The sequence below is a fragment of the Chryseobacterium phocaeense genome, from assembly GCF_900169075.1.
Classification (GTDB): Bacteria; Bacteroidota; Bacteroidia; order Flavobacteriales; family Weeksellaceae; genus Chryseobacterium; species Chryseobacterium phocaeense.
On the sequence record NZ_LT827014.1, the window covers coordinates 519,044 to 576,714 of the forward strand.

General features: G+C 39.0%; 56 protein-coding genes (1 of these 56 cut by a window edge). 33 read left to right on the forward strand and 23 right to left on the reverse strand.

Going from position 1 to position 57,671, the window contains the following annotated elements; all coding sequences use genetic code 11:
* Positions 1–571 precede the first annotated feature (571 nt).
* From B7E04_RS03885 to B7E04_RS03895, 3 genes are all read left to right on the forward strand, one after another.
* Entirely contained in the window at positions 572–1,420 is an 849-nt protein-coding gene (locus B7E04_RS03885) for a hydroxymethylglutaryl-CoA lyase (protein ID WP_080777458.1), read from the forward strand.
* Between the two features lie 3 nt (positions 1,421–1,423).
* The gene (locus tag B7E04_RS03890) at positions 1,424–2,416 is read left to right on the forward strand and encodes a tetratricopeptide repeat protein (protein WP_080777459.1); all 993 of its coding nucleotides are present in this window, start codon (positions 1,424–1,426) and stop codon (positions 2,414–2,416) included.
* Positions 2,417–2,625: 209 nt separating this feature from the next.
* A complete protein-coding gene (locus tag B7E04_RS03895; RefSeq protein WP_080777460.1) occupies positions 2,626–3,465 on the forward strand; it encodes a sulfurtransferase in 840 nt (279 codons plus the stop codon).
* 635 nt (positions 3,466–4,100) lie between these two features.
* On the opposite strand, the gene B7E04_RS03900 is transcribed toward B7E04_RS03895, so the two are convergent.
* From B7E04_RS03900 to B7E04_RS03945, 10 genes are all read right to left on the reverse strand, one after another.
* Positions 4,101–4,427: an SUF system Fe-S cluster assembly protein gene (locus B7E04_RS03900; protein WP_062651647.1), complete on the reverse strand. Its 327-nt coding sequence runs from the start codon at positions 4,425–4,427 to the stop codon at positions 4,101–4,103.
* A gap of 3 nt (positions 4,428–4,430) precedes the next feature.
* Complete coding sequence (locus tag B7E04_RS03905; RefSeq protein ID WP_080777461.1) at positions 4,431–5,132, reverse strand: 3'-5' exonuclease; 702 nt, start codon at positions 5,130–5,132, stop codon at positions 4,431–4,433.
* Between the two features lie 15 nt (positions 5,133–5,147).
* The gene (locus B7E04_RS03910) at positions 5,148–5,495 is read right to left on the reverse strand and encodes a tRNA-binding protein (RefSeq protein WP_080777462.1); all 348 of its coding nucleotides are present in this window, start codon (positions 5,493–5,495) and stop codon (positions 5,148–5,150) included.
* Entirely contained in the window at positions 5,492–6,001 is a 510-nt protein-coding gene (locus B7E04_RS03915; RefSeq protein ID WP_080777463.1) for a hypothetical protein, read from the reverse strand. Before B7E04_RS03915 ends, B7E04_RS03910 begins: the two co-directional genes overlap by 4 nt.
* A gap of 190 nt (positions 6,002–6,191) precedes the next feature.
* On the reverse strand, positions 6,192–7,202 hold the full coding sequence (locus B7E04_RS03920) for a trypsin-like serine peptidase (RefSeq protein ID WP_080777464.1): 1,011 nt from the start codon (positions 7,200–7,202) through the stop codon (positions 6,192–6,194).
* A gap of 67 nt (positions 7,203–7,269) precedes the next feature.
* Positions 7,270–8,115 (reverse strand): caspase family protein, encoded by an 846-nt coding sequence (locus B7E04_RS03925; RefSeq protein WP_080777465.1) that lies wholly within the window; start codon positions 8,113–8,115, stop codon positions 7,270–7,272.
* An 821-nt stretch (positions 8,116–8,936) separates the two neighbouring features.
* Positions 8,937–9,581, reverse strand: coding sequence for a response regulator transcription factor (locus B7E04_RS03930; RefSeq protein ID WP_080777466.1), 645 nt, complete (start codon positions 9,579–9,581; stop codon positions 8,937–8,939).
* Positions 9,578–10,348, reverse strand: a complete 771-nt coding sequence (locus B7E04_RS03935; protein ID WP_080777467.1) for a sensor histidine kinase — start codon at positions 10,346–10,348, stop codon at positions 9,578–9,580. Before B7E04_RS03935 ends, B7E04_RS03930 begins: the two co-directional genes overlap by 4 nt.
* A gap of 15 nt (positions 10,349–10,363) precedes the next feature.
* A complete protein-coding gene (locus B7E04_RS03940) occupies positions 10,364–11,008 on the reverse strand; it encodes a hypothetical protein (protein WP_080777468.1) in 645 nt (214 codons plus the stop codon).
* Positions 11,009–11,020: 12 nt separating this feature from the next.
* On the reverse strand, positions 11,021–11,575 hold the full coding sequence (locus tag B7E04_RS03945; protein ID WP_139785332.1) for a hypothetical protein: 555 nt from the start codon (positions 11,573–11,575) through the stop codon (positions 11,021–11,023).
* A 480-nt stretch (positions 11,576–12,055) separates the two neighbouring features.
* Between B7E04_RS03945 and B7E04_RS03955 the strand changes: the two genes are divergently transcribed.
* Positions 12,056–13,537, forward strand: coding sequence for a hypothetical protein (locus tag B7E04_RS03955; RefSeq protein WP_080777471.1), 1,482 nt, complete (start codon positions 12,056–12,058; stop codon positions 13,535–13,537).
* An 84-nt stretch (positions 13,538–13,621) separates the two neighbouring features.
* Here the strand turns inward: B7E04_RS03955 and B7E04_RS03960 are convergent, their stop codons facing one another.
* Together B7E04_RS03960 and B7E04_RS03965 are read right to left on the reverse strand one after the other, a co-directional pair.
* Positions 13,622–14,257: a DUF417 family protein gene (locus B7E04_RS03960; protein WP_080777472.1), complete on the reverse strand. Its 636-nt coding sequence runs from the start codon at positions 14,255–14,257 to the stop codon at positions 13,622–13,624.
* Positions 14,258–14,319: 62 nt separating this feature from the next.
* A complete protein-coding gene (locus B7E04_RS03965) occupies positions 14,320–15,150 on the reverse strand; it encodes an AraC family transcriptional regulator (protein ID WP_080777957.1) in 831 nt (276 codons plus the stop codon).
* A gap of 291 nt (positions 15,151–15,441) precedes the next feature.
* Between B7E04_RS03965 and B7E04_RS21900 the strand changes: the two genes are divergently transcribed.
* The 5 genes from B7E04_RS21900 to B7E04_RS03990 are packed head-to-tail and all read left to right on the forward strand — an operon-like array spanning position 15,442 to position 24,022.
* Positions 15,442–19,119: a hypothetical protein gene (locus tag B7E04_RS21900; protein WP_139785333.1), complete on the forward strand. Its 3,678-nt coding sequence runs from the start codon at positions 15,442–15,444 to the stop codon at positions 19,117–19,119.
* A 28-nt stretch (positions 19,120–19,147) separates the two neighbouring features.
* A complete protein-coding gene (locus B7E04_RS03975) occupies positions 19,148–20,710 on the forward strand; it encodes a hypothetical protein (RefSeq protein WP_080777473.1) in 1,563 nt (520 codons plus the stop codon).
* Positions 20,711–20,729: 19 nt separating this feature from the next.
* The gene (locus B7E04_RS03980; RefSeq protein ID WP_080777474.1) at positions 20,730–21,209 is read left to right on the forward strand and encodes a hypothetical protein; all 480 of its coding nucleotides are present in this window, start codon (positions 20,730–20,732) and stop codon (positions 21,207–21,209) included.
* A 13-nt stretch (positions 21,210–21,222) separates the two neighbouring features.
* Positions 21,223–23,679, forward strand: a complete 2,457-nt coding sequence (locus tag B7E04_RS03985; protein WP_080777475.1) for a hypothetical protein — start codon at positions 21,223–21,225, stop codon at positions 23,677–23,679.
* Between the two features lie 10 nt (positions 23,680–23,689).
* Positions 23,690–24,022: a hypothetical protein gene (locus tag B7E04_RS03990; protein WP_080777476.1), complete on the forward strand. Its 333-nt coding sequence runs from the start codon at positions 23,690–23,692 to the stop codon at positions 24,020–24,022.
* Between the two features lie 385 nt (positions 24,023–24,407).
* Here the strand turns inward: B7E04_RS03990 and B7E04_RS03995 are convergent, their stop codons facing one another.
* A complete protein-coding gene (locus B7E04_RS03995) occupies positions 24,408–24,890 on the reverse strand; it encodes a hypothetical protein (RefSeq protein ID WP_080777477.1) in 483 nt (160 codons plus the stop codon).
* A 271-nt stretch (positions 24,891–25,161) separates the two neighbouring features.
* On the opposite strand from B7E04_RS03995, the gene B7E04_RS04000 reads away from it, so the two are divergent.
* The 5 genes from B7E04_RS04000 (at position 25,162) to B7E04_RS04020 (ending at position 30,520) form a co-directional block, all read left to right on the forward strand.
* The gene (locus B7E04_RS04000; RefSeq protein ID WP_080777478.1) at positions 25,162–25,746 is read left to right on the forward strand and encodes a DUF4840 domain-containing protein; all 585 of its coding nucleotides are present in this window, start codon (positions 25,162–25,164) and stop codon (positions 25,744–25,746) included.
* Positions 25,747–25,838: 92 nt separating this feature from the next.
* Positions 25,839–26,405 (forward strand): RNA polymerase sigma factor, encoded by a 567-nt coding sequence (locus B7E04_RS04005; protein WP_080777479.1) that lies wholly within the window; start codon positions 25,839–25,841, stop codon positions 26,403–26,405.
* Positions 26,398–27,798, forward strand: coding sequence for an outer membrane beta-barrel protein (locus B7E04_RS04010; RefSeq protein WP_165439405.1), 1,401 nt, complete (start codon positions 26,398–26,400; stop codon positions 27,796–27,798). The genes B7E04_RS04005 and B7E04_RS04010 overlap by 8 nt, the downstream gene beginning before the upstream one ends.
* A 43-nt stretch (positions 27,799–27,841) precedes the next feature.
* The gene (locus B7E04_RS04015; RefSeq protein ID WP_080777481.1) at positions 27,842–28,804 is read left to right on the forward strand and encodes a T9SS type A sorting domain-containing protein; all 963 of its coding nucleotides are present in this window, start codon (positions 27,842–27,844) and stop codon (positions 28,802–28,804) included.
* A gap of 180 nt (positions 28,805–28,984) precedes the next feature.
* Positions 28,985–30,520 carry a YifB family Mg chelatase-like AAA ATPase gene (locus B7E04_RS04020; RefSeq protein ID WP_080777959.1) on the forward strand — a complete coding sequence of 512 codons (1,536 nt, stop codon included), beginning with the start codon at positions 28,985–28,987 and terminating at the stop codon, positions 30,518–30,520.
* A 179-nt stretch (positions 30,521–30,699) separates the two neighbouring features.
* Here B7E04_RS04020 and B7E04_RS04025 read toward each other — a convergent pair whose 3' ends face one another.
* Both B7E04_RS04025 and B7E04_RS04030 read right to left on the reverse strand, forming a co-directional pair.
* Complete coding sequence (locus B7E04_RS04025; protein ID WP_080777482.1) at positions 30,700–31,665, reverse strand: S41 family peptidase; 966 nt, start codon at positions 31,663–31,665, stop codon at positions 30,700–30,702.
* Between the two features lie 255 nt (positions 31,666–31,920).
* Entirely contained in the window at positions 31,921–33,144 is a 1,224-nt protein-coding gene (locus tag B7E04_RS04030) for a spondin domain-containing protein (protein ID WP_080777960.1), read from the reverse strand.
* 368 nt (positions 33,145–33,512) lie between these two features.
* Here B7E04_RS04030 and B7E04_RS04035 point away from each other — a divergent pair, with 368 nt between their 5' ends.
* From B7E04_RS04035 to B7E04_RS04065, 6 genes are all read left to right on the forward strand, one after another.
* The gene (locus B7E04_RS04035; RefSeq protein WP_228439809.1) at positions 33,513–34,103 is read left to right on the forward strand and encodes a sigma-70 family RNA polymerase sigma factor; all 591 of its coding nucleotides are present in this window, start codon (positions 33,513–33,515) and stop codon (positions 34,101–34,103) included.
* 325 nt (positions 34,104–34,428) lie between these two features.
* Positions 34,429–34,878 (forward strand): YHS domain-containing (seleno)protein, encoded by a 450-nt coding sequence (locus B7E04_RS04045; protein ID WP_080777485.1) that lies wholly within the window; start codon positions 34,429–34,431, stop codon positions 34,876–34,878.
* A gap of 27 nt (positions 34,879–34,905) precedes the next feature.
* A complete protein-coding gene (locus B7E04_RS04050) occupies positions 34,906–35,286 on the forward strand; it encodes a DoxX family protein (RefSeq protein WP_080777486.1) in 381 nt (126 codons plus the stop codon).
* Between the two features lie 13 nt (positions 35,287–35,299).
* On the forward strand, positions 35,300–35,788 hold the full coding sequence (locus tag B7E04_RS04055; RefSeq protein ID WP_139785334.1) for a DinB family protein: 489 nt from the start codon (positions 35,300–35,302) through the stop codon (positions 35,786–35,788).
* Entirely contained in the window at positions 35,776–36,483 is a 708-nt protein-coding gene (locus tag B7E04_RS04060) for an NRDE family protein (RefSeq protein ID WP_080777488.1), read from the forward strand. The genes B7E04_RS04055 and B7E04_RS04060 overlap by 13 nt, the downstream gene beginning before the upstream one ends.
* Positions 36,467–37,513, forward strand: coding sequence for an ATP-grasp domain-containing protein (locus B7E04_RS04065; RefSeq protein WP_165439406.1), 1,047 nt, complete (start codon positions 36,467–36,469; stop codon positions 37,511–37,513). The genes B7E04_RS04060 and B7E04_RS04065 overlap by 17 nt, the downstream gene beginning before the upstream one ends.
* Positions 37,514–37,587: 74 nt before the next feature.
* On the opposite strand, the gene B7E04_RS04070 is transcribed toward B7E04_RS04065, so the two are convergent.
* Together B7E04_RS04070 and B7E04_RS04075 are read right to left on the reverse strand one after the other, a co-directional pair.
* Positions 37,588–38,061, reverse strand: coding sequence for a YdeI/OmpD-associated family protein (locus B7E04_RS04070; RefSeq protein WP_080777490.1), 474 nt, complete (start codon positions 38,059–38,061; stop codon positions 37,588–37,590).
* A 76-nt stretch (positions 38,062–38,137) separates the two neighbouring features.
* Positions 38,138–40,348 carry a S46 family peptidase gene (locus tag B7E04_RS04075; protein WP_080777961.1) on the reverse strand — a complete coding sequence of 737 codons (2,211 nt, stop codon included), beginning with the start codon at positions 40,346–40,348 and terminating at the stop codon, positions 38,138–38,140.
* A gap of 87 nt (positions 40,349–40,435) precedes the next feature.
* On the opposite strand from B7E04_RS04075, the gene B7E04_RS04080 reads away from it, so the two are divergent.
* Entirely contained in the window at positions 40,436–40,870 is a 435-nt protein-coding gene (locus B7E04_RS04080) for an META domain-containing protein (protein ID WP_080777491.1), read from the forward strand.
* 94 nt (positions 40,871–40,964) lie between these two features.
* Here B7E04_RS04080 and B7E04_RS04085 read toward each other — a convergent pair whose 3' ends face one another.
* The 4 genes from B7E04_RS04085 to B7E04_RS04100 form a co-directional block, all read right to left on the reverse strand.
* Positions 40,965–41,390 carry a hypothetical protein gene (locus tag B7E04_RS04085; RefSeq protein ID WP_080777492.1) on the reverse strand — a complete coding sequence of 142 codons (426 nt, stop codon included), beginning with the start codon at positions 41,388–41,390 and terminating at the stop codon, positions 40,965–40,967.
* A gap of 6 nt (positions 41,391–41,396) precedes the next feature.
* Positions 41,397–43,943 carry a beta strand repeat-containing protein gene (locus B7E04_RS04090; RefSeq protein WP_080777493.1) on the reverse strand — a complete coding sequence of 849 codons (2,547 nt, stop codon included), beginning with the start codon at positions 43,941–43,943 and terminating at the stop codon, positions 41,397–41,399.
* A 4-nt stretch (positions 43,944–43,947) separates the two neighbouring features.
* Positions 43,948–44,433: a T9SS type A sorting domain-containing protein gene (locus tag B7E04_RS04095; protein WP_080777494.1), complete on the reverse strand. Its 486-nt coding sequence runs from the start codon at positions 44,431–44,433 to the stop codon at positions 43,948–43,950.
* 161 nt (positions 44,434–44,594) lie between these two features.
* Entirely contained in the window at positions 44,595–45,302 is a 708-nt protein-coding gene (locus B7E04_RS04100; protein WP_080777495.1) for a LytR/AlgR family response regulator transcription factor, read from the reverse strand.
* Positions 45,303–45,507: 205 nt separating this feature from the next.
* Here B7E04_RS04100 and hflX point away from each other — a divergent pair, with 205 nt between their 5' ends.
* The 9 genes from hflX to B7E04_RS04145 all read left to right on the forward strand — a co-directional run bounded on the left by hflX (position 45,508) and on the right by B7E04_RS04145 (position 55,106).
* A complete protein-coding gene (gene hflX, locus B7E04_RS04105; RefSeq protein WP_080777496.1) occupies positions 45,508–46,734 on the forward strand; it encodes a GTPase HflX in 1,227 nt (408 codons plus the stop codon).
* Positions 46,734–47,372 carry a DUF4919 domain-containing protein gene (locus tag B7E04_RS04110; protein WP_080777497.1) on the forward strand — a complete coding sequence of 213 codons (639 nt, stop codon included), beginning with the start codon at positions 46,734–46,736 and terminating at the stop codon, positions 47,370–47,372. The genes hflX and B7E04_RS04110 overlap by 1 nt, the downstream gene beginning before the upstream one ends.
* Before the next feature lie 11 nt (positions 47,373–47,383).
* On the forward strand, positions 47,384–48,670 hold the full coding sequence (locus B7E04_RS04115; RefSeq protein WP_080777498.1) for a cation:proton antiporter: 1,287 nt from the start codon (positions 47,384–47,386) through the stop codon (positions 48,668–48,670).
* A gap of 17 nt (positions 48,671–48,687) precedes the next feature.
* Positions 48,688–49,410: a DNA alkylation repair protein gene (locus tag B7E04_RS04120; RefSeq protein ID WP_080777499.1), complete on the forward strand. Its 723-nt coding sequence runs from the start codon at positions 48,688–48,690 to the stop codon at positions 49,408–49,410.
* Between the two features lie 83 nt (positions 49,411–49,493).
* Positions 49,494–50,162: a hypothetical protein gene (locus tag B7E04_RS04125; protein ID WP_080777500.1), complete on the forward strand. Its 669-nt coding sequence runs from the start codon at positions 49,494–49,496 to the stop codon at positions 50,160–50,162.
* Between the two features lie 14 nt (positions 50,163–50,176).
* The gene (locus B7E04_RS04130; RefSeq protein WP_080777501.1) at positions 50,177–52,201 is read left to right on the forward strand and encodes a hypothetical protein; all 2,025 of its coding nucleotides are present in this window, start codon (positions 50,177–50,179) and stop codon (positions 52,199–52,201) included.
* The gene (locus B7E04_RS04135; protein WP_080777502.1) at positions 52,202–53,443 is read left to right on the forward strand and encodes a hypothetical protein; all 1,242 of its coding nucleotides are present in this window, start codon (positions 52,202–52,204) and stop codon (positions 53,441–53,443) included.
* Between the two features lie 30 nt (positions 53,444–53,473).
* Positions 53,474–53,812: a DUF6122 family protein gene (locus B7E04_RS04140; RefSeq protein WP_080777503.1), complete on the forward strand. Its 339-nt coding sequence runs from the start codon at positions 53,474–53,476 to the stop codon at positions 53,810–53,812.
* Positions 53,813–54,035: 223 nt separating this feature from the next.
* A complete protein-coding gene (locus tag B7E04_RS04145) occupies positions 54,036–55,106 on the forward strand; it encodes a calcium:cation antiporter (protein ID WP_080777504.1) in 1,071 nt (356 codons plus the stop codon).
* Positions 55,107–55,204: 98 nt separating this feature from the next.
* Here the strand turns inward: B7E04_RS04145 and B7E04_RS04150 are convergent, their stop codons facing one another.
* On the reverse strand, positions 55,205–55,585 hold the full coding sequence (locus B7E04_RS04150) for a group III truncated hemoglobin (RefSeq protein ID WP_080777505.1): 381 nt from the start codon (positions 55,583–55,585) through the stop codon (positions 55,205–55,207).
* A gap of 147 nt (positions 55,586–55,732) precedes the next feature.
* On the opposite strand from B7E04_RS04150, the gene B7E04_RS04155 reads away from it, so the two are divergent.
* The 3 genes from B7E04_RS04155 (at position 55,733) to B7E04_RS04165 (ending at position 57,628) form a co-directional block, all read left to right on the forward strand.
* Entirely contained in the window at positions 55,733–56,704 is a 972-nt protein-coding gene (locus tag B7E04_RS04155) for an ion channel (RefSeq protein ID WP_080777506.1), read from the forward strand.
* The gene (locus tag B7E04_RS04160) at positions 56,705–57,193 is read left to right on the forward strand and encodes a YkgJ family cysteine cluster protein (RefSeq protein ID WP_080777507.1); all 489 of its coding nucleotides are present in this window, start codon (positions 56,705–56,707) and stop codon (positions 57,191–57,193) included. It begins immediately after the preceding gene.
* A 114-nt stretch (positions 57,194–57,307) separates the two neighbouring features.
* Positions 57,308–57,628, forward strand: a complete 321-nt coding sequence (locus B7E04_RS04165) for a hypothetical protein (protein ID WP_080777508.1) — start codon at positions 57,308–57,310, stop codon at positions 57,626–57,628.
* Between the two features lie 39 nt (positions 57,629–57,667).
* Here B7E04_RS04165 and B7E04_RS04170 read toward each other — a convergent pair whose 3' ends face one another.
* Positions 57,668–57,671, reverse strand: the 3' end of a protein-coding gene (locus tag B7E04_RS04170; RefSeq protein ID WP_080777509.1) for an iron chaperone. 365 nt of this gene lie beyond the right edge of the window; 4 of the gene's 369 nt are visible here — the last part of the coding sequence; the start codon falls outside the window, past its right edge; its stop codon occupies positions 57,668–57,670.

Consider the following 57,671-nt stretch of genomic DNA (forward strand, 5'->3'; position numbering starts at 1 on the left):
CATTTTTTTATCAGGCAATTATCAAATCGGCAAATTTGAGTTATTTTATTTTTTATCTTTACAGGATTGGTTTTTCGACAGGTTTTAAAATGAATGATTTGTTTATTTTTTTTATATTTCATCAGAAACATGAAGCATTCCGTAACGGATATTTTTTTACTGAAAAGAACACTTGCTAACCAGATGCTGGTTGATTGTAGACGGGGAGATAATCAGGAAACAACTAAATAATATTTCACTATTATGTGCGATAATTAAAACGGTGATCGGCCAGTATATTTATAGAGGATATTTAATGCCAACCTGCTCTATTTTTAATTGTTATAAATAAAAATATTATTTTGGCCTGTAAATCTATGTTTTTACACTTAAGCAAAAAGGCCAGTAACGTGTCGTTGTTTTAAAAAGTTTAGAAAATAGGAGGGCTGCAATATATTATCAGCAATTGAATATCAGTAATCGAAATTTTGTATCAGATATAAATTATTGAAAATCAAAATAATGTTAGATTTGTGTGGTTCAGATATAAATTGTTTAGTTTTATTATATTTGAGAAAATCAAAAAGTAAAAATGTTTCTAACAGAATGTCCTAGAGATGCCATGCAGGGTTGGGGAGAATTCATCCCTACCAGCAAAAAAATAGATTATATCAACTCTCTGATGGAGGTGGGCTTCGATGTATTGGACTGTCTGAGTTTTGTTTCCCCAAAAGCAATTCCACAGATGGCCGATTCTGATGAGGTGGCTGAACATATAGATAAATCCTTATCCGGGACCAAAGTATCAGCAATCATCGGGAATTACAGAGGCGCTGAAAAAGCACTTAAACATCAGACGGTAGATATCCTGGGTTTTCCATTTTCTATTTCAGAGACATTCCAGCACAGGAATACCAACAAAAATCAGGAAGAGGCTTTTGAAGAGATTATCAGAATGCTGGAGCTGGTTAAAAGCGAAGGCAAACAGCTTAATATCTATTTTTCTATGGCTTTCGGAAACCCGTACGGCGAAATGTGGAAATGGGAAGATGTAGATTTCTGGGCCAAAAGGTTTTCGGAAATAGGAGTAAAAGATATTCTGCTTTCCGATACTACCGGGGTTGCCACTCCGGAAACCATCGCTCTTTTATTCGAAAAGATACCGTCAAAATATCCTGAGATCAATTTCGGGGGACATTTCCACAACCGGTATGAAGATTCTTATTCAAAGCTGAAAGCCGCTTACGATAAAGGCTGCAGAAGATTTGATAGTGCGATTAAGGGAATCGGCGGATGCCCGATGGCCAAAGATGATCTGGTAGGAAATATGCCTACAGAACAGGTGATTAATTTTATGAGCGTAGAAAAAGCAGAACATAAGCTGAATCTGCTGAATTTTGAGAGCTCTTTTAATAAAGCAAAAGATATTTTTCATTTTTAATACATGGCAAGGCTGTATATTTTTATCCTGTTTTTTGTATCTGCTTTATTTTTAGGGCAGAAAGCAGAGCAACTTTTTAACGAGAAAAAGTTTGCCGAACTCACTGCTTTGGAAAAAGAAAGCAGCAGTTTTACCGGTCAGGAGCTTTATTATTTGGGCTATGCCTTTTTCAGACAGGAAAATGATCTTAAAGCCATTGAATTCTACAATAAAGCAATAGGAAAAGGATTCAATGACGCCGGAGTATTTTTCCAGAAAGGAGTATCCGAAATGTTCCTTGAGAAATATAATGAGGCATTGGCAGACTTTACTACAGCCATTTCTAAAACCCCGGCAGCTGAATTTTACATTGAAAAAGCCAGGGTCTATAAAATAACAAAGGACTTTGCGAATGAAGAAAAGACCTACACCGAAGGCTTGAAGAATTCACAGGATAAAAACAATGAAGCGTATCTGCAGCTTTTGAAGAATGCCGGTAATTTTTATTATGCCCAAACCAAAGAGTTTTCAAAAGCAGAAAAAATTTATGCAGATGGGATTGTAAAATTTCCTAAAAACTATGAGCTGTACGAAAAACGCATAAAAGCATTGAATGCAGACGACAATTTTACGGAAGCAGACAAGGTTTTTGAGCAGGTAAGAAATTTCTATACCGGAAAACTTCTTTCCGAAGATTATATGAAGTTCAAAAATATGGCTGTGGATGAGTTTCCCTGGAAAAACCAATGGATCAACATCTACAAATCCTTCGAAAAGCCTAAAGAAACGCTTGAAAGTCTTTATAAAGTATACTTAATTGATGAAACCGGAAAAAAAGTAGAACGTCAGTTTAATATTGAAAAAACACTTCAGATTGAAAAAACTGACCCCGAATTTGTCATCTGCGAAGAATCTCAGAAAGGGCATACCACGTATCCGGCAGGCTTCAAAAACGGAAACTTTACCATTAAAGAACTCAGAGAGAAAATAGTAAAGATCCTGGACAATAAGAAATAAAGATAACCAATAGCAAAACGGCCTTAGCCAATTCTCTCCCAGATCAGGCAGATCAGTTGAAATTGAGCTTAAAGCAAAAAAAATCTGCATCATCCGCTCAATCTGCGCGAGAAAAACAATCAATAGGGGCGGGATTTAGCCCGCTTTCCTGTATTAAAATCTCATCCGGCTTTAGCCAAAACCTATTAATATATTTCAAAAAAAACCATATGTCACCAATCATATCAGCAGCAGAACTAAAAGATAAAATTCAAAATTCCGACCTCATCATTCTTGATGCCAGAGCAGGCAAGGATATGCATCAGAATTATCTTGATCACCACATCAAAGGCGCCCGCTATATAGATCTGGATAAAGACCTGGCCGATATTGGGGATAATGCTGCTTTTGGAGGAAGACATCCGCTTCCTGAAGTTGATAAGTTTGCAGAAACGCTTGCTGATTTTGGTATTTCCGAAAACGCTCATATTGTTGTTTATGATGATAAAAACGGAACCAATGCAGCGGCGAGGGCTTGGTGGATGCTGAAATCATTTGGTCTGCAGAATGTACAGGTTCTGGAGGGAGGAATGCAGGCTGCTGAGAAAGAAGGAATAGAATTTTCCGCCGGCGAAGAGCTGTTTGAAAAGGCAGATTTAATTAAAAAAGAAGCCTGGCTTCTGCCGGTTAAAAGTCTGGAAGAGGTTGAAAATGAATTAACAAGCCGTTCATCAACAGTTGTGGACGTAAGAGACGCTTATCGGTACAATGGAGAATCGGAGCCTATTGATCTGGTGGCAGGACATATTCCCGGAGCCATCAATATTCCTTTTTCAGAAAACCTGGATGAAAACGGAAATTTCCTTAAACCTGAAGTTTTAAAAGAAAAATACACTGAAATTCTAAAGGATCAACCTCAGGACCTGATCATTCACTGCGGATCCGGGGTTACCGCCTGCCATACCATTTTAGCATTACATTATGCCGGTTTCCCGATACCTGATTTGTACGTAGGTTCATGGAGTGAATGGAGCAGGAGAGAGGGGAAAGAGATAGCGAAAGAGAGCTAAAGCTGGAAGTCGGAAGAGGGAGGCTGGAAGTTACTGTTAGCCTTATAATTTTTGATGTACCTTATTTCATTTAAATTTTATAATAACTTTTTGCTCACGCAGATTAAACAGATCAAGCAGATTTAGGATAATGCATAAAAATCTTTGATTTTTTTTAAATCTTATGTGAACTTCTACGCATTCTAATATTAACCTTCAAATTACTAAAGTTTTTAAACACTTTTCTCACTTTTGTGGTTAATAATTTTATCTCCCACAGAATACTCCGATTTTTACGGATGATTGCGTATAATTTTGAAACATTAAGATCAGTGAAGGAGACAAGAATCATTAAGGAAAATTTGAATATTTTTTAGCCATGCTGCTTAAAGCGAAGCTCAAACTTAATATTTTTACAACTTAAATTAATCTTAACAGTTCATTTTTATATCTCTCAATAAAGCGGATTAATGTAAATCTGCTCTATCTGTTTGATCTGCGTGAAAATTAAAATATATTTTGTGTAATATACAAAAACCCGGAAATATTCCGGGTTTTATATTATTCCTGATGGCGAAAGAGGTTTTACTTTGAAAGATTGAACGTTCAATCTTCAAAAAACTTCAGGCTTCCTGCTTCCATCTTCCTTTCAAAATCTAAAGCATTCCCAGTTCAAACTTCGCTTCCTCACTCATCATATCCTTGTTCCAGCTAGGTTCGAAAGTAAGTTCCAAATCAACGCTTTTCACTCCTTCTACGTCCATTACCTTGTCTTTTACTTCCTGTGGCAGGGTTTCGGCAACCGGGCAGTTCGGGGTAGTAAGGGTCATTATAATTTTTACATCGCCGTCTTCGGAGATCTGAACATCATAGATAAGGCCCAGCTCGTAAATATCCACCGGGATTTCCGGGTCATACACGGATTTTAAAACCTTAATGATTTCCTCACCAATGTCAGCAATTTGATCGTCTGTAAATTTCATTTTTTAATCTAGATTGATATTCCTTTTCAACAAATCTTCCTGACGCATCCGCCGGAAAACATTTGCCAAAGTTAAGACATCTTTTTCACAATAGTCTACTATTCGCTGCAAGTCTTTTTCTATGTAGTAGATTGATGAAACCATTGAGCCGTCTATATCATCCTTCGGAGTAGGGATTCCGAAGACATGAGCCAGTAATTCAAGCGAAACAAAGCTTTTATAGTCACCAAATTTCCAGAGTTCCATAGTATCGATATGCGGAATTTCCCACGGCTTTTTTCCAAACATCTGGAACGGAACCGGCGGCTGCATTCCGTTGATCAGATAGCGTCTGGCAATCCATGGAAAATCAAATTCCTTTCCGTTGTGGGCACAGAGAATCACATTATTCAGCCTCGGACTGTTGAAGATTTCGCCGAATTCCTGAAGCAGCTTTTTCTCATCATGACCTGAAAAACTTTTAATTTTCAGGGTTTCATTTTTCTCCACCATTCCGATGGTAATGCAGATGATCTTTCCGAATTCAGCCATAATGCCTGCCCGGTCATAAAACTCCTCCGCACTTACGTCTTCTTTTCTCTGAAACCTTGTTTTCTTATCCCAGAGTTTCTGTTCTGTTTCAGGAAGTTCGTCCCATGAACCCGATCCCGGAACGGTCTCAATATCAAGGAATAAAACCTTTTCTAATGGAATGTGCTGTATCATATGTGTTTTTGTTTTTTATCCTATTGGCATTCCGTTTTTTACAGGGAGTGAGGGAGTTAAAAGGGTCACATCTTTTTTATCCTCTCCGTATACGCCCATGACAAGACATTCGCTGAAGAAATTAGCGATCTGTTTTTTCGGAAAATTCACAACAGCCATCACTTGTTTCCCTATCAGTTCCTCTTTATCATAAAGGGAAGTAATTTGCGCGGAGGATTTTTTAATGCCCAGATCCCCGAAATCAATTTCCAGCTGATAAGAAGGGTTTCTTGCTTTTTCAAAATCGTTAACTGAAATAATGGTTCCGCATCTAAGGTCTATTTTTTCAAAATCTGCCCAGGATATTTCCGGTTTTATGATCATGGTAATGAGTTGATTAAGTGTTCTACTTCTGCTTTTTGTGCTGCATATTTCTCCTGCAGCTCAGATCCTTCGCCCATTCTTTTATAATATTCCAAAGCTTTGTTTCCGAAGAATTTTTTGTGGAAATCCGAAACTTCCGGAACCTGTGGAAATACCTTGTGGAAAAGCATTTCAGAATACGCCTGGAACTCCCTTTCGTTTTTGTCTTCCACCACCTGGCCTGGAGCTTTCTGCCGTACATGAAGCATCTCATGGGCCACCATATTCAGGACGAGATTGAGATCAAAATCAAATAAATTTCTTGGGATCATCACCTTTTGCGGGCCACCCAGTTCTCCTTCAGCTGTCAGAAGCATGGAAGTGGGCGAGAGCTCTTCCCGGAATCCGAATCCGGCAAAGTTTTCATGCTCCAGCTCAAAAGAATGGATTAAAAATTTTGCGGCATCCAGGATCTGGTCATGTTCTTTGTAGGCCTCAAGGTGAAGGGTGATCTGTTCAAAATTCATTCAGAATAGGTTTTAAACAAATGTATTAAAATATTTATTTAAATTAAAGAAAGCCTGAGAACAACACAGTATCGCTTTATTAAACTTCAGATTAGTCACTAAAGAATTGATTAGAGCTGGCAAAAGAGTAAGCATAAAAAAAGAAGAGCCTGACTTGGGAAAGGCTCTTCAGTAAAGAAAAATAAATTGGTTAAGGATGTTCATTTCGGGCTCTGATAACGAGATTCACCAGATCTGAGCCGCCGCTCGCAAAATTTTCGCTTGGGTTATGGGCACTTTGGGTGGCTACAGCATAAGGAGCTCCATCCCAGTACGCCCAGAATGGTCCGCCGCTTTGTCCCGGCCAGATATCCGCTTTATGGCTCATGCTTTCATTGTCATCAGCGCTCCAGAAATCACCGTCTAAAGCAATATCTGTCTGATAGGTTGGTCTTTGGCCTCCCGTTAAATCTCCCGGATATCCGGCATGAGTCCAGTAAGCTTTACCGTCCCAGGAATCGGTGTAGGATTTTGCACCCATCCAGCCGATATTGTCTCCGATACGGCGGTCCAGAACAATCACTACATAATCATACTGAATTTCTGTAGAGTCAATAGTTGGCCCTGCTACTTTATATTTGTAATAGGTTAGAGTTCCCCATGCACTTCCGTAAGGAGCACTTCCGTTATAATACATTGGGGTAAATTTCAGCCAGCCAGTGGAGTTATTGGGCTTCCAGTCTACAATATGGGCGCAGGTAAGGAGATGTCTCGGACCGATCATCACTCCGCTTCCTGAGCCTAATGCGCTTTCCACTTTTCCCACGCATCGCCACGGATAAGCGGTGGAGTTGTATACTTTCCGCTGGTCAGGACCGAAGATGGTTTTCATCCCTTCCATACTCAGGAAAGATTCTCTTTCAATAAATTTAGGCTTGCGGTCTTTTTTAGCTTCCAGTTTCGGCTGGTATTCAAAATCTGCATGAGTTGGGTAGAAATGGTCGGTTTGAATAGCTTTTGCCTCCGCTGCCTTTTCATTGGCCGGCATTCCGATGGATTTCATTCCTTTAGGATAAGACCTTCCATCGATAACTTCCATTTCAGGTCCCTGATTGGCTAGTTTTTCGGCGTTGGCCAGTTTTTCAGTTGATTTTGCTTTAACGGGCTTAAGTCTTGATACTTCTTCTGCCGTCATTGGTTGGTTAGTGTCAGTTTTAGACATGGTTATTTTGTTTTTGGTTTGTTTTTCCTACTCTTTGGATGGCTTTTCGGATTCCGCCAGTGGTTTTTTATGAGAATATTTTCTGAGAAAATTCAGCGGTGATGCTTTCCGTTTGGTTAATCTGTGCGGCACCCATGGCTGCGAGTGCTATAGCGATCTGTTTATCAAGGGTTTTTCTAACGATATTCCCGTTGGTAGCACGCAGTATTTTACAGAAATGGTAGGTGAAATACCCTCTAATCTGTCCGCCCATATTTCCTTCCATGGATACCTGATTGTCTTTTGAGGCAGCCCATAACGTATGGTTCATTCCCGCAACCGGTACCAGTGCTTTGGTCATTCCCGCTGCTTTTTTAGTACTTTTAGACGATTGTACTTCGCTGGCGTACGTGATATAAAATTCATCTTCCAGCATAGGAGGAATAAAGCGTGGAGCTTCATAGGAAATCTCTAAATCCAGTCCCAGATCCATTTTCCGCGTTCCTGTTCCTGAATGGCAGCAATCGAATATCACTTCCAGATTCACACCGGCTTTCAGCTTACTCAGTACAGCTTTAAAATCATCATCACGGATCACACCGGCGCTGGCATAATCGTGCGGGCAGATGGCCTCATCCAATCCGTCTATTTCCAGGTCAGCTCCGATATTGGCCACCCGTGTTCCGTGTCCTGAATAATAGAAGACCAGCGAGTCTCCTTTTACACTGTTGTTGACTAATGATTTCAAATAATTTAAAATATTCGCTCTGGTGGCATTCTGGTTCGTCAGGATTTTAATTTTTGCCGGACTGAATCCGCAGATGACCAGGGTATTGGCCATGTCACGGGCGTCATTAACGCAACCGTTCAAATCCGGTCCGCCTGATCCTATGGGTGCATAGTCGTTGATTCCTACTATTAGTGCTTTTTTCATTTCTATTAGTTTTTAAAATGGTCCCTACTCTGTTTTGGCTTTTCGGGTTCTGCCTTTCATGGGTTATTTTTACAGAACAAAATTCTATTATTCAGGACAACAAAAACAGAGGAAAAAAACTAATTGTGACTTAGGAAAAACACCTTTTCAGCTTTGATTGTTGGAATGGAAATATTCTTTAACCAAATGATAAACAGATAATTTCGTATATATTTGAAACATTAAGATGTATGAAGGGGATAAAAATTATTAAGGAAAAATCTAAAGATTTTTAAGTTATACTCTTTAAAGTGTAGCTCAAACTTAAAATTCTTAAAAACTCAATGTCATCTTAATGGTTTTATCTTTATCTCTCGCGGATCAAGCTGATTGAGCAGATTTTTAGCAGAATGAATGAAAATCTTAGATTTTTAAAAAAGCTTAAGTGCACTTCTCTGCAATAATAATTTAAACTTTAAATTAAACTCAAGTGTCAAAAAACTTTTGTGGTTAATGTTTTCCCCCAAATTGAACGGATTTAGATGATTATACTGATGTTTTTAAATATTACTGGATTCATTCTTAAGTAAGGGAAAAACGTTGAATAAGCATCCTGAAAAACACCTGCTTAATTGAATCAATGAAATTGATTCCTTCTTTGCTTTCCTTATTCTAAGACACCATTACAATTGAACTTTGCGTAAAAGAAAAGCGGATGTATTCATAACCGAACCTTTATATTTACAATGAAAAAAGAAAAATCCGGTATATTGTAAAAATCTACCGGATGAATGAGTGAGTTATTATGGTTTTGGATGATATTGGCTAAAAAGAAGATCAGATCAGCATAGATCATGTTTCAGAGCAAAAAGAACCAGCCCGACCCTGTTTTTCACTTCAAGTTTCAGGAAAACGGAATCCCTGTATCCATCGATTGTTTTAGGGCTGAGAAACATTTTATCCGCTATTTCTTTGTAGGTAAGCTCGCTGCATGCCCATTTGATAAACTCTTTTTCCCGGTCTTTTAATTCGGAAAGGAGGGAAGCGTTTTTTACGTCTTCTGTTTTTACTTTCAGGAGCTTTTGCGCTACAAAGTCTGTATAAAAGCTGCCTTTGTCAAATACCGTATCAATGGCCTGAAACAGGATAGAAGGCTGCATGTCTTTCAGGAGATAGCCTTTTGCACCGGCTTTCAGCATCTTGATCAGTACTTTTTCATCATCTTCCATAGTCAGAGCAATAACTTTGATGTCGGGGTGATGTTCGGTAAGCCATTCTGTGGTTTCTATCCCGTTTTTATAAGGCATGTTGATATCCATCAGGACTACAGCCGGTAATTCCCGGGCTTTTTCCAAGGCGGCAATAAAATCTTCCCCGTTGGGATGATTCATAATGACACTGTACTCTGGATTTTCCATGATCATATTTTCCAGCGCTTTGGACATTAAGGTATGATCATCTACAATCGCTATGGGAATGGTTTTCATAGAGTGTGTTTATAATAGGTTATGGAAGTCTGTGTTCCTTTGTCAAGTTCAGATTGTATGGAGAATGCGGCATGAATAAGTTTCGCCCTCAGCTCCATATTCTTCAATCCCGAACCGTCCTGCATCTTGCGGGTATTAAAACCTTTTCCGTTATCGGAAATTTTGATGTGCAGCTCATTCTGATCATCTTCCAGCTGTATGGTTACATTTTTTGCTCTGGAATGCTTTAAAATGTTGTTAATGCTTTCCTGAATAATCCGGAAGAGAATCAAGCCATGTTTGGGCGAAATGTCAATATCCTGTTTCTGGGTGATGAATTCTATTTTTAATAATTTCAGTTTCTGGATCCGCCGGACTTCCCGTTCTATGGATTCTGCCAGCCCGAAATGAATGATCTGCTCAGTTATCAGTGTTTTAGACAGGTTCCTGATATCCTGAATGCATTCCCCCAACAGCTCGCTGAGCTCATTAAGCTCTTCCTTTTCAGAATTTTCCAGTTTGGAAATCAGCTGGTTTTGCCGTAAACGGACCACAGACAGCTTCTGGCCCACATCATCATGGAGTTCCTGGCCAATATAATTCAGGGTTTGTTCCTTGATTTCTACCTGAGATGTGGCCAGCTCTTTTTCAAATCTCATGTCTTTCTCTTTCTGCTCCAGAAGCAGCGTTGTTTTCTTTTTGATGAAAACCACGTAGATAAAGATCATTGTAAGAACAATAATGAGCAGTGTGATGGTAAAAGTAATAACCAGATTATTTTCTTCCATAGTTTAAAGTGGTATTTATCCGCGATTATCCTGTTTATTCCAGACTAAGCCCAATATGAGAATTCCATTACTGATCAGGTTCAACATAAATAAAATAAAAAAATAAATATTCTGGGAAACAGTTGTCCTGAAATAAAGGATCGGAATACTTCCGATAAAAAGAATCAGCAAAGCAACTGAAATCCAGAAAGGCAGATAATTGTTAAGATCCAGGATCTTATCGGAATTAAAGGTTTGATATAAAAATAAAATAATGGAAAACAACAGCAACAGAATATCCACATACAGCATATTGAATGAAAAATGATGCAAAAGATCATCTTCCAGATAAAACATGATTCCAATATTGACTACAAAAAGAATCAGAATAACAGACTGCATTTTTTTGAGAAGCGGAAGATACATGAGCCGGAAAAAATAAAGCAGATACAGGAAAAAGCCAATCATTAGCAAGCCGATCACAAAAAAGAGGTCAGTAGATCTGCTGGTAGATTGAAAATAGAAATAGCAAAAAATATCAATCAGAGAAACGAAACTATATCCAATAATGAAAAATAGATTTTCTTTTCCTATTTTCCTGATTTTGACGGCCATTAAAATCATGATCACAACAGATATGACCATGGTGATCTGCTTCCCGATTTCTATATTCCAGTTCATGTCTTTGTCTTTTTATGGAGTCCCTGCTGTGGAAGCATTGGGTGGAGGGGCCAGATTGGTCATATTGAGACGTTCCACATCTCCTAAATTGGCATTTTCATCCAGAGTTCTCATGGATCTTGACATTACATTTTCGTTGTCTTTCCTCGGATTTTGAGCCGTAGGTACCAGGAAGATGGTCTGATAGCCGGCGTATTCCGGTTTTGCCATTTTTCCTTTCGGATGATTTAACGGATATTTACCCATATAAATTCTGATTCCCGGGTTTTTCAGGTTGCGTTTTTTTGCTGTTTCTTTTACATATTTAAGATAGCCTTCCATATCTTCTACAGAAAACCAGTACCAGCGTGAATCCGGCTGCCCGTTTCTGTATTTGGTCAGCACAATATCATTGGTCCTGGAATATTCATCATAAAGTATCCTGCCCTCAGCGGGGCTGATCAGTTTTCTTTTATAGCTGTCACTCACGGGTGGCTCAGAGCAGCGTGTGCAGCTTAACATGCAGAAGCTTAAAATAAGTACAGCGGCGAGCCAACTTAGATTTTTGAATAGGAAAGAAGTTTTCATTGGTATGATTTTTAATTTTTATAAAACAAAATTAGATAACTGCTCAACTTTACAAAAGGGGGAAAACACTGTTTTTATGTTTAATATTGACAGGCTGCAAGCTGGAAGGAGACTGAAAAGTTAATTGCAGGTCCGGGACCAATTCCTTTAGAGCCTCGATAACTTCCTTCTTCAGACTTCGGATTTCCTTACTTTAGCGGAAGGAAGTGTTTTATCCCGAACTCACGTTAAATTTACAATTTTTTATGATGAATTTCATGGATAAATGGATTTTGTTTGAAAATAAGACAATGAAAAAGGATTAAAAATATTATTTTATCATTTCATTGCTGCTTTTCTGCGGCTATCACAGCTTTCATATTTGCATCTGTACATATATCGCAATTTCCTCTACACTTACTTACAGCTTTCATACACTTAATAAGTCTGGATTGTGACTGTTCAATGCAAAAAGTAATTTTCGGGAAAAGAATAATTTATATGAAACTAATTTTCCAAAAACAGTATTTAATTGTACTGTGTTCACTGTTTTTTCTCTGGAGCTGTGAAGATGAGCTTCAGCACAACAAAGAAACAGATGGTGAGCAACTCTTGAAAAACACCTCATCGAAAGTATCACTGCCTTGTTCCAGTCCGGGAATCTATAATGGAATGCTTGAATTTAAAGATGAAGACCAGTTCTATTGTTACTATGATTATCTGACAGAAGTGGCGGCTACACCTAATGACGAAATGGGTGAAGATGATCTCCTGCTGGAAGTGGAGCAGTTTTTAGGATTAAATTCTCTCAGAGCTCAGGCTTTGGCAAAATTTGAACAGCAAAATGCTATTGGCTGGGGCTCCTATCAGGAAATTCCCGAGGAACACTGGATTACGTCATCCATATTACGCTCTATCCTGAATGTAAACAGGGAGATGAAAGTAGGAAACTATGTGGTTAAATACCTTAATCCCGAATTTATAGTTACCGTAAAAGCAGACCGGGCGGAAATACTGAAAAAAGTGGAAGCTCTTGGTGGAAATCCTTCATTGGAACAGATTATAGAGCTGGATCCTGCCAGAGAAATCATTTCTGTTTCTTCTGCAAAGAATCTGCGCAGAGAGTTTGGAACTGTTGATTTTGCTGATGGTAAAGGAATAAGAGGAACACCTGTGCCTCTTCAGATATTCAGATTGGGTGGGACCGTTTATGAAAATTTTATCTGTGGGAACCCGGGAAAAGTAAGATTTGAGGGCTTTACATTAAGCTGTCTCTCTGTTCCCCAGCAGGCAAGATACAGGATTGAGTTTAACGATGGTACCAATGCTGCTGCTGAATTTATGTTGCTTCCGGGGCAGTATGTCTTACCGATGGTGGAACATACCTATCCGGCAACGAATACTACTTATTATCCTACAGTAAAAGTGAAGTCCATCAGTCCTTACAATTCAGGTGGAAGTATCTGGAATGTTGTTAAAACCTATTCTGTGTATGTAAAATCAATGGATCAGTCCTGTTCTTCAAATGCAAGAGGAGCATTGCGGGACGTGGTTATTAATTCTTCCAACGTATTGCGGGGTAAAGTAGACTATTATAACTGGAGTGCTTTTCCTTTTGTTAATCCAAGATCCTCTCTGGCAGGATGGACAGAGCTGCATTATATTGATGGTAACGGAAACTGGAACAGAAGAAAAGATAAGAAGACAACACTCTGTGTAAAATTCTTGGAAGGCAAACTGTACCAGGCCAATTTTTCAAGTCCCATCAATTCCTTTTGCAGTAATGATCTCGCCGTCTATGTCCCTGTTGAATATGAGTGTAAATCAAATACCAACCAGAAAAGAATGGAAAAGCATATGGGCATGTATAATACCAATACCTATGCAACCGCAGTATTATCTTACCTCACCGTTCAGCATGAAGTGGGAACTTCAGATGGAGTTAATGGAAGCTTTAAACAAACGATTTACGGATGCCCTTAATCATAAGTATAGTATTTTGATACTTTGTTGATCCGGCCGGGAAATTTCCCGGCCGGATCATTATATTAGGTAGTAACTAAATATTTAGTTACTAGTGCTTGTTTCCTTATGTGTTGATTTCAGAACCTTCTTTAAACTGTCTGAAAACAGTACCAGGCCGGCAGCCATCATAATAATATCCTTTAAGACCAACCTTCCTGCTCCTGAAAGATAGGGGAATCCAAATTGTGGAGTAGGGAAGTCTCCGCCTAAGTTGGGAACATACACTTCGGGAGTTGTAATAAGAAAAGAAAGGGTCACAAAAGACATGATAAACGTTAAAGCTCCGCCCAAGACTCCTGCCTTTGGAAACCATATACCAAGAACGATCAGAAGACCAATAATGACAATCATGGTTCCTAATCCATAGGAAAATGTATACGTTCCGTTTTCTGTATGCCAGTCTATATTTTTTTGTACGGTTTTCCCTTCCGGGTTTTTATAAAGCGTATATTCCGGAACCATTTTCTGATCTTCATTCATTACTTTTTTGCCGGCATCTTTATGAAAGAAGCTCATTAAAGGGCTGTTGGCCACAAACGGAACAATTCCATCGGCTTCATACCGGTAAGCTTTTAATCCACCGATCCAGACCATCACAATAAATATGGAAATTCTTAGAAAATTGAGGAAATAGGAATCCAGCTTCACAAGACCACTGAGTATTTTATTTTTCTGCATAAGATTTATTTTTTACAAAGATATCTTGGAGCAGAAATGATAAAAATAGAGATATCAGGATATTACATGGACATTTTGGCTACAATGGAAATGCCTACTTTCTCCCGGTACTTTTTCGGGGAACATCCTACGGATTTTTTAAAATACCTGCTGAAATAAAACTCATCATCAAATCCCAGTTCAGAAGCAATTTCCTTTACAGAGCGGTAGGTGAGATGAAGAAGTTTTTTTGCTTCCAGGGTAATTCTTTCATTAATAAGCTGGCTTGGCGTTTTATTGAAATCCTTTTTAATGGCTTTGCTCAGTGTATTATTGGTAATATTCAATTTTGTGCTGTAGAAGGACAGCTCTTTTTCTTCTTTAAAATGAAGCTCCAGAAGTTTTTGAAATTCAGCAGCATTTTTATTGGGAATCTTTGCCCCTGACAATTGGCCATCCATACTTCCGCTTTTTTCCTTACTGCAAATAGCCAGTATCAGCTGGATATAGGTTTTAATAATGGATTCTGAGAAAAGATGTTTTTCAGAAAGCTCATGCTGAATATGGTTCAGAATACTGAGAATATAAATGTAATTATCCTCGCTGAGCGGTATGCCGGGATTTAAATAAATGTTGTTGAATAAAAGCCCGTTGCAGGCTACTTCTTCTTTATGATACTCAATGCAGTAATAATCACCATGAAAAAAAAGAAGAAAGATTTCATCATCCGTATCCGGGGCCAGCTTTAATTTCTGGTAAGGCGTAAGAAAAAGAACTGTAAACCCGTCATAAAAATAATTGATCTGATCCACTGAAAATACGCCCGAACCCTGCAATAAAACCACACAATAATTCTCCGTACTAAAATCAGGAGGAAATCCGGAAGCGTGATACGATTGTATTTGTACTGACATGGAATAAATATACGGAATATTCAGCATTTAAAAGGTTAATCATGATAAAATCACTTGCTATACAAGGTTTGAGAAAATCCAAAAAAACTTCAGAATTTATTTTCACACGTCAAGTTCTGTCGCTTCCGGCTCTGATATTTGCTTCAACAAAACACACAAATGAAAACAGACTTTAAAACACCGGGTGGACATCCTTTGCCGGAAACCACCTTAAAAAACAAGGCTGAAAAACTGAAGCCTTACTGTGCTTCAATCTTATCAATCAATACAACAATTTAAAAAAATCACAAAATGAGCAACATTGAAAACAATGCCGCCGAAGTGCCGGCAGAAAATACTCCGTCACAAACACTATTCAGGTTTGTAAGCTTAAGAAGCCCGCAGCTCTCTGATGAAGAAAACAAAGAAAGAAGATTTATTTTCAGAGATTACACTACTCAAAAGGGAGTTATTGATCCAAGGGTGGAAGCCGGAGAGTCTCTGAAAACAGTATGTGAACGAATTACAAGCTTAACAATCGAAACCGAAACATCTTTAAAAGCTCAGGATGTAGCATTCTACGAACTTGCCGTTTGGGTAGCCAGAAATAAAGCCAAAGCTACTAAAGCTGAATTTGATGCTAAAATCAACCATTATAGACAATATCAGCAGCAAGTTATTACTATCGACTCTAAAATCTGGGATAACCTTATTTACCAGGTGGTCACTCAGAAAGATTTTTATGCGAAGGAAACATTAATGCAGTTTTTACATCTCGATCATATTTTAAAATATTATGATGGTTTTAACCAATTACGATATGAGCTTGTCATAAAAGCCAAAGTAGTGCTTCCAAAAGAACTTTTCAAGATAACAAGCGGTTCTCAGGTAACAGGCTCCTCCAAAATGGCAGCAGCAGAAGGACGCCTTGGCGAACCTTTCTACAACGAGAAAGACCAGAAATACACAGAAGCTGTGGGTAATCTGCAGATGAACCAGGATTTGTCAGCATCTTTGAATAAGATGGAAAAAGTGTATCAGAAGGAGTATCAGCAAGCCTATAAAACGGCCTATGAAAACTATCTGAAAGAAATAAAACCCGTTCATGCCGATTACCAGAAAATGTTAATAGAAACAGAGAACAAAAAGAAGGTTATTGAAACACGGGTTAAATATCTTACTGAACTGAGCATTGCTCATCCTGAAGTATTTGATAAAAATCCAGACTTAAAAGAAGAGTTATCCAGATTAAATGAAGAGCTTTTAAACCTTCATGTATCTCCACTTAACTTGCCGGAGTTTAGTTTTGAATTCAGACCAGAAATCAACACTGACGAAATAGAACGTGCTTTAACCGATGAAAACAAGCATGCATTAAGCAGGATCTTCGGAGCAACATCTGTCAGCGAGGCTTTACAAGGATTTTTTTCTTTTGCAGAAGTTTCCACAGCTATTATTCAGGACAGTCAGTTACAGCAGCAACAAATCCTAGATAATACGGTGCTTAATCAGCCTACATTTACCAATATAGGAGGTGTTTTAGTTCCTGTTACCAATGCGGTGAATAATAATGGGGGTATTCCATTCTCCACAACAACCCACAGGGTTCCGGTTATGCCTGGTTTTGGGCATTCAGTGACTGTTACTACAAATATCAATCAGCCTAAACATATTATTAGCGGAAATTACCAGGTTAAAATAGGCACGCAGACCATTGCGTCAGGTTCTGGTACCTATCCCTGGACTGGAGCTGCTAACGTAACATCCCTCTTTCAAAATAATAAAATTCCCCATGTGGATATTGATAAGCTAGAGGTTATAGAACTGGAAGGAAATGTGGTTTTAAGCGACGGACTTTCTTATACGATGCAGGCGACATTAAACAGGACTAGCAATGATTCACATTTGTTTCAGGGGCGTGGAATATTTACCCCGAAAGAAAGGGTGATTGATCCGACAGATCCTGGAACCCCTAACCCATCCAATCCCAATACTCCTGAAAGCCCGTTTATTCCGTCAGGCTTTGGAATGAAAAATATAGGTATTGCCGACTATCGAAAAGTAGAACAAAGTACCTATTGTTATGTAGAGGGAGAGGTAGCCCATATTGAGAACATTATGGCAAGGGAATATAAGGAAAAATCGACACGAAGACTTAAGCGCAGTGAATCCCAGACCACCAGATCATCAGAATCTGAAAAAGAGAAGCTGACAGATACGACCTCTACCGAAAGACATGAAATGCAAAGTGAAATAGCCAAAGTTTTGCAGGAATCCAAAGACTTTGCTACACAGGCCGGTTTTAATGCTTCATGGGGAGCAGGAGGTGTTTATCCAAAATACATGCTCAATACTGCCGCCAACTATGCTACCCACAATTCCCAAGAAGAAAGTAACCGTCAGGCAGTCACTGATGCCAAAGATATAACAGCAAGGGCACTGGACAGGATTGTTACCCGGGTGAAGGAAGAGCGTATTGATAAAATTCTGGAAGAGTATGAAGAAAACAACAAGCATGGATTTGACAATACGAAAGGAAGCAACCATGTAGTAGGCGTTTACAGATGGGTAGATAAAGTGGTAAAAAACCAGATCTATAATTATGGTAAGCGTATGATGTTTGAATTTATGATTCCTGAACCGGCAAAGCTTCATAATTTAGGAATGAAAGCCAGCAAAACTGCTGAAAATCTATTAGTAAAACCTGTGGATCCCAGAACATCTACCGTGAACAAGATGGAGAATTTTGCATCCCTGGATGGGACCTCAGGAGAAATGATTTTAAAATACTGGTTAAGCAAATACAATGTAGATATTGATAAAAAGCCGGAAGAGGTCATTTACGTAGGTAAGGCTTTCTCCAATACAGCTGCTGAGTCAGACGGAAGATCAGAATACGATGAAGCTACTGCGGGAGGTGCAGAAATCCAGATCCCTGAAAATTATGTAACAGTTGCAGCTATGGGAGTAGTGCAGACAGGCGGAGAAGGAGTATTGGCCCATTATTTAAGAATCGGCGGAGCGTATATGACTGGTTCTGAAGTTCCAATCAATAATTTTTATGGGGTAGTTCCGGTTTCTTTCTCACTGATTGGGTCTCATGCCACAGATGTCAATGCCAGTGTCAAATGTAAACTGACTGCGGAAGCTAAAAATGAATGGCTCCAGACGGCCTTCAATAAAATTATTGAAGCATATAAAGTAGAATCAGATAAATATGAAGCAGCTTTAGCAGATGCAAGAGCATTAGGAGTCCAGATCAAAGGTTCCAATCCTGGTTTCTACAGAAAAATAGAAAATACTATGCTAAGAAGGAACTGTATTTCCTATATGCTGAATCAGAATCCAAATGCAGAATTAACATTCGGAAAAAATAAATACTACCAGACAGACAATTCTGCGGAAAGTTTTACCAATACCGAAATAAAGGTAGATGGAAGTCTGGACAGATATTCCGCCTTTGTAAAGTTTATGGAACAGGCGTTCGAATGGGAAATCATGAGTTATTATCTATACCCTTATTATTGGGGAAATAGAGCCAGCTGGGCGGATCTTTATCAGTTTGATGATAATGATCCTATATTCAGGGCCTTTATGCAGTCTGGGATGGCAAGAGTTATCGTTACGGTAAGACCGGGATTTGAAGAAGCCGTAAGGCATTTCCTGGCTACAGGACAAATCTGGAATGGAGGAGAAGTTCCGGTAATTGATGACCCTTTATTTTTATCCATTGTGGACGAATTGCGTTCACCGAAAGCCACAAAAGAAGGAGAGCCGTGGAGAGAAAAAATTCCTACTTCGCTTACTATTCTTCAGGCAGGTTCCATCGGTTTGAAGGTAGAAAAAGCATTGCCTTGCAACTGTGAACCCGGAGTAAAGTTTGATGATGAATTGGGATCCGTATGTGATACCAATTTTACAACCAACGATCATCTTCTCGGAGTAGAAACAACGGAAGGACAGAAAATTATTTCGGGAGACTGGAAATGAGAAATTATTAATCTAAAATTTTAAAAAAATGCCAATTATAGGAAAAATTATACGTGTAAATGAATTACCTCCGATCGGAGAAAGGGAGACCAATGTCATTTACCAAGTAGCAGAGCAGGGCTCTCCCATTTATACAGATTATGCTGTTGATGAAAACGGAGATCTAAAAACCCATGCAGTTACCACCGGAAGCATTCCTTTGGAATTGTCTGATACTCAAATCAGTATTACAGACACCGGGCTTTTAACGGAAGGAGTCGCGAGTCAGGCTCAATATAATGCCACTACAATAGAAAAGCTGGATCAGAAGATTGATAAACCTTCCTCAGATGGTACTGTTCAGGACTATCCAAAAATTGTAGGTTTGGATGCCAATGGAAATGCAGCAAAACTACCTGCCGGGGACTTGGGGAAAAACATTGCCAACTCCTCTCTGACTACAGTGTCTGGTGCAGGATTGACGCTGGGAGCCAACTGGACATTGAATACCTCGGGACTTTATTATTCAATTACTGGATTGAATGATGCTTCTAATGATTCTTCGTTCAATACACTCCTGTCTCAGGATGCTTCGGGGCGCGTTGGGAAAACAAATGGAAAGAACTTCCTTCTGCAGCTTCCCAATGTTTTAACAACTGCAGAAAAAGAGCAGTTTGGCTTGGCCTGGAATAATCAATACAGTAATGGAGCACTTAATGTATACTCTATCATCCCTTCTGTTCTTAAGCATGAACATACGGTAAAATACCTTGTGCTGCAAGGCTTAAATTTAAATTTAAATCCGGCAAACACTTCGGTGAAATTTATTCCGCAGGAGAATCAGCTGGGCGTTGGAGAAATTAATTGCTTAGGGTTTCAGACTTTTGCTGATGGAAAATCTATGGTGGTCACAGTATATGGAGATGCTCTTCCGGCTGATAAAAATTATAATATCGTGATCAGGACTTCAACACCTATTGTACAGGTACATCGTACAACCAGTCTTGTTACGGTTTCATCATCTTCTAACAACTTTAACCTGAGTTCTATTGTATGGTCAAAGAAAATCTACAATAATCTTACGAATGACGGTGTATTTGGAAATGCGGGGGCAGGACAGTATCAGAGTAATCCGAATGTGAAGGCTTATGCTAATGAGGCTGTGGTGGTATCGGCACTGAAATCTTCAAAAATTATCGAAGCCAATCAGGACTTTTATTTAAGTTTTGATGTAAGTGTAAACTTCACGTCTCCAGGCAGTACAGCTCCGTACCATTCTATCGGTTTGATGCTCAGCTCTACACCATTAGACCTTCTTAATCTTAATATGGCAGGTTTGAGAGTTGTAGGAAGACAGGATTCATGGGGTCGCCAGGTTTATTTAGATAACAGTTCGATTATGCATGCACAACCTCTGCTAAATCCCGAAACTTTTAATTATACCATTATGAGAAGAGGATCTGTAGTATATTTTGTTCTTACAAAAAATGGGACAGTTCTTAATTACTCTAAAAGTATTTCAACCGATGCGCTTTCCTTTGCGATGTTCAATACTAATATGGCCGTAAGCGCAAACATATCCTTCAATATAACAGAATTAATCCTTTTTTAAATTTAAAATACCCAAAATTATGAATGAACATTTAATTATACCGGAAAACATTAAGGAAGTACTTAATAATATTAAAAATATATCACTGCATCTGGCGGAACTGCCTTTGCAGGCGCATCCAAAGCTTCCGCAATTTGACAGAAGTATCAGGGTGCTGGATATCGATGCCAAATCCAGGCAGCAGTTTATCTGCTTCAGATATGAGCAGGTCCTGAAAGACAAAGAAACGGGGGAAGAGATCAATATTGCTCTTCCCGCCCCGGAGTGGATAATCTATAAAGAGACATGGAGCTATCTCCGTGATAACAATAATGATCCTATCGAGCTGCCGTTGGCTGATTCCAAAGATAATCTGGCCGTCGATAAGGTGAAAGTTCCCAGTTATCAGTATATGCTTTGGCTGCTGAAGAATAGTAAAGTTGGCTTTATCGAGCTTCTGACGTCTTATCTGGATGAATTTGTGAAAACAAATAAAGAAGATCTGAATACACTTTCCTAAGAAGTATGAATTGATGGCAGAGCATTATGCTCTGCCTTTTTCAAAAATCGAAAAAATTATGGAAACACTTGAACTTAGAGAGATAATCAGTAAAGATTGGCGTACTGATGGTTATATAAAAAAGCAGCTGCTATGCAACAAATTAAAGTATAATAATGACTTAAGCAGGTTTCGTATTCTGGACTATAACATTAACGACTATGATAAAATTGCGGAAGAAAAGTATATAAAGGATGATAAGGAAAATATCATCCACTTAAATACTTACCTGAATAAAAATAAAGAACTTGTAGATCTGGTCCAGCAGCAGTGCGAAATAAAATTTGAGATCAATGCTGCAGAAGAGAAAATTTCCTGTCAGCTCATTTATTTTTATCACAGGGATGCTGATAAAGAAGAGCTTAGAAGAAAGAAAGCGATTATATTGGAAACTTTTTCTTATAAGGACTTCAGAAATTTAGTAATGTATGTCGGCTATGATGATTTTGAGAATTATCCTGAATATAAAAATTATTTCACAGAAATTTTTAAATCCGGTTTTCTTAAAGCTAAAAGTGCTGACGAGCTTAAATTCCTTTATACGCATACTCCCGAATTTATTCTTAGAGAAATGGCTCTTGATAATGAAATTGTATTTGGACATTTGCTTGCTTTAACCAAGCTTGATGATACAGGGATTTTCAGTGGCTGGAAAGACGGGAGCTCAGCTTTGGTTAATGTATTGAAAGCATTTCCGGATCATATTTTTTTACTTAACAAATTCAGGAAAAGCCCCGAACTGTGCAACAGGATTTACTTCAATCTTGACGGGGCAAGCGAATTTGATGGAGAAATGAAGTCAAACCGGATCATTTTTTCCACTATTTTAATGCAGTATTGCCTGTTTTCTCACAATCGCCCAAAGTCGGGAGCTCCTACTTTCAGGATAGGAAATGAATATAAGGTAAATACTGAAGTTTTTGGGCTGTCAGGAGATCTACTGGGTTTTGGAAAATCAGATGAAAAAACCTTTTTTCTTCAGCAGCAAAAGGAAGTAGTAAAGAGAGTTTTAATTGTTCCCAAAGAAGCAGATCCCAATGCAGCAGAAATGACAACCGAAGATTTGGATGAAGGAGCTGAGTTTTATCCGCTTGAAATGGTTTATTTTATAGAGCAGCGTCAGTCAGAAACCTATAATGAAGCAGAACAGGAAGGTGCTGTTGTAATGATGGTTCCGGCTATCTATGTGAAGGCATTGGCTGACGCAGAAAAATGGGAAGACATTAATGAAACGATCCGGATTGTGGCAGATATGTTTGGAATTGTTTTTGGAATCGGTGCATTGGCACTATCAGGAAATCCTTATGTATTATTGGTCGCAGCGGCAGACTTAAGTTTAGCGTTACCCGATCTTACCATACAGGTATTCCGGGAGGAAATTGCTAAACTTCCGGGAGGAGAAGAGTTCCTCCGGCAATGGGACCTTATTTATCAGGTAGTGGGAAGCGCCGTGGCATTACCACAGCTTGCAGTTGGCTTGTCACAAGCCGTTGCTGCGTTTTACAGAGGCTGTTTAAGTATGCTTAAATTGCCCCAAACAGCAGAAAAAGTAAGACAAGGATTGCGTGCAATGGCAATTTCCGTATTTTTGGATATAAATTCTGGACGCTTTGAACGTAGTCAGTTAAAATTTTTGCAAACGTCAGAATGGGTGATTCCCAGTGGTGGTTTCTTTGATAGTATTTCTGGAATCAGGTTAGAAAATGTAAGTGCAGCTTTTATAGAAATAGCAAATGAAACGGGTAAGGCAAGTAAGCAAGAATACATGCTAATTTACAGAGGTCTACCAGTAGCAAAGGGAAATAAATATATTAAACCCTATTCAGATTTAATACAAAAAATCAAGCAAGCTAGTTATAGTGAGGAAAAATTGACAAATGTTCTTGAAGAAACTTTAGATGATACTTGGCAATACTTTCCCAAGGAAAGCGCATCAGGCAACTCTTATACTACTACAAATTTGGAAAATATATATACAGTAGGTTCAAAAAAAGAATTTGAGAAAGGGGTAAAATATTTGTCAGAAAAAGAACGAGAGACTTATGAAATTTTTGTACAGTATGATAAAATTGTAAACTCAGAAGGGAATTTATTAGACACCCGCGGCAGTATTTCTATTTTAGAAGATGGATCTCCTGCTGAAACAGAATATGCTATTTTTGTGATGTCAGCGGAAGGGCACATTTATTTATCTAAAAACTATGCCTATGGAAAATTTCATCATTCTACTTTTTTAGCTGGAAAACCAGTTGCAGCAGCTGGGGAAATGGTAGTGGAAGAAGGACTTATTAAAATTGTAACCGATGGGAGTGGTCATTATCAACCACCATTAGATATGGTGAAAACGAGTTTGTTAAAGGAATTAGGACAAAGAAGTTATTTTGGTTATACAAACAAAAAAGAAAACATTAAATTTAATCACGGATTTTAAAATATATTCTATGGATCAAAAATTAATATTAGATGCAATTCATGCAGCAGTGTGGAGAAAAAGAATAAGCCAAATCTATACACATAAGGATTTGTATAAGTTTGTAACTGGAGACATAGATTTAACTAATCTAAAAATTGATATTGTTTTAAGAAATAAAGAAGTTTTTGAATGGATAATAAAACATCCCGAATATGATTATAAAGGAGTATTAGAATCACCAAATACGAATGAAGATCTTTTTAGATTTTTTAACATATATTATGAAGATATTATTTTCAAGTTAAATAAATATTTAAGTGAAGATTATATTATTAAATTATCAGAAATAGAAGCTATGTAAACAATAATTTTAAGCCACTCAAAAGTTGAGTGGTTTATTTTTCACTTATAAATATTGCAATTCCTTATTTTGAATCTGAATAACGAAGTGTTTCAAAGGAAAAGACTTTCGCATGTTTAGTCCCTCAGAATGGGTCATCCCAAGTGCAGGATTCTTGTATCTAACCAGATCAGAGAAATGAGATTAGTAACCCTTTAAGGAATTTAAATACCTTTTTTACCTTAAAATTTAAATCAAAAAAACCAGCCAGCGCGAAAACCTCACGCTGGCTGGCTACAATATAATTAACAACTCAAGATCAATTTTAAAAACAGATCAATAGCTGATTCCAGCTATTGATCTTACCAATGTACCAAAAAACTTATATGAGAAAAACTAATGTTTTTTATTTGGCGGTGTAGGTGTAGTTTTTATGAAGATTCTGACCGGCAGCAATGATTGTGTTTTCTACATTCGTTTCCACATTTCCATTGATTTCAGCTTTATAGCTTACGGAAAGGGGAGCCCCGTCATGATTGACGATTCCAACGTTCAACCCTCCAAAATTATAAGGCTTTACGGTTTCAAAGACATAGGTTTTAGTTGAACCCGTAAAATCAGTGACATCCAAAAGGATATCATCCTCATTGCCCTGCGTTACTCCGTTCATTTTCCAAACCGGTGATCCATATTGGCTCGCATCATGATTTCCTGCATTTACCGCAATATCCACCTGGTCATTGGAATCCGCTCCGTTCACAGTTACCGTAAATTTAATCGGTGATTTTGCGAAAGAAGGGTTGTCATCATCCTTGCTGCATGCTGTAAAAACAGTTACGGCGGATGCTGTGATAAAAAGACTGAAAATAATTTGTTTTATCCTTAGCATTTTAAAATTCTTGTTTTAATTATTTCTTAGGGACAAATCTAAAGACGGTTGATGACAGGTCCAATACAGAGAAATGAGGATTTTTGTCTACCGGGATTTAGGTAGATGTCATTAATTACAATTGTTTTGATAAATTTTATTAACAGTAAATCAGTTTGTTGTAAAAATTTTTAATTCTTTTTTACAGAACTCCATGCAAGATTTTGAAAAAAAAGGATTTTATAGATGAGTACTCAATACAATTTATGTTTAATGTTAAAAAAAGAACGAAATGAAGAATTTAATAGTACTTAAAGTGATTACCACCGTTTTAGTTATATCCATCATCTTCTCCCTGTTCTCATGTATCGATGAGGACAGGATTGAAGTACCCCCTGTGAAACTCGAGGATGTTAACGGCAGCTATAAGGGGAGGCTGATTACGGTGCAGGGAGAGTTCAGAAATGAAAAAGTTGTGGACTTCAAGATAAAAAAAGACACCCTTGAATTTCCGGAATTTCCAATCAAAGAAATCGTAACGGCAGTTGTAAAAGATCCCGTGAAAGTACAGAATGCCCTTACAGCAATGGGAAAAGTAAAATATAAAGTAAAGTATGCTTCCGTCCTCAATGCTGAAAAAAACTGGGTGGAACTCACGTTTGCGCCAAAAGAACTTGAATTGCAGATTCCGGTAGATGGCGTGAATAAAAAAACAATAGTGACAATGGTTGCAAAACAGAAAGGATATTTTGTAGGATTGGATTATACGCTGAGGTTTGTCCTTGCTGCAGAAAAGCTCACAGTAGACGGCGTACAGCTGAATCCCTTTGAACCGATTTATTATAACTTTCCTTATTGTGTAAAAACAGGAAACTAGAAAAAGAGAAAAATAGGCTGTAATTTTCATAATGCGGTCTATTTTTGCTTAAAATTTTTAATCGGTTGCTAAAAAACCGGTCTTATTCATACATGGAAGAAAACAAGGAGCAGATTTTGATCAGACGCCTTCTCGCGAAGGAAGAAGCTGCCTGGAAAGAACTTTTCGGAATGCATTCCGGAAATCTTGCCGGGGTCTGTTCCCGTTACCTTCCGGGAAAAGATGATGTGCATGATGTGCTGCAAAACAGCTTTATAAAAATGTTCCGGTCTATAGAAACATTTGAGTACAGGGGCATCGGTTCACTTAAAGCCTGGATGATGAGGATTACGGTGAATGAGGCTTTAAAGCATATAAAGCAGCACTCCGGTATTATGGCAGATGCAGACGTGAATGAATTTCCGGATATTTCCGGCGATGAAGAACCCGATCTTGAAGAAGTTTCGCAGGCTGTCATTATGAAAATGATCCAATCATTACCGGATGGGTACAGAACGGTATTTAATCTGTTTGTATTTGAGAAGAAAAGCCATAAGGAGATTGCAGGGCTTCTGGGAATAGCAGAAAATTCTTCCGCCTCCCAGTTTCACAGGGCAAAAGGAATGCTTGCCCGGAAAATTAATGAATATAAAATGTCAAAAGAAGCACAATATGAATGATCAGTGGTTAAATGATCTGCACAGGAAAATGGAAGACCACGAAGAGGATATTCCGGATGGGCTGTGGGATGATATTAAAAATGAACTTTTTTCTGATGAGAAAGAAACCGGAATGGCAGCAGGTTTAATGCCGGAAACGGATAAAGAAGAAAGCAAAAAAAATATTTCTGAAAAGCCTGGAAGATCCCTTCTATACCGTATCAGTGGAATGGCGGCGGCTATTGCCATGCTGTTCTTCACAGGAAAATTGCTGCTGGACATGAATGCTGAAAAAAATAATCCTCAGATTACAAAAAGATCTGAAAGTGAAAATACTATTAAAAACAATGACCACAAGACGACAGAATCTGTACAGCCTCCAAATGTGGATATCCCGGGAGCTGCGAATATGGGATCAGGTGAAAAATATAGCAACTTAGTAAATATAATTTCGGAAAAAACTGACATTAGTAAGATGGTGCAAAGCGTCTTTAATAAAGAAATAATAGACAACAAGAGTGCAGAATTGAAGAAAAACGAAGATCCCAAACTTGTAACAAAAGAAGTACCACCTGCTTACAGTTCATTTCCTCCGATAAATGAAAATCCTGTAATAAAAGAGAACCAAAGTGATGATGAAATCTTTAATACAACCGAAGATAAAATATCCGAAAAGTATGCAGCTAATGACAGTCCAAAAACATCCGGAAGAAAATCAAAAAAATGGATGCTGAGTATGCTTACAGGAAATGTTTCATCTAATGCAGCTGAACAGAGATTTCCGGGCTATGCATCCATCAATGGAAGTCCTTTGGCTTTCAGTGATTTTTGGAGTGCCGGTACACAGGATGATCCACTTACCGAGGTTCTGCTGGCCAATCAGAGCAAAGAGGTTGAAGCAAGGATCCGACATAAAATTCCGGTTATTTTTGGGCTGTCTATGTATTACAGCATTGGAAAAAGATGGGGAATAGGAACGGGGGTAAATTATACGAAACTAATGTCTGAACTTCACTCAGGAAGCAATTCCAATTATGTAAAGGGTGAACAAAGCATTCACTATATAGGAATCCCGGTACAGGTTAATTACAATGTCATTCAGAAAGGAAGGTTTACAGGATACGTAACGGGAGGAATTCTTGCAGAAAAAGCAGTAGCAGGAAAGCTTACGACAAAATATATTGTAAATGATGCGGTTGAAGAGACTTCGGAAGAGAAAATCAATATTAAGCCCGTACAGTTTTCAGTTAATTCTGCGGTAGGGCTTCAGGTAAAAATTATTGATAAGATCGGAATATATGCGGAACCGGGAATCGGGTACCATTTCAAAAATGAAAGTGAACTTAATACCATCTATAAAGAAAAACCATTAAACTTTAATATGAAGTTCGGAATCAGGGTGTTGCTGGACTAACTCACTGATATAAATACCAAATCAAACCATAAAAATATATTATATGAAACCAAAACTGATTTTTTTGGCTTTTCTGTTCATGGCCTTTATGAATGTAAAAGCACAGTGTAATCCCACCATTACCAGTCCGCGAATGGGCGTACAATATCCTGACAAAATTGTATTCTGCAACAGCGAAGCGGAAACCCTTTCCACTCAAACCTTCGGAAGCTACCAGTGGTACAAACAGGAATGGACCTGGCAGACCCCGAATACCAATCCATGGGTGGCTATTCCGGGAGCAACTTCACAAATCCTGACGATCAACGGAACCAATGACCAGCTGCACTACTTTAAAGTTGCTGTTACACAAGGAGACTGTACCGCAGAAAGTCCAGCGATCATGACAGATGGGTTTGCGTACGCACTGCCCGCGATGATCAGTACCATGACTCCCGGAACCTTTGAAGTGGTAGGACAGGGCGAGCTGAATGTGTGTAACGGAGCATCCGTGAAATTTGATAATGCTTTTCCCGACCTCTATGGTACCCATGTATGGTACAGCTGTGTACCCAGCAGCCCGCCTCCCTCTCCCGGAGATCCTTGTGTAATTAGCGGAGCCACGGGAGATACTTATATAGCTACAGAATCTGGTGAATACGGATTTTATGCATGTACGGAATATTGCCCGGATCAATGTGAGTTTTTAGGAACAGGAAGTTTTGTGAAAGTGAATTTCGGAGACTGGGAGTTCTGCAGTCTCGGAACAGATGAAACAAAGCCAAAGGAGAACAGCCTCAAAATATACCCGAATCCTACCGCACAGTTTCTGTATATCGGAAAAGAATCGGATAAAATGTATAAAGAGATTTCTGTTATTGATATGTCCGGAAAAGTGGTCCTTCAGAAAAACAGCCACCGTTTCAACGAGCCTGTGGATGTCAGCAGGCTGGTTCCGGGAAATTATATTATTCTTTCCAAAGATTCAGAAGGAAATACCTACAAAAACAAGTTCATAAAGAAATAAATAGCGTCATCCTGAGTTAGTTTTTTTTAATCGCTGATGAGCCGGTACAGAGTATTTCTGTGCCGGTTTGTTTTTACGTTGATATTTTTCCAAAAATATTTTTAGAACCGGAAAATTGTGAATTTTAAAGTGAATTCTCTGAAAATTTATATTATTTATTTTTACTTCAAAAACACAATCATGCTGGTAAAAATATATGGAAGCGCCATTCACGGTGTTGCAGCGCAGACCATTACAATTGAAGTCAATGTAGATACCGGAGGGGTAGGGTATCATCTCGTAGGGCTTCCTGATAATGCCATTAAAGAAAGCAGTTACAGGATTTCTGCAGCCCTAAGAAATGTAGGGTACAAAATTCCGGGAAAGAAAATTACCATCAATATGGCACCTGCCGATCTCCGGAAAGAAGGTTCCGCCTATGACCTCAGCATAGCCATTGGAATTCTGGCCGCCTCAGACCAGATCCTTGCGGAAAATATACAGAGCTATGTCATTATGGGCGAGCTGTCTCTGGACGGAAGCCTGCAGCCTATAAAAGGAGTGCTTCCTATTGCCATCCAGTCAAGGGAAGAAGGATTTAAAGGCATTATACTGCCGATACAGAATACCCGTGAAGCAGCCATTGTAGATAACCTTGAAGTGTATGGAGCTGAAAATATAAAAGAAGTTATAGACTTTTTTAACGAAGGAAAGCCTATTAAAAGAATTGAAATTGATACCAGGAAGGAGTTTCAGCAAAAAATGAATGATTTTCCATTCGATTTTTCTGAAGTTAAAGGCCAGGAAACCGCAAAAAGAGCAATGGAAGTAGCCGCCGCAGGCGGTCACAATATCATTCTGATCGGTCCTCCGGGCAGCGGAAAAACAATGCTGGCGAAAAGAGTTCCCGGAATTTTACCTCCTTTAACACTGAAAGAAGCACTGGAAACAACCAAAATACATTCCGTAGCCGGCAAAATCGGAACAGAAACATCCCTGATGACCGTAAGGCCTTTCCGTTCTCCGCATCACACCATTTCAGATGTTGCTTTGGTAGGAGGCGGAAGTTATCCCCAGCCCGGCGAAATTTCACTGGCCCACAACGGCGTTTTGTTTCTGGACGAGATGCCTGAATTTAAAAGAACCGTTCTTGAGGTGATGAGACAGCCTCTTGAAGACCGTGAAGTTACTATTTCCAGGGCCAGATTTACCGTAAACTATCCTGCAAGCTTTATGCTCATTGCATCCATGAATCCCAGTCCCAGTGGATTTTTTCCTGATGATCCGGGAAATACCTCATCTGTTTACGAAATGCAGCGATACATGAACAAGCTTTCCGGACCTTTGCTGGACAGGATTGATATTCATATAGAAGTTCAGAAGGTTGAATTTGAACAATTGGCGGAAAAAAGAAAAGGAGAAAAAAGCTCAGAAATCAGGAACCGCGTTCTGAAAGCACGGAGTATTCAGAATGAGCGATATAAAGATCTTAATATCAGTTATAATGCTCAGATTGGCCCCAAAGAAATTGAAGCATTCTGCAGTCTGGATGATATTTCGCTCAATCTTATTAAGCTGGCTATGGAGAAACTAAATCTTTCGGCCCGGGCTTACGACAGGATCTTAAAAGTAGCCAGAACAGTGGCCGACCTAGAGGGGAGTGGGAATATTCTCCCGCATCATATTTCTGAAGCCATACAGTACAGAAGCCTGGACCGGGAGTTTTGGAATGTTTAATTTGGAGAAATCTATAGAGCAGATTGGAATTGTCCCAAAGAAAAAACTTTGGGCTCTTTTCAAAAATCTCTTATATCGGAAAAGCGGCTTTTCTAAAACACATATTAATAAGTAAGAATTACATTTTAAACGCATCTGTTTTAGAGGGCTATCTGAGAGACAAAAATGTAGTTATCATCCTATAATTTACCTTTAACAACATCAATATAATCATTTAAATGATGACTTACGACTTTTATATCTGGTAAAATACCTTTACCAACTTCAATATACTCTTTTCCATTCCTGTCCACTATATTTCCGGTTGTCAATACCAAAAATGATCCATCAGATAATTTGAACTCTGAATTGTCTGAGGTTAAGCCTTGAGTATTTGTCCCAACAATAGTTACATTTTCCTGACCAACGAAACTCGCGACCACAAATTCGCCGGAGCTTGCCGTCTTTTTATCAGTCAAAATGAAAATGGGAATATTTTTATGTTTCAGCTTTATATTCTGAATCTTTATTGTTGCAATTATTGTGTTATCAAAAAGGATATTATCTTTTTTAACTGTGTAATAACTGATTTGGCCTTTATTATCTTTAGACCCAATTACGTTTGCTTTATCTAAAAACGGTTGAACCGCTTTAAACATCGGTGAAAACATTCCACCTTCATTTCCCCGCACATCAATAACCCAGGCAATAAGTTTTTTTGAGTCCAAAGACTTAACTTTTTTATAAAAATCACTTACATAAATGTTCCAGTCACCATCATTAAAGCTACCAATTGACGGAATAGAGATGTAACCAATGTGATTATCTATAAGACTATCTTTGGGATAAGGAAATGGCTCCCCATTTTCTTTGTAAGATTTCATGTAAAAATTAACTACTTCAGGCTTGAAAAACTTCGAATGGTTATCGCCTAATTGCTCTAAACATGATATAATTACAGGGTAAACTTCTTTAATTGTTTTTTTATTGCCTAAAGAGTCAATGGCATTCTTGGTAACCTTCTGCCAGTCAATTGATCCTTTATTAACTGAATTTTGTCTCATGACTAATATGGCATCTTCCAAATATTTTCTTGGATTATCCTGGGCCATTGCTGACTGAGAGATAATTAAAAAAGAAATAATAGTAAAATATATCAGTTTCATTTTTTTCAATATTTATAAGGGGTGTAATAAAATCCATGTAAATGTATGCATTTTGTTACTTCACAAAACAATTCAATATCATGAAAGCGGAATTTTAATGAATGCAAACAAAATAGCTTATCAGGAAATTGAACCTCAAACGAGTTCATTGAACATGGACAACTTCCATATCTTAATAATCTCCTGATATAAAATAAATACCAGACAGTTTCGCTGCCTGGTATTTTTAAGTTTGAATAAATAGGTTCTGAAATTTTAATCAATGGTTACTTTAATCACATTTTGTACTGCAGGAACCGGGAAAGTATTTCCTACTTTGCTGATAGGCTTGCTTTCAGCCTGTGGTGTCCCCCCGAATAAAGCCTGTCTGTTTCCTGCTCCGGGATACTGATCAACACCTGTCCCTGAATCAAAGAGTGAAGTTTTTGAGGTAAGATCCCCTTTTGTATTCGCATCAATACCCTGTTCATTGGCATAGAACCAGTCATTGGAAAAACCAAACATCGTGACATAGGCAATTTTATCACCGGGAACGGTCGTAAACTGAGTGGAAACCTTGCTTCCCGGAGCTACAGGAGCACTGCCGGCCACATAAACGCCTTTCACATTCGGTAAGGTTTTCAGGCTGTTCTGAAGTTTTGATACATTTCCAAACTGGGCAATCTCCTTTAACCCTTTGTCCATATCGGTTTGCCCTAATTCATATACAGGGTTTTTATCGCCACTGTAGACTACTACCAAAGCAGGAGAGAGCCCGGTCATAATACCGGTATTCATATTTAGTTTAGTCACCATTTTATTGATGTTTCCCATTTGTGCAATATCCGTGATTTCAGGATTTGACAAAGCGTTTGCCGTAAAAAATGGCGTGCTGTTAAGAAGCTGGGATCCGCTATAATTGGAAACGGCCCATACGCCGGGAGAGAAAGGTGTTTCGTTGGCGGTTCCGCCTGAATTGTTGCTGATGGTCAGCGTAAACTCAGAAGACATGGCATTATAAGTAAGATTCAGCTTCATCAACTGAGAAGCGTCAACATTGGGAACAGGAGCAATTGGATTGGTTTCTGCCTGTCCGGAGGTGTCATTTTTTGTCCCGTTATCCCATAGTATTACCTGTGAAGAAACATCTCCCGTCATCGCATTTCCGTTGTCATCGAACAGCTTGATTCCCGGTTGTTTTGAAGCAAAAAACCAATCTTTGGAGGCGCCGTACATGGTTGCAAACATCAGCGCCTGTGCCTTCCCTGCACTGAATGTAAAGGAAACGGACTGCCCCGGCAGGATCACCGGGGTTCCTGTACCCTGAAAGCTTCCGCTTTCCACAAAATCTTTCGCAGTAACTACGTTTTCAAATGTGATGGTCCTCTGAACAGAGGCATTATCCATCATCATATCATCATTGTCATCACAAGAGGTAAGAATAAACGCTGTCAGTATTCCCGCCGCTAACGAAGCTGTTTTAAAAAGTTTTTTTTTCATAAATAAAATTTTTGTTACATAATCATTGTCGGAATTTCTGATCAATACTTACAAAAATTTTTATTTTTTTTAGTTTAATTTGCTTATAATCAGCATTTTGTTTTTGTGTTAAAATTAGGGTGCATCTCATTCTGTTGACGGCAAGAAGAATATTTTCTTAAATGTGAAAAGGGAAATAATTGGGTGATTTTTGGAAGTATTGAACAAAAAATATTCAATTCACAATGCTGATCTGTTCAGAGTTCACTACTTAATTATTGATTATTAAATTTCGGGTATTTACAAAGAGCAGTGGGCGGACTATTTAATAATTTTACAATACAAATGTTTTTCTGTTATATTTGCTGAACACATACATGCTTCAAATAATGAAAAAAGAAGATCCAGATTTAATTCCTGAAGAATGGGTTGATGCATTTGCAGATTTCCTTTATCACTTTGCAGTATTGAGAGTAAATTCTAAAGAAGATGCCGAAGATCTTGTACAGGAAACTTTTTTGGCGGCTTATAAGAATATTAAACAATTTGAAAACAGATCCTCTGTGAAAACCTGGCTTACGAGTATCCTGAAGAATAAAATTGTAGATTATTACAGAAAGAAAGGTAGCAGCAATCAAAGCTATGACGATTATCTGGCCCAAACGGAAACATCATTTGAAAATGCCTTTTTTAATCAGGAAAACTATGGAAGATGGAAGCAGGACATTAATAAAAACTATATTTCTGAAAGTGCAGATGCCTATATTTTAAGCAAAGAATTTTATAAAATCATGGAGTTTTGTCTTCAAAAACTACCTTCAAAATTAAAATCTGTCTTTGTAGCTAAATATATGCTGGATGAAGATGCAGAAAAAATATGTAAGGAATTTAATATTACTTCGTCTAACTACTGGGTGCTTCTTTTTCAGGCCAAAACATTATTAAGAAGTTGTCTTGAAAAAAACGAAATCACTCTGTAAAGTATGAAATTTTTTAACGATTATCTACACAACTGCGAAGAGACTTCTCTTAATATTGTAAAATCAGGAGAAACCTCACTGTCATTTTCAACGAGGCTGAAAATGAAGATTCATCTTGTTTTTTGTAAATGCTGCAGAAATTTTTCAAAACAAACAAAAATTATAGATAAGGCACTGCAGTTTCATTTCCATTCTGAACCGGACCCCATGGAAGAATATTTCAAAGCTTCCCCGGATTTAAAAAACAGAATAAAAGAAAATTTAAAAAATCTGTAGAGTTTTGTAAGGAATAAAGCCTTGTTTCGTCTAAGCTCTAAAATGAGTAATGAAAACAAAGCTTTTATTTTCCTTTCTTTTATTATTGGGTGGTTTAGTCTTTTCACAATCACTGCGAAATATTAATCATAAGAACGGCATAGCCAATTATAGGTACGATGTAGTAAGCTATTTTTACGGCAAACCCCAGGAAGGCTCTGACAAAAATATTGTAAAATACATGGGCGCAGATTATTATTTTGCGAATCCCCAAAACAAAGCCGCATTTCAGAAAGATCCGGATAAATATCTTCCGCAATATGGTGGGTACTGTGCTTTTGCGATGGGAGACAGCGGCGAAAAAGTGGAAACAAGCCCCAAAACCTATAAAATTATCAGCGGAAAGCTATATTTGTTTTACAATAAATTTTTTACCAATACTTTAACGAGCTGGAATAAGGATGAAAAAAACCTTATCATCAGGGCATCCCGAAACTGGGAAAAGTTCGCTGGGAGGTAAGGTATATGATCTGAAAAGAATAAAATAATGAAAGCGATCTGCTGGATTATTAAACTGGTCCCTGTAGTCATCATGCTGCAAACCCTTTATTTTAAATTCTCAGCCTCCCCTGAATCTGTTTATATCTTCTCAAAAATAGGAATGGAGCCTTGGGGAAGAATAGGAATAGGGATTCTGGAACTTATAGCATCGGTCTTCATATTAATTCCAAGAACCACTTTTTACGGAGCTGTATTGGGAGTTTTATTAATGGCGGGAGCGATCAGGTTTCATTTAACGGAATTGGGGATTACCGTGCAGAATGACGGAGGAAAACTGTTTTATCTGGCATTAACTGTTGCTGTATCCTGTGCGTTGTTAGTTGCTGTAAACATAAAACAAATCTCTCCCTTGTTTTCTAAAAGTTAAATTACCATCATCAATGATCAATAGTATAGACGAAAATCTTAAGGAATTGTATCGTATATTAGCAATGGTCTCTCCTGAATTATATACAAAAAAAAGCCGGTATTTATTTGGGAGCTCAATAGGGCAGCATATGAGGCATATCCTGGAAATGTATGAAGTTGTATTGGAAGGATATGTCTGCGGAAGATTTTCTTTCAACAACAGAAGCAGAAAACTGATTTTAGAAGAAAATATGGAAGAAATGCTTTCTGCTATTCAAAGAATAAATTCAGGGATCAGTAAAGAAGATAAAGAATTAATCTGTATCCTTTATGATAATGAAAACAATAAGCAAGAACTTAAAACCACCTATTTCAGGGAACTGTTGTATTGCTTTGAGCACGGAATTCATCATCAGGCTTTAATAAAAGTGGCCCTTAAAGAATTCAAATGGAAAGAGATTCCTGAACATTTCGGAGTGGCACCATCAACCATAAAATTTCGTACCTCATGTGCACGGTAAGCTTTTTTAAAACAAAAAATGCTGTCATTTTTACCTCGAACAGAGATGAAAAAAAAGATAGAGAAAAAGCAATTTTTCCTGAATATCTGGAGTCAGAAACGCAGACGTTATATTTTCCACGCGATAAAAAAGCACTCGGCACATGGTTCGTTACAGACAATGCCGGAAATACGGCCATTCTTTTGAACGGAGCTTTTAAGAACCATGAAAGTAACCCTCCTTACAAAAAAAGCAGAGGGACTGTACTTTTAGATCTAATGAAAAGAGAAAGCTTTTTAATTGCTTTTCGAGCATATGATTTATCCGGGATAGAGCCTTTTCAGCTTTTGGTTTACTCGGAGCAAAAATTATTCAGATTGCTTTGGGATGGCGGTAAAAAGCACGAAATTTTTTTAGATGAAAATAAGAATTATCTACTGTCTTCCAAAACGCTTTATAATGACAGTATTGAAGATGACAGAATCCGGGAGTTTAATAAACTCCTGAATGTAGAGAACATCAGTTCAGAACAGATACTTCATTTTCATAAAGAGCATCAAATAGAAAAAGAGCCGGGCATTAAGGAAATGGTAAAAGAAAAGCTCATGACGGTAAGCATAACTCAGCTGGTGATTACAGCACAAAGTATTGAGCTTAGTTATTATGACCTGGTACAAAACACTTCGCAAAAAGAAAAAATTGAAAAGAGAAATTGAATTTAAACTGAAATACAAATGGTATAGATTAACGCATTGGGAGTTCTGGCCAATGTGGGCTATTTATTTTCCATGCATTTTTTATTATATCTGGATTAGTCTTAAATCCAGATCTTTTGGGTTTTTTAAGGCTGTGAATCCGGCCATTCTTCACGGTGGAATGACGCTGGAAGATAAAAATTTCATCAATCAGCTTTTATTACAGAAATACAGGGCCAAATCTTTCCTGCTTCAGGATAAGATAATCCCGGAAAAAATTGAAAGTATGATGAAAGAAAACGGCCTGAAATATCCTGTTATTTTAAAACCAAACAATGGCTGCAGAGGGAGAAACGTGGAACTGATACAAAGCCGGGAACAGGTGAAAATATACCTTCAGAATTTTGGAAAAGAAGACCTCCTTTTGGAAGAATATGTTGATTATCCCAATGAAATAGGGGTTTTCTACATCAGGTTTCCTGACGAAAAAAAAGGCTTTATTAGCGGAATTGTGGAAAAAAAGGGAATTGAAGTTACAGGAGACGGTAAACAGACCCTGGGCGAATTAATACGGTATAACCTGCGGTATCATGGTTTCTATTCCGAAATTTTTCAACATGAAGGGCACGATGAAAAATATATTCCCGAAAAAGATCAGAAGGTCATTTTAAGCAGCATAGGAAACCATGCGCGGGGTGCCATATTTTATGAGGCATCAGATAGAATTTCTCCCGGACTGAATAGCTTATTTAATGAAATTTGCTCCTCTCTGGACGGATTCTATTATGGGCGGTTTGATGTTAAATTCAATACTTGGGAAGAATTAGAGGCTGGAATAAATTTTAAAATTATAGAATTAAACGGAGCTGCTGCAGAGCCTACGTTTATTTATGATCCCAGGCATTCTTATTTTTATGGCGTAAAAAAAATCATGGAGCATTGGGACTTTATGTATAAAATCGCCAGGATTAATAAGCAGAAAGGCTATCATTTTACGGATATTAAAGAATGCTGGACACTGTTGAAAGAATTTAATCCTTTTACCATTTGAGAAGTAGGTTTAATAAGTGATTATTTTAAGGGAAAGAAATACAGGCTGCAAAAGTTTTTATCATTCGTGATTTTTTATATCCCCTTTTTCCCCTCCAGAATCATCTCAATCATCCTGATTTTTCTCTTTTCCCGGGTTTCGGGTTTTTTTGCTTCTTCTATCCAGCGGATGTATTCTTTTCTGTGGGTATAGCTCATATTGTCGAACAGGGATTTAGCCTTAGGATTTTCATTAAAAACCAGGGCGATATCTTCTGCAATGTCTACCGTTCTTTCCTCCTTATCCTCGATAAGTGAAACAAAAACCTCATCACCAAAACTTTTCCCCAGTTGCTTCCTTACTTCCTGGGTCAGTCCAAGGATGTGACAATCGGATTTCATTTTGGCCAGACTTCCTCGGTATTCCACTTTCTGATCAAACGTCGCTCTGATTTTCACCTGTCCTTTTTTATGGAACAGTTCCTGAGTGGAAAAGGGAAACTCTACAAAAGCAGCATTCATCTCACCGTTTTGTTTAATGATTCCGGTAAATTCTATTCCTTGTTTCATAATTAAAGATTGAATATCCAAAAATAAAAAAACCGTGAACGCAAATTCACGGTTTTAAAAAATATATCAGAGAAGATTATTTTTTCTTTTTGGTTTTCTTAGGCAGTTCAGTGGTTCCTGAATTTTTAGTCTTGGTATCCGGAGGTGTGTTTTCTCCTCTTACAAGCTTCAATTCATCGATCAACCTTCTTGCTCCGGCATATTTGTCAATAGTCCAAAGAACGAAACGTACATCTACGTTGATCGTCTTCTGCCACTCCTGTTCAAATACGATATCGCCGCTTAGTGCCTCGCTGTTTCCGTCGAATGCAATACCAATAAGGTTTCCGTCTCCGTCAATTACCGGAGAACCGGAGTTACCTCCTGTAATATCATTGTTGGAAAGGAAGTTAACAGGCATATATCCTGCAGCATCAGCGTATTGACCGAAATCTTTAAGGTTATAAAGGTCAATCACTCTCTGTGGAAGATCAAATTCTTCATCCCCTTTCTTGTATTTTCCTACAAGACCGGTCATATCCGTATAATAGTTATCCGTAACACCGAAATAGTTTCTGTCCTGTCTTACCGGAAGCTTGTCTACTGTTCCGTACGTTAATCTCATCGTAGAGTTCGCATCCGGGTAGAATTTTTTCTCAGGCATAGCTTTCATTAATCCGGCAAGGAAAAGACGGTTGTTCTTGTTGAAGTTATCATCAACTTTAGCATATCTTTCTACACTCATTTTCTGATCAGCTACAATACCGTTTGCAATTTTCCAAAGTTGATCTGCATCCAGCTTTAAAGCATCAGGATTCAATAAGAAATTCGTAGCAGAAGTTTTATTCGCGAAAATAGAAGAATAAGCTACATTGGAAAGTGTCTTGGCATCCAGTCCCAAAATAGTAGCGGAAGCTACATCTTTATTGGTAACTCTTGACTGGTAAAGATTGGCCATAGAAGCCAGCATTTCACCTTCAAGGGAAGGGTTGAAGTTTTCGTAAGCAGCTTTGATTGCAGCTTCGGTCTTAGCCTTCATGGCTAATCTGCCCTGCATGTCCTGAGCTGCATAAGCTTTAAGAACAGATCCTACCTGTAAAGCAAGGGTAATATATTTTGCATTTCTTGAGAACTGGGTAGCATAGTTTCTTTCCACATTTCTGTCGGAAACCTGCTTATAGTACGCACCAATATCTTCTAAAATACCATCATACTCAGTATTACCCGGCATTGCAGACCATTTTCTGTACGTATCTTCTATCTTTTGCTTGTCAGAGATTGTTCCGTTTTTCTCTACCGCATCAATGGTTCCCTGTCTGTTTTTCCAGTAGTTTGCTACAGAAGCATATTGAGAAGCATAATTAAGCTGAGTTGCTTTATCCTTGTCCATATACTTTTTCATAACGTCCATAGCCAGTTTGGAAGCTTCTACCCAAGCCGGGTAATCTTTGCTTACCATCTGCTGGATTCCGTAAGAAGTAAGGTAGCGGTTTGTTCTTCCCGGATAGCCTAAGATCATAGAGAAATCCCCAGGCTTGATTCCTTTAAGGGAAACAGGAAGGAAGTGTTTAGGTTTAAGCGGAACGTTACCAGGTGCATATTCTGCAGGGTTTCCTGCTGCATCACCATATACTCTGAACACAGTGAAATCAGCAGTATGTCTTGGCCATTCCCAGTTATCGGTATCACCTCCGAATTTACCCAATGATGATGGAGGTGCACCTACCAATCTGATATCTTTGTAGTCCTGGTATACAAAATAGTAAAATTCATTTCCGTTAAAAAAATCTCTTACCACTACCGTATATTTTCCGTTTTCAGAGTTTTCAGTCTGGATTGCTTTTGTTTCAGCATCAATCACTGCTTTTCTCTCTGCACCGGTCATATTGTTATTTAGCTTAGAATTGATTCGCTGCGTAGCATCATCCATTCTTACCAAAAACCTTACATAAAGATCTTTTGCATTGAATTCGTCTTTCTGCTTCATCGCCCAGAATCCATTCTTCAGATAATCTTTTTCCGGAGTGGAAGCAGCAGCTACAGCACCGTAACCACAGTGATGGTTTGTGAAAATAAGTCCTTTATCAGAAACAATTTCCCCGGTACAGAAGCCTCCGAAGCTTACGATAGCATCTTTTAAGCTTGAATTGTTTACCGAATAAATTTCTTCAGGCGTCAGATGCAGTCCTTCTTTTTGCATATCGACCCCGTTAAGTCTTTTGATGAGCATTAACAGCCACATCCCCTCATCCGCCCTCATCTGAGCGAAGCCCAGCAAGAAAGTGAACAGTAGAAATAGTCTTTTCATTTTATAAAATAATTTTTGTGTCGCTAATTTACTAATTTTTACGATATTCTGTCCCTGGAATGGTATGAAAATGGGTGCATCATTCACATGAAAAAAATAATAGTATCATTTTTTACCGTTTTGCTTTTAGGAGCGGCAGCCGGTTGCTCGGCTATCCCCGAAAAAAATCCTGCTCTACAAAGGCAATGGATGCTTGTAGCTTTCGGAAGCTTTTCAAGAGATGAATTGATGAAGAATAGAGCGGAGGTTAACCTTATAGGTACAATAGAGAAAGGAAAAATTAAAGGTAGTGCATATATGGGCTGTAACAGTATGTTCTTTACTTCAGCATTTAAGAAAGGAGGAAAAGTGAAAATTTCCGGCGTTGGAAGCACCTTGAAAGCATGCCAGAATATGGAACTGGAAACCGCATTCGCACAAAAATTTGATAAAATGACCCGTTATTCAATCGAAGGACATTTCCTGACACTTTCAGATGATAGTGGACATTCTATGAAGTTTGTCGCTGCGGATTGGGACTAAGAACAGAATTTAATCTGTAGTGTTCAGACCATTAGGTTTTAAAATATAAAAAGTCCGCACTGAGCGGACTTTCTGCTTGAAATCTGGTTGGTTATCAGTTTTTTGGGATTGTTTTCTTTATTTCTTCTAAGGTTAAACCTGGTGTGCTCAGCAGGCCTGTGACATTTTTATTTGTGTTCTTAGAACCCGCTGTGCTCTGGGATGCCTGTCTGTTGGGAATAGAAGCTTTTATTTCAGCTAAAGTAGCTGTGTTGGATAGCTTCTTCCCGGAATCGCCGGCGGAATTAAGAGCCTGGGCTTTTGTATCCTTTTTTTTCACCTCCAGTCCCTGATCTGAAGCCAACGCGGTGGAAGATTGCTGTGGGGTGGTTTCCTGAGAGGCTTTAGCCATCTGAGCTTCACGTTCTCTGAGTTGCTTCACCACCTGTGACTGATCTTCTGCTTCCTGATCTTTCTTGCTTTCCTGAGCGGAGATGCCTATGCTTAATGCTAAAAACGCAACGATATATAGTGATTTCATGATAGTTTATTTAATGTTGACCAATACTTTAATTTTACCGGTTGAATTCTGATCGAAATCCTGAAGAGCCTTTCCGATAACCTGTCCTATTTTTACTTTTTTAGGATTAGCTCTCATAGCAGTTCCCGGTTTCGATGAGGTTACCAGAAGATCTCCTCTTTTGATCTTTCCGCCTTCCAGACATACTTTGGTAGGAATTACACCAATAACGCCCATAGGAACCTTTCCTATAAGCTCGGAATCAATATTTTCCTCTGTTAAAAGAACGCCAGGCTTGGTGGCGTAAACTCCGGCTACAAGGGTAGAGTAAGGTTGGGATGATTTTTCTACCGTACGGTCGGAATTGGTTGAGATGATTAAAATATCTCCAGGCTCGTACTCTGAAGTACTTCCTTCAACATCAAATGCTTCCGCAACGTCCGCCCCGCTGTTTTGTGTTCCGTCATTGAAATATCCTCTTCCCGCCTTATTAATACGTGCTACATTGGTCGAGGCACTCTGATAGATGGCAATATTTCCTGATGGCCCCTGATGATTAACCAGCAGGGTAGAGCCAGTACCGTTAGTTGTTACATGAACTACCGGCTGCCCGTTGGCACTATTGAAGTTGGCGAAACGACCTGCTTTCCCGGTTCCGAAATTGGGAATAAAACCTGAAACGGCATTTCCAGGTCCGTCACAGGATGCTTCTATACCGTCTCCGTTTCCTCCGGCGTTGGCAGTAATACCATTTCCGTTACCATCTGTGAGGGCCAGAACAGAAGGACCGTTACCCGTAGCATTGGAGGCATAGAACAAGCCGGCATATCCACCGGTACCTGATGATACACCATAAATCCCGGCTGTCCCGAAGTTTGCAAACTGGGACGTCACTTCGCCTTTTACAGCTGCTGATGTACCGGTAACACGGTCTACTTTGAAGTTACCCGCAATACCATTACCCACGGTTTTTACTGTTATTACATCACTCTGATTGCTTTCGTTAAATATTTCAAACCTTCCTGCTCTTCCTGTTGCAAAAGTTGGAACCCAGGCATACAGGGCATTTCCGGCACCGTCTATATTGGTTTCCACGCCGTTTCCGTCTTTACCTGCGTTGGCGGTGATAGCATTTCCGTTTCCGTCGGTTAAAGCAATTAATGAAGCTCCGTTTCCGGAAGGGTTTGAGGCATAGAATAATCCTGCCCGTCCTCCTGTTCCTGACGAAATTCCAAAGATGCCAGCCGCTCCGAAGTTCCCGAAAATAGTGTTCACTTCACCCCTTACGGCTGCTCCTACACTGTTCGTATTATCAAGTAAGAAAGAAGCTGCATTTCCCAGTGTATTATCCGGAATGCTTCCATTTCCGTTGCTTTCCACCTCAAAAGTATTTTGCAGGTTGGTGGCATTAAAGTTTTCAAACCTTCCTGCCCGTCCTGTGCTGTTATTTAAACCAACCTGTCCGTAAACACCTACACCAGTCCCGGTTGCATTGGTAGCTATAAACCCTCTTACCCCGTAGCCTCCGCCGTCATTCCGGCCTACTACTGCACCTGCTATATCACTGGTGGTCCTTCCCACTACCGCTTCACCATTTCCGCTGTTGTCAGCTATCACCCCGGCGGATGTCTGGGCACTGGTGATACCGTGGAGTGCAAATCCTGCTGCAGTAGAACTACGCACCCCGGCTCCGTTTCCTGTGGTGGTCACGTTCACTACCGTCCCGTTTCCGACACTGGAAACATTGAGGGCGTTATTATTATTCGCATTATTGAAAACAGAGATACTGGCAGGAATTCCATTGTTACTGGTTGCCGTAAGTCCGGTTCCTGTGTTGCTGTTGGCATAAACTCCGGTTCCGTTGGCGGTTGCATTTCCATAGATTCCTAATCCGTTAGGTGTAGTCCCGTAAACACCCCAGCCGCTTCCGTTCTGGCTTCCATAAACCCCTACGCCCAGTCCGCCGGTTCCGTTGTTAATACCTCGTACACCGCTGGAAAAGCCTCCCGGCGCTATATTGTTTACTATTCCTCGTACAGCCGCGACATTGGAGGTGGTAGTGTTGTTGGTTCCTTCCACAGAAGTTCCGTCTCCGTCATTAATCAGCGAAAACAGAGTTCCTGCATTGTTCACCGTATTGGTGTAAGGAATGGAAAAACTTCCGCCTCCACCCCCTGCGGATTTGGCATACATAGCATAAGGAACACTAAGCAGCTGACTGCTTCCTGTAATGGTGTAATTGGTTCCTCCTGCAGGATCGGTTTCTGTTTTCAGATAATAGCTTCCTACAGGCCAGTTGATGCTGGAGAATACCCCGGACAGAACCGTTCCTCCTCCTATTTCCAGGCTGATAAGTCCATTGGCATTGGTGTTTCCGGTCAGTCTTTCAGAATAGACCAGCGTTCCGGCCGGCGAACCTTCAAGAACACTTACTTTTACGGCGATTGCCTGATTGGTCAGCAATTGTCCGGAGCCGTTTCTCATCACGGCCTGGTAGCTCATTTTTTCCGGAGCCTGCGCATAGCCCATAAACAGGCCGAGCATAATCCCCAGAGACAGTAATATTTTTTTCATGGCGTTATTTTTTTATGACTTTAAATGTTTTCAGATTTTCCCCGTTTTTATTGATCCTCATAATGTAGACCGCTGAAGGGAGAGAGGACAGGTCAAGCTCAGATTTTGGTTGTGAGATGACATCTTTTTTGATGAGTTTGCCCTGGGAGTCAAACAGCTGGTACTCCGATCCTTTGTATGGAGTGGATGTAAAATCTACATACAGATAATCTCTGGCAGGATTCGGGTAGAGTAAAATTCCTTCCTGATTGGATACGGTTTCGCTGGACGAAAGTGTGGTGATTTCATAGGCCTGTTGTACACCTTCCAATACCTGGGAATTAGGTCCCTTGTACTGATAGGCAGGTTGCCCTACACTGTAAGAAACCGAGCCGTTGCCCCCTGATGCTGCAGTGGTTCCCGTAGCCATAACTGCCGACTGAGCATTCAGAAGACTGACGGAAAAGGTAAACAGAATGAGAAAGAAACAGTGAATAGATGTTCTTTTCATGAGTAATAGTTTTGTGGTTATTAATTGGTTATACAAGTTTTCAAGCGAAAATTTGTGATCACTAAATTACCACATATCGAAACCGGATAGGAGGAAAATAGACTAACGGTAAAAATAATCGACCAACGGCATTTTATTGCAAAAATGTTGGTACTCAGGAATTACGGGTCAAGAAAAGAGAGACTTTCTTTATAGGTTCTGCCGATGGGAAGTTTAATCTGGTGGATCAGTTCTATCTCACTACTGCTTTTACTTCGGATAAAATGTCGGGGTACGGCATAGCTGCGGTGTATCCTGATAAAGGAATCAAAAAAGCTTTTATGAAGAAGATTTCCGAGGGAATCAAGAACACAGTGTTTTTTCTCGTGAGTAACGAGTCTGGTATAATCTTTCAAAGCTTCCAGATAGAGAATGTCGGTGAGCCTGACCTGGGAAGTGCTGCCGTTTTCTTTAATCCTGATACAGTTTTCGCCGAGAAGCGCATCGAAACAGTCACATTTTTCTTTCATCTCAAAGAAATTAAAGACTTTCCCGATTGAGTGGTGAAAACGGGGTGCGTGAAGAGGCTTGGTTACAAAATCAAGGGCATCAATTACAAAAGCTTCTGCCGCGAGATCCGGATGGGCGCTGACAAAAACACAGGCAGGAATTTTATAGGCCAGTTTCCGGAATTCAATACCGCTCATCCCAGGAAGTTTGGCTTCACAGATCAAAAGGTCAATAGGGAATTCAAGATAGGGAACCGCCTTTTCTGCCGAATCAAAAGATCCGATAATCTCTATATTATCATACTGCCTGATATGATGTTGAAGAACCAGCCTGTCCAGTTCATCATCATCGATGATCATACATTTAATGTGAGAATTCATGGGGTCAATGTTAGTTTTTTACAGAATTTACAATTAATAATGTTTATTGTTCGTAAATCTGCCATATAAAGTTAATAATTTTTCACAAAAGAAAAGTATTGTCAACTTAAATTAACATTAAAAAATGCTGAAGATTAAAAAATGATTTTGTTTTTTTTCCTGAAAATTGGTATCTTGTGAAAATCACAAACATAGATAGAAATTAATGCTAGATAAGAAAGAACATCATTACGAGAAAGCAGTATTAGTAGGGGTTATTACACAACATCAGGATGAGGATAAGCTTACGGAATATATGGATGAGCTGGAGTTTTTAGCTTTCACTGCGGGAGCAACGGTTCAGAAACGATTTACTCAGAAATTAACCCAGCCGGACTCCAAAACCTTTATCGGAAGCGGAAAAGCACAGGAAATTAAGGAATACGTAAAGGAAAACGAAATAGGAACCGTTATTTTCGATGACGAGCTTTCTCCTTCCCAGCTTAAAAACCTTGAACGGGAAATTGAAGTGAAAATCCTGGACAGGACTAATCTGATCTTAGATATTTTTGCACAGAGAGCTCAGACTTCCTATGCCAGAACTCAGGTTGAACTGGCGCAGTACCAATATCTTCTTCCCCGCCTCACCAGGATGTGGACCCACCTTGAGCGTCAGAAAGGAGGGATCGGGATGAGAGGTCCCGGGGAAACGGAAATTGAAACCGACCGCCGTATTATCCGTGACAGGATTTCCCTGTTAAAGGATAAACTTAAAACCATCGACAGACAGATGGCTACCCAGCGTAATAACCGTGGGAAGGTAGTGCGTGCAGCTTTGGTAGGCTATACCAACGTTGGAAAATCTACCCTGATGAACGCACTTTCCAAGTCTGAAGTTTTTGCGGAAAATAAATTATTTGCCACTTTGGATACTACCGTACGAAAGGTAGTAATCGGAAACCTACCGTTTTTGCTTACAGATACGGTGGGGTTTATCAGAAAGCTTCCCACACAGCTTGTGGAATCCTTTAAATCTACCCTGGATGAGGTTCGTGAAGCGGATCTTCTTATTCATGTAGCCGATATTTCGCATGAAAGCTTTGAAGACCAGGTAGAATCTGTAAATCAGACTTTAATGGAGATCAATGCGCATCAGAAGCCGATGATCATGATTTTTAATAAAATTGATGACTTCAGCTATGATAAAAAAGATGAAGATGATCTGACCCCATCTACTAGAAAAAATGTTTCCCTGGAAGAATGGAAAAAGACCTGGATGGGTAAATCCAAATATCCAACGGTTTTTATCTCAGCTTTAACCAAGGAAAACTTCCCGGAAATGAAGAAAATGATTTATGATGAGGTGATGAAGATCCATATCTCCAGATTTCCGTATAATGACTTCCTTTTCGAGTATTTCGATAATGACGAAGAAGAAGAAAATAACGATTAATGAAGCATTACTTTTTCCTCTTACTGGTTTTCTTTTCGGTTTTTGGGTTCAGCCAGAAATCAAAAATCGATTTAAAAAACATTGAAAAAAGCCTTAAAAATTCAGATTCTCCCTACAATTATGAGAAACTGATTTTTAAATATAAAGGATATCCCAAATCCCTTGACAGTATTGAAGCCCAGTACCTTTACTACGGAAGAAACTTCAGGGATGATAAGGTGTCTACTTCAGACGACGCGTTCAAAAGCCTGGCAGATGCATTTAAAGAAAATAATTTTGAAGAATGTATCAAGCAGGGTAAAGTCCTGTATGACAAAGATCCTACGAACCTGGATGTTCTTCTTGTGCTTCTCAGAGCCTATGATTCGCAAAAGGACGGGAGTAATTTTATGCATCACCTGAGTCAGTTCCGTTCACTGACGGAGGGAATGAAAAATTCCGGAGACGGAACTTCTGAAAAAACAGCTTATCTGGTCAATTCCGTGGGAGATGAATACATCCTGCTGAATATCCTGAATATCGGGAAAGATTATGTGAGAGGGTCCAGGCCAACCAAAGACGGAATGTTTGATATCTGGGAAAAAGACGGCCGTAAACTGTACATCAAAATACTTTATTTAGACTTTAAAATCAATTAAAAAAACACTTAGTGGAGTTATATTATTCATTTTCAGCCTTAATCGTACTGGCATCTATTTTTGCCTATCTCAATTACAGATTTCTTAAGCTTCCGAGTACCATCGGGATTATGGTGATTGCCATTGTGGTTTCCATCTTTCTGGTGATGTTTGGGGAAACGGTTCTTCCAAGAACTTTCGGACATCTGAACAAGCTGATGAACAGTATAGACTTCACCGAAGTCCTGATGGGAGCGATGCTTAATTTCCTTCTTTTTGCAGGAGGAATCCACATTAATATCAATGACCTTAAGGAACAGTTCCGGCCCGTCCTGATATTTTCCACCGCAGGAGTCGTGATTTCCACGTTTGTGGTAGGGTTTGGAATGTTTTATCTGTTGCCCTTTTTAGGAATACAACTTCCTTTTATCTATTGTCTGGTGTTCGGAGCGCTTATTTCGCCTACTGATCCTGTAGCGGTTTTGAGTATCCTGAAGCAGGCCAATGTATCCAAATCACTGGAAACAAAAGTAGCCGGAGAATCCCTTTTCAATGACGGGATGGCGGTAGTTGTGTTTACGGTGGTTTTACAGCTGGCTATCGGGAAAGAAGTGGATCTTGGGGTTGAAAGCATCGGATTGCTTCTGATGAAAGAGGCGGGCGGAGGAATCTTGCTTGGGGTTTTATTGGGATGGGTAACATCCAGATTGATGCGTGAAGTGGACGATTATATTATTTCAGTTTTAGTAACACTTTCTGTGGTAATGGGAGGATATCTTATTGCCAGACAGATGCATATTTCAGGACCGCTCACGATGGTGGCTGCCGGTCTGTTTATGGGGAATTTTAACGTAAGATTTAAAATGAAATCCATTACCCAGGATTATCTGATTAAATTCTGGGAGCTTATTGACGAAATCCTGAATGCCGTATTATTCCTCTTCATCGGTTTTGAATTATTGATGATCAAGGATCTGAAGCATTTCATGATTCCCGGGTTATTGGCGATCGCAGTGGTTTTAATTGCCCGTCTGATCTCGATATGGGTTCCTACAAGATTCATGTCGATGAGAACAAGATTCAGTCCGCAGACCGTAAAGGTACTGGTCTGGGGAGGTATCCGTGGCGGAGTTTCCATTGCATTGGCCATGTCAATTCCAAAAAGTGAATACAGCGAAACCATTTTAAGTATCACCTACTGCGTGGTGGTCTTCTCAATTATTGTCCAGGGACTTACCATTGCTAAAGTAGCCAATCCGAAAGCAATTGCAAAAGAAGAGGAGCAACAGGAGAGTATTGTTGCGGATGAGCATGCTTAATTAAAACACAGATTAAGATGAAAAATAATATAATCAAAGAAATAGAAGAAGCTTTAGCTGTACTATCCATCCCGGAAAAGGCAGCGTTTTTTCCGAAATTTTTTAAAACAGGAAAAGGGGAATACGGTGAAGGAGACCTGTTTTTAGGCGTGAAAGTTCCGGATCAGAGATCGGTGGCCAAAGAATATTATTCAAAAATAGATCTGAAAGACCTGAGCACGCTGTTGTCTTCAAAATACCATGAGCACAGGCTTACTGCGCTTTTTATGCTGATCTCCAAATTTGAAAAAACGAAGGATAAGACGGTGAAAGAAGAGGTTGTACAGTTTTATCTGGACCATCTTCCGCATGTCAATAACTGGGATCTGGTGGACTCCAGCTGTTATAAGATTCTGGGGAGATATGCTTTTGAGAACGGGAAGGAAGACTTGTTGCGAAATCTTTCGGATTCTGAGGAAATGTGGCATAAAAGAATTGCTGTCGTAGGAACCATGCACTACGTGAAAAAGGGATCTTTTGAGCTTACCAAGGAATTTGTGACGAAGAACCTGAAGCACACACATGACCTGATGCACAAAGCCAACGGCTGGCTGCTCCGGGAAATGGGCGAGAAAAATGAAGCGGAACTCATCTCATTTTTGAATGAACATTATCAGGGAATGCCGAGAACCTGCCTTAGGTATGCCATTGAAAAGCTGGATGAAGATGTACGGCAGGATTATCTGAAAGGAAGGATTTAATAGACCGTTTACCGCAAATAAATCAACAAATGGGGTATTTTAGGTCGAAAATGAGTAATTTTGTCCTTCCTAAAAACTCAATTATGAAAAACGTTTTGAAGCTGTTGGTGCTGCTGCTTCCTGTATTACTGCTTACGAGCTGTTTTGATATTTTGGATAAAGTCAATATCAAAGCGGACGGAAGTGGTGAGTATACCCTTATTCTTAACGCGAGCAAAAGCAAAACAAGACTGGCTTCCATTTCAAAAATGGAGACCATTAACGGGAAAAAAGTTCCTAAAAAAGCTGAAATTGAAAATAAAATCAATGAAGCTTCCAGAATTTTTAAAGCAACCCCCGGGATTTCCAATGTGAAAACTTCCATGGATTTTGACAATTACATCCTGAAACTGAGCTGTAATTTTAAGAAGATTGAAAACATCAACGCCGGACTGGAACAGCTGAAAGCAAAAAATATCCTGGGGAAAATGATTCCCACGCAGATTTACAGCCAGAATCTTGCTAAAAAAACACTCACAAGGAATAAAGTGAATACATTCAAAGCGGATTATGATAAAATGGGGAAAGCAGATAAAGAGGTTTTCAACAATGCGAGATACACTTCCGTGATGCAGTTTGAAAATACAGTAAAATCCCAGACGAACAGTGCTTATGTACTTTCTCCGAATAAAAAAGCTGTTAAACTGGAAGCGGAAATCCTTGATCTTATCTTTCAAAAGAAACAAATACAAAACACGATATTATTTCAATAAATCTACACTAAACCATGAAATCTATAGTATTAAAAACACAAACACTTACGTTCATACTTTTTGGTTTTATGCTTGTTTTTGCGCAAAACAGCATGAAAATCCCCAACGATGTTATATTTTATATGGAGATCAACGGGAAGCAGCTTAACCAGAAAATCAACTGGCAGAAACTTAATCCTTTACTGCATGAACTAAGCAAAAAAAACAAAGAAAATTCTTCCTGGAATGATTATTCGAAAACCGGGATTAAGTACGACGCCACCCAATACCATTATGCGAGTTTTAACGACTCTATACAGACCTATAATACCCATTTCATCATAGATAACAAGGCTAAGTTCCAGGAATTCATCAATTCTACCAAGAAAAAAGGACTGGAAATTTCCCAGGGAAAAAATTATTCTTACGTAGATATAGACGATGATATCTTTGTAGCGTGGAACAATGACCGTGCGGTTTTAAGCATGATCAACTATACCAAGCCGTTTAAAGATCTACTGACTGAAGAAAAGATTGACAGTATTGCTGCTGTAGCGGACAGTGCCGCGGCTCCACCTATGATAGATAGTGCCTATGTTGAAGAACCGGAAAAGCCTTTTGATTACAAGGAGGAAATCCTCATGCTGAAAGACGAGATCAAATATTTAAAAGAGAGCATCAAGGAAAGCAATAAGGAAATTACAAGGATTCAAAAGGATATTAAATATCTCGAAAAGCATCACAAATATCCGAAAGAAAATGTAGACACGCAGCATTCGGAAGGGGAGACGGAGATGTATCCGCAGGAAGAGGAGTATGCAGAAGCCGAAGTGGATTCCGCCTATCAGAAAGAGCTGGATTCTATACGCAGGGAAGATTTCAAAATAGTGAAAAAAATTGCAGAAGGACGTTTTGACCAGTATTTCAGTTCCAATCTGGAAATTGAAGTTCCGAAAACCATGCTCAAATTCAGAGATCCAAACTCCGATGCATTCGTGTATACGGATTATGGAAAACTGATGAACGACGGGATTTACGGGAAAATGATGCGACGTTTCGAGTTCGGGCAGTTTTTCAGAAATGCCTATGATTCCAATTCATACTACAACCTGTATTTTGATAAGGATAAAGTAAAGCTGGTCAATAATTACCAGCATAAAAACCCGGAAACCCAGAAAGCTATTTCGTCCGTTTATAAAGGGAAGAAAAATAAAAAGCTTACTGCCCTTATTAATGATAAAAGTGTAGGTTACTATGTCATCAACGTAGACGGGTCTAAATGTTTTGACATGATGTACAGCCTGCTTCAGGACTCGGGAGAAGGCGAATACAAAAAAGAAATGGAGCTGATGATGGAAACCATGAAAATTGTTCTTGACGAAGACGCCATCACTAAAGTAGCACCAGGAAACGGGATCTTCGTCCTCAATGAATTGAAATCCAAACAGGTGGAATACACCGATTACGAATATGATGAAGATTACAATGAAAAGGAAGTAAAGAAAACCAAAGATGTAGCCGTTCCTAATTTTACTTTTGCTTTCTCCACAGAAAATGAAGGCTACTGGAACCGGGTGTTCAATGTATTGTCTACCAATAAGCGTTTGACTAAAAAATTCTCGAAAAACGGTAATATCTACTCGTTTAAAGAAGAAAAAGGGGATGGGTTTATGGATGAGCTGTACTTTACCGTAAAAGACGGAACTGTTTATCTTACAAGCTCTACAGACAATCTTAAGACTCAAAACCAGTCAGATATTTCAAAGCAGTGGGCTAAAGATTCATTTAAATATCCACTGTCCGGAAGACTGGATGTTCAGAAACTTTTGATAGGGATGGAGAAAGAATTTAAAACCCCTTCGGAAAGAAAATCACTGGATCTGTTCAGGAAAAATGTAGGTGAAGTGTATTATAAAGCAGAGGTGAAAGGAGACAGCCTGGAAACTGAAATTGATTATAAAATTAAAAACTCTTCCGAAAACAGCCTGATGTATTTCTTTGATCTGTTTGATGAGATCTATAAAATCAATGAAGCAGAGAAAAAGCCTCAAATATTGTAAATGAACAAAAAGAAACTTATTGTCCCGTTAATTTTTGTACTCGCTGGAGCAGCAGTCTACTTTGTATTTTTTTTTAAAGATAAAGCATTGAAGTTTATCCCGAAGGATGCAGACGCGGTTGTTTTAATCGATGTTAAAAAATTAACGGGACAGTATATTTCAAACCTGATCACCCATCCTTCCAGGTGGTCCGGAAGCAAAAAGAAAGATAAAACCACCGTTTCGTTAAAAGACTCGGGCATCCGGATTCCGGATTTCTTACAGGTTTTTCACCTGAAAGACACCCGGTTTTCCGAATGGTACACCGTAGTTGAGCTTAAGAATGTGGAAAAATTCTCAGCCTATTTAAAAAGCCACCAGTTCATAAGCAAAGGAGAAAACATATTCCGGAAAGACCAGATTTTTATTAAAATTGAAGGAGAAAAGTGTATTTTGGGAACCTCAGCATCAGCTTTTGATAAGATCTGCCGGTTCCTGCTTCATTCTTCCGGACACAGTACAATGCATGCAGATCAGCTTATTGATCAGTCTTTAGGAAGTCTTTCTTTCATTTCCGGAGGGAAAATCCAAAACTTTGCTATTGATCTTAAAAAAGATGGAATTGAGATAAAAAATACTGCCGAATCACAAAATTTAGCATCATTGGCTGCTAAGCTTCAGCAGAAAAATTTCTTTCTTGAAGCAGAGCTCAATGCTGAAAATATCCGGAATTACACTTCCTTTTTTAGCAAAGGCATCAGGGATTCTTCACAGGTCACCTATTTCAAAGCCAATGCAGACCTTGAACAGGTAAATGATACCATCATCAGCTACGAATACGATGATAATTTCAATGAAGTGGAGAAAAAAATTTACCAGAAAATTATCCAGCCGAATTATGTGATGGAGCTTCAAACCTCAGATCCGGAAAAAGCATGGAGCTATTTCGAGCATAAAAAATGGATTAACAATCAGGATCAGTTCACCGCGATCCCTTTCCAGCCTAATCATGTTGTTAAAAATAGTCAGGGGCTTACCATACAATCTACAAGGAACCCGCTTCCCTTGTCCCGGAAAGAAAAAGAAAATTATATTCTGATCAGGAATCATCCTTTGCTGCTGAATTCCTTAAGTACCTTATCACCTGCAGAAAAAAAGATGCTTTCTGATGTGGACTATATCTATTACGGAAATAAGGACCGGAATTATTGGGTGAAGATCAAAGTGAAAGAAGATCCACTGCCTTTAATTTTAAGATGGTAAAAAGTTCTCCGGTTAAAAGACAGAATACTCATGGCCTTATCTGATATTGCATTACTGAAATCAATCACGCATTATTTTTTGCATCTGGTTTTCCCGGTGTTCATTGCACTGATATTTTTCCGTAAAAACTGGAAAAAGGCTTATCTGATCATGTTGGCTACCATGCTGGTGGATCTGGACCATATTTTTGCTAATCCTGTTTTTGATCCTTCAAGAAACAGTATTGGTTTTCATTTTTTACATTCCTATTATGCCATTGCGGTGTATTTTTTGCTGCTTTTTTTTAAAGGAAATATCAGAATCATAGCCATCGGCCTTCTGTTTCATATGCTGACGGATTTTCAGGATTTTTATCTCTGGAGTCATTAGGTAAGGATGTTCGAAGAAGGAAGCGGGAAGTTAATGTAAGCCGTTAATTGGTTGAAAGAATGATAAAAAGAAAAGGAATAGAAAGGAAACAATTGTCATTTCTGACCTGAAGAACTTCCATCTTCCAACCTCTGACTTCCCTCCTTTATAACATTAAAATATGATTAATATTTTCTTTTGATATTTAAAATTTCATAGATTTTTTGTATTTTGTAGACGCTTTATGAGATTAAAAGAACTTTTACATTATACGTATATTTTTCCTGTCCTGGCGGTGGGGTATTACTTTTCCGGACTGATGGGAACAGGGGTTCTCTATGATATTATTGCAGGGCTTCTGCTCACCGGAAGTGTCTTGTCTGCAGTACACCACGCCGAGGTGGTGGCCCATAAGGTAGGGGAGCCTTTCGGAACCATTATCCTGGCCCTCTGTATCACCATTATCGAAGTAGCGCTGATCATCTCACTGATGGTTGCCGGCGGCGATCAGGCGATCACGCTGGCCAGGGATACCGTTTTTGCTGCCGTCATGATTATTCTGAACGGAATTCTGGGGATTTGTATCCTCGTAGGCGGAGTAAAATACCATGAGCAGTTCTTCGCAAGGACTTCCGCAACCACTTATCTGGTAAGTATTGTTTCTATTCTGGTGCTTACCCTGGTCCTTCCCAATTTTACATCAAGTGTCAATGGACCTTTTTATAATGAAGCACAGCTGATTTTTATTTCCATCGCATGCCTGGCCATCTATGGCGTGTTCCTGATGGTCCAGACCGTGCGCCACCGAAGCTACTTTATTGTTCCTGACGAACATCCGGAAGAGCATTATATTCCTTCCGTGAAAAAAACACTGATCAGCTTCGTTTTCCTTGTGATCTGCCTGATTATTGTTGTCCTCATGGCGAAAGGACTTTCCGGAACCATTGAAAATATGGTACAGAGTATCGGGGCTCCGAAATCTTTGGTAGGGGTTATTATTGCGGGGGTGGTACTTCTTCCTGAAGGAGTGGCGGCTATCCGTGCGGCAAGAAGCAATCAGATACAATCGAGTTTAAACCTTGCATTGGGGTCTGCACTCGCGAGCATAGGGCTCACCATTCCGGCTGTGTCTACGGTGTGTATTGTGTATGATATCCCGCTGGTATTGGGGCTTGATAAAAAAGATATTATTCTTCTTTCGCTGTCTGTATTTATCGTGATGCTTTCCTTAAGCCGCGGGAAAACGAATGTTTTGTATGGAACCGTTCTTCTGGTTAATCTTGCTGCCTATATCTTTACCGTTATTGTTCCTTAATAAGAAGTTAGAGATTAGAAATTAGAAGTTAGAAAGACTCTGATTGTTTATGGGTTTTGAATCTAAAATCTAAAATTCAGAATCCAAAATTCAAAATTTTACAATCTCCTCGCCAGTTCCATTTTAAAAGCCATCAGCTTGGCAATATTCTCGGACTTATAAATCGCCATGTCAGCATTTTCGCCCGCGAAATTCTCTTCAATAGTAGTTCTCCATAGTTTCAGCCATTGGTCAAAATGTTTCTGTTCCATGGCCTGGATTTCATTTATGGGGAAATGCACGCCCATAGGATTTCCTTTATAGCTCATCTGCCCGAAAAGGATGCTTTCCCAGAATGAATACATCTTAGGAAGGTGCTTGTCCCAGTCTACTTTAGCCACATCATTAAAGAAAAATCCAATCGTCTCGTCTTTAACCACTTTAGCATAAAATGAATTGACGAGGTGCTCAATATCTTCCCTTGATTCCAATTTTTTCATACTTCAAATGTACTGCAAAATCAAAATAAAAATTCAATCGTCAGCTTGATAAATTTCATGAAAACAATATTTTATCTTTGCAAAAGCAATTAAGTAAACTGGCGAATTGGCAAATCTGCTTTTTTGCCTAACAAAAACAATACTAGAATGGCCAGAGGCTTCAGACAGAAGATTCGTCAGAAAAATACGGAGAACAGTGGTTTCGGAAGCAGTGCGTCCGGAAGGTTTATCAATAAAGACGGTCTCCCGAATGTAAAACGGAGAGGAGTAAATGTATTCAACAGGCTGAGCTGGTACCATACCATGCTGAACCTGTCAACATTCCGTTTCCTTTCTTATCTGGTGATTGCGTATATTCTGGTTAATCTCGTGTTCGCATTGATTTATTATCTGATTGGGGTAGAACATCTTACCGGAATAGATAAAAGTGATCCCCTGAATGAATTTATTGATGTCTTTTTCTTCAGTTCCCAGACCTTTACCACTGTGGGTTACGGAAGAATTGCCCCTGTAGGCTTTTTAGCGAGTCTGGTAGCAACTTTTGAAGCGTTTCTGGGATTGCTTACCTTTGCCATCGCAACCGGGCTTTTTTATGGGCGATTCTCAAGGCCTAGAGCATATTTGAGGTTTTCCGACATTGCAGTGATTGCTCCGTTTAAAGAGTCGAGGGCTTTAATGTTCAGACTGGCGCCTTATAAAAATAATGCCCTGACTGATGCAGAGGTTATTGTTTCAACGGCTATTGAAGTAATTGAAAACGGTGTTCCGAAAAGTAATTTTTATTCTTTAAAAACCCATTTGAACAAGATCAATACTTTGGCGCTGAACTGGACGGTGGTTCATGAGATCAAGGAAGACTCGCCGTTTTATGGCTTTTCCGAAGATGATTTTAAAAATACGGACATAGAAATCATTGTTCAGGTCCGCGCGTTTGATGAAGTTTTTTCCAATACCGTGGTCCAAAGGTCATCATACGTCTCCTCGGAGATTGTGTACGGAGCTAAATTTACTCCGATGTATTATCCGGATCAGCATGATCTCACCACCGTTTTGGATCTGGATAAAATTAATGAATATCAAAAAGCAGAACTTCCGGGACATGCCGGAGCTCATGAATAAATGAATTTAGACCTTTATAAAAAACAGGCTTTACAAAAGCAGAAGGAACATAAAAAATTTCTGGACGGATTAAAAAAGAAGCCGCCCAAAAACCTTGATTATGTGGTCCAGGAAACCCATGAAGAAGTGTTTGAGGTAGTGGATTGCCTTCAATGTGCCAACTGCTGTAAAACCACCGGACCTTTATACACAGAAAAAGATATTGAACGGATTTCAAAACATCTGCGGATGAAACAGGCTGATTTTGAAGCCAAATTTTTAAGAGTGGATGAAGATAATGACAAAGTCCTGCAGAATCTTCCCTGCTTTTTCCTGAATAACGATAATACCTGCTCCATCTATGAAGTCCGGCCGAAAGCCTGCCGGGAGTATCCGCATACAGACCGCAAAAAGATTTACCAAATCAATCATCTGATGCTGAAAAACACCGTGATATGTCCCGCCGCCTATGAGTTTGTAGAAAAAATGATGAAGAATATTTCAAGGTAAACCGACGTGGTAAAAATTCTTAAATAATTATAAAGTACGTTAAATAAAGAGGTTACGCATAATTTAATAAAAAGGATGGCGTTTAATTTAAACAACCATTTAAAATATTACATTATGAAAAAGTTAATTTTAGCGGCAGCATTTACTTTTGTCGGCGCAGTTGCAATCTCAGCTCAGGCCCAGACACAGACTCAAAAACCGGCAGAGACTCCTGCTAATCAAACAACTCCAACCCAACAGCAGGCTACACCCGCAGATGCTCAGAAACAAAATACCACAACAACTACAACAGCAACTGTAAGCACTACGGCCGCGCCGGCCACTAATGTAGAATCTTCAACTACGGTGGATACAGGTACTACAGATGCTATAAAGCCTTCCGATGCTACAAAGGCAGAAAAAAAGGCTAAGAAAAAGGCAAAGTCATCTAAGTAAATATTGAACAAAGCAGAAAGGGGTCCTGGAACATTAGTTTCAG

Excerpts from the sequence above, each read along its gene's own strand:
- B7E04_RS03885 (WP_080777458.1), top strand. The coding sequence starts at position 572 with ATGTTTCTAACAGAATGTCCTAGAGATGCCATGCAGGGTTGGGGAGAA.
- B7E04_RS03890 (WP_080777459.1), top strand. The coding sequence starts at position 1,424 with ATGGCAAGGCTGTATATTTTTATCCTGTTTTTTGTATCTGCTTTATTT.
- B7E04_RS03895 (WP_080777460.1), top strand. The coding sequence starts at position 2,626 with ATGTCACCAATCATATCAGCAGCAGAACTAAAAGATAAAATTCAAAAT.
- B7E04_RS03900 (WP_062651647.1), bottom strand. The coding sequence starts at position 4,427 with ATGAAATTTACAGACGATCAAATTGCTGACATTGGTGAGGAAATCATT.
- B7E04_RS03905 (WP_080777461.1), bottom strand. The coding sequence starts at position 5,132 with ATGATACAGCACATTCCATTAGAAAAGGTTTTATTCCTTGATATTGAG.
- B7E04_RS03910 (WP_080777462.1), bottom strand. The coding sequence starts at position 5,495 with ATGATCATAAAACCGGAAATATCCTGGGCAGATTTTGAAAAAATAGAC.
- B7E04_RS03915 (WP_080777463.1), bottom strand. The coding sequence starts at position 6,001 with ATGAATTTTGAACAGATCACCCTTCACCTTGAGGCCTACAAAGAACAT.
- B7E04_RS03920 (WP_080777464.1), bottom strand. The coding sequence starts at position 7,202 with ATGTCTAAAACTGACACTAACCAACCAATGACGGCAGAAGAAGTATCA.
- B7E04_RS03925 (WP_080777465.1), bottom strand. The coding sequence starts at position 8,115 with ATGAAAAAAGCACTAATAGTAGGAATCAACGACTATGCACCCATAGGA.
- B7E04_RS03930 (WP_080777466.1), bottom strand. The coding sequence starts at position 9,581 with ATGAAAACCATTCCCATAGCGATTGTAGATGATCATACCTTAATGTCC.
- B7E04_RS03935 (WP_080777467.1), bottom strand. The coding sequence starts at position 10,348 with ATGGAAGAAAATAATCTGGTTATTACTTTTACCATCACACTGCTCATT.
- B7E04_RS03940 (WP_080777468.1), bottom strand. The coding sequence starts at position 11,008 with ATGAACTGGAATATAGAAATCGGGAAGCAGATCACCATGGTCATATCT.
- B7E04_RS03945 (WP_139785332.1), bottom strand. The coding sequence starts at position 11,575 with ATGAAAACTTCTTTCCTATTCAAAAATCTAAGTTGGCTCGCCGCTGTA.
- B7E04_RS03955 (WP_080777471.1), top strand. The coding sequence starts at position 12,056 with ATGAAACTAATTTTCCAAAAACAGTATTTAATTGTACTGTGTTCACTG.
- B7E04_RS03960 (WP_080777472.1), bottom strand. The coding sequence starts at position 14,257 with ATGCAGAAAAATAAAATACTCAGTGGTCTTGTGAAGCTGGATTCCTAT.
- B7E04_RS03965 (WP_080777957.1), bottom strand. The coding sequence starts at position 15,150 with ATGTCAGTACAAATACAATCGTATCACGCTTCCGGATTTCCTCCTGAT.
- B7E04_RS21900 (WP_139785333.1), top strand. The coding sequence starts at position 15,442 with ATGAGCAACATTGAAAACAATGCCGCCGAAGTGCCGGCAGAAAATACT.
- B7E04_RS03975 (WP_080777473.1), top strand. The coding sequence starts at position 19,148 with ATGCCAATTATAGGAAAAATTATACGTGTAAATGAATTACCTCCGATC.
- B7E04_RS03980 (WP_080777474.1), top strand. The coding sequence starts at position 20,730 with ATGAATGAACATTTAATTATACCGGAAAACATTAAGGAAGTACTTAAT.
- B7E04_RS03985 (WP_080777475.1), top strand. The coding sequence starts at position 21,223 with ATGGCAGAGCATTATGCTCTGCCTTTTTCAAAAATCGAAAAAATTATG.
- B7E04_RS03990 (WP_080777476.1), top strand. The coding sequence starts at position 23,690 with ATGGATCAAAAATTAATATTAGATGCAATTCATGCAGCAGTGTGGAGA.
- B7E04_RS03995 (WP_080777477.1), bottom strand. The coding sequence starts at position 24,890 with ATGCTAAGGATAAAACAAATTATTTTCAGTCTTTTTATCACAGCATCC.
- B7E04_RS04000 (WP_080777478.1), top strand. The coding sequence starts at position 25,162 with ATGAAGAATTTAATAGTACTTAAAGTGATTACCACCGTTTTAGTTATA.
- B7E04_RS04005 (WP_080777479.1), top strand. The coding sequence starts at position 25,839 with ATGGAAGAAAACAAGGAGCAGATTTTGATCAGACGCCTTCTCGCGAAG.
- B7E04_RS04010 (WP_165439405.1), top strand. The coding sequence starts at position 26,398 with ATGAATGATCAGTGGTTAAATGATCTGCACAGGAAAATGGAAGACCAC.
- B7E04_RS04015 (WP_080777481.1), top strand. The coding sequence starts at position 27,842 with ATGAAACCAAAACTGATTTTTTTGGCTTTTCTGTTCATGGCCTTTATG.
- B7E04_RS04020 (WP_080777959.1), top strand. The coding sequence starts at position 28,985 with ATGCTGGTAAAAATATATGGAAGCGCCATTCACGGTGTTGCAGCGCAG.
- B7E04_RS04025 (WP_080777482.1), bottom strand. The coding sequence starts at position 31,665 with ATGAAACTGATATATTTTACTATTATTTCTTTTTTAATTATCTCTCAG.
- B7E04_RS04030 (WP_080777960.1), bottom strand. The coding sequence starts at position 33,144 with ATGAAAAAAAAACTTTTTAAAACAGCTTCGTTAGCGGCGGGAATACTG.
- B7E04_RS04035 (WP_228439809.1), top strand. The coding sequence starts at position 33,513 with ATGAAAAAAGAAGATCCAGATTTAATTCCTGAAGAATGGGTTGATGCA.
- B7E04_RS04045 (WP_080777485.1), top strand. The coding sequence starts at position 34,429 with ATGAAAACAAAGCTTTTATTTTCCTTTCTTTTATTATTGGGTGGTTTA.
- B7E04_RS04050 (WP_080777486.1), top strand. The coding sequence starts at position 34,906 with ATGAAAGCGATCTGCTGGATTATTAAACTGGTCCCTGTAGTCATCATG.
- B7E04_RS04055 (WP_139785334.1), top strand. The coding sequence starts at position 35,300 with ATGATCAATAGTATAGACGAAAATCTTAAGGAATTGTATCGTATATTA.
- B7E04_RS04060 (WP_080777488.1), top strand. The coding sequence starts at position 35,776 with ATGTGCACGGTAAGCTTTTTTAAAACAAAAAATGCTGTCATTTTTACC.
- B7E04_RS04070 (WP_080777490.1), bottom strand. The coding sequence starts at position 38,061 with ATGAAACAAGGAATAGAATTTACCGGAATCATTAAACAAAACGGTGAG.
- B7E04_RS04075 (WP_080777961.1), bottom strand. The coding sequence starts at position 40,348 with ATGAAAAGACTATTTCTACTGTTCACTTTCTTGCTGGGCTTCGCTCAG.
- B7E04_RS04080 (WP_080777491.1), top strand. The coding sequence starts at position 40,436 with ATGAAAAAAATAATAGTATCATTTTTTACCGTTTTGCTTTTAGGAGCG.
- B7E04_RS04085 (WP_080777492.1), bottom strand. The coding sequence starts at position 41,390 with ATGAAATCACTATATATCGTTGCGTTTTTAGCATTAAGCATAGGCATC.
- B7E04_RS04090 (WP_080777493.1), bottom strand. The coding sequence starts at position 43,943 with ATGAAAAAAATATTACTGTCTCTGGGGATTATGCTCGGCCTGTTTATG.
- B7E04_RS04095 (WP_080777494.1), bottom strand. The coding sequence starts at position 44,433 with ATGAAAAGAACATCTATTCACTGTTTCTTTCTCATTCTGTTTACCTTT.
- B7E04_RS04100 (WP_080777495.1), bottom strand. The coding sequence starts at position 45,302 with ATGAATTCTCACATTAAATGTATGATCATCGATGATGATGAACTGGAC.
- hflX (WP_080777496.1), top strand. The coding sequence starts at position 45,508 with ATGCTAGATAAGAAAGAACATCATTACGAGAAAGCAGTATTAGTAGGG.
- B7E04_RS04110 (WP_080777497.1), top strand. The coding sequence starts at position 46,734 with ATGAAGCATTACTTTTTCCTCTTACTGGTTTTCTTTTCGGTTTTTGGG.
- B7E04_RS04120 (WP_080777499.1), top strand. The coding sequence starts at position 48,688 with ATGAAAAATAATATAATCAAAGAAATAGAAGAAGCTTTAGCTGTACTA.
- B7E04_RS04125 (WP_080777500.1), top strand. The coding sequence starts at position 49,494 with ATGAAAAACGTTTTGAAGCTGTTGGTGCTGCTGCTTCCTGTATTACTG.
- B7E04_RS04130 (WP_080777501.1), top strand. The coding sequence starts at position 50,177 with ATGAAATCTATAGTATTAAAAACACAAACACTTACGTTCATACTTTTT.
- B7E04_RS04135 (WP_080777502.1), top strand. The coding sequence starts at position 52,202 with ATGAACAAAAAGAAACTTATTGTCCCGTTAATTTTTGTACTCGCTGGA.
- B7E04_RS04140 (WP_080777503.1), top strand. The coding sequence starts at position 53,474 with ATGGCCTTATCTGATATTGCATTACTGAAATCAATCACGCATTATTTT.
- B7E04_RS04145 (WP_080777504.1), top strand. The coding sequence starts at position 54,036 with ATGAGATTAAAAGAACTTTTACATTATACGTATATTTTTCCTGTCCTG.
- B7E04_RS04150 (WP_080777505.1), bottom strand. The coding sequence starts at position 55,585 with ATGAAAAAATTGGAATCAAGGGAAGATATTGAGCACCTCGTCAATTCA.
- B7E04_RS04155 (WP_080777506.1), top strand. The coding sequence starts at position 55,733 with ATGGCCAGAGGCTTCAGACAGAAGATTCGTCAGAAAAATACGGAGAAC.
- B7E04_RS04160 (WP_080777507.1), top strand. The coding sequence starts at position 56,705 with ATGAATTTAGACCTTTATAAAAAACAGGCTTTACAAAAGCAGAAGGAA.
- B7E04_RS04165 (WP_080777508.1), top strand. The coding sequence starts at position 57,308 with ATGAAAAAGTTAATTTTAGCGGCAGCATTTACTTTTGTCGGCGCAGTT.